The following is a 57,671-nucleotide window of genomic DNA, read 5'->3' on the forward strand; positions in this document are numbered from 1 at the left end:
AATTGGGGTGCAGTTCAAAACTCGCTCTTTTTTTGTTATGTACGATAATTTATTACTATTCTAATTCAATGGAAACATTTTTTTGTGGTACAAATGTAGAAATTGCATGTTTATAAATAAGCTGTTGCTTACCTTCTGTTTCCAGCAGGACTGTAAAATTATCAAATCCTTTAATTAGTCCACGAAGCTGGAAACCATTTAATAAGTACAGCGTAACAAACGTATTTTCTTTACGGAGTTGATTTAAAAACTGATCTTGAATATTGATTGATTGCTTCATGTCGAATCCTCCTCTTTTTCTCTACTTACTATTATTCGACTTTACTTGTAACTTTCCTTCTATGTATCGTAAAATTTCTGACGTTTTTTCACCGTCTGTAACATCAAACCACGTGACATCCATTTTATTACGGAACCACGTTAATTGACGCTTTGCATAACGACGCGAATTCGTCTTTAATTGTGATACCGCATCTTCTAAAGGGGCTCGATTCTCAAAATAATCATAGATTTCTTTATATCCAATCGCTTGAATAGATTGACAATCTCGTATCCCTCTATTATACAGACCTTCTACTTCCTCTAATAGGCCTTGTTCCATCATCAAATCCACTCGTAAGTTAATGCGATCGTATAGCATTTCTCGATCCATTGTCAAGCCAATTAATGAAACATCATAGAGTAACTCTTTTTCTTGTTTCTCAATTTGGTCACTCATTTTTTCACCCGTCGTGTGGAAAATTTCTAACGCCCGAATGACACGTCGTACATTATTTGCATGAATACGCTCCGCACTTTCCGGATCTACTTCTTGCAATTTTTTATGTACATATTCCACACCGCGTTCTAAAGCTAACTTTTCCATTTGCTCTCGGTATATCACATCACCAGCATCATTTGTAAACTGATAATCGAATAAAACAGATTGTATATAAAGACCGGTCCCACCAACTATAATTGGTAATTTACCACGTTCTGTAATTTCTCGAATATGTTTGCGAACACGTTCTTGAAATTCCGCGACAGAAAATGAATCTTCCGGATTTTTTATATCGACCATATAATGTGGAATTCCGTCCATCTCTGCTTGTGTTACCTTTGCAGTTCCAATATCCATCGTTCGATAGATTTGCATGGAATCACCACTAATAATTTCACCGTTCAACGCTTTGGCAAGATCGATACTTAACTTCGTCTTTCCAACAGCTGTTGGTCCAATGATGACAGCAACTTTTTCACGTTGCACTTCTCCCATAGCATTCAACTCTCTTTATGTAATATACTCCATCTATTGATTATACCCAATCTTACCAATTTTAACGGCATGATTGCAAGTTCTTTCATTTCGGTACATGAAATTACATATAAAAAAGAACATAGTTTGTCCAATTCTGCATATACATGATAAAAATAGTTTCGAGAGGATGAGTTAACTATGAAACAATCCACCATCAATTTTTCATCTTTGACAAAAGACCTCATTTTAGCTACTTCTACAAAAGAACAAAATTGTTCACAAGAGGAATTATACTTCGCCCTAAATTGTTTACTACGGGCTTTTCATTCTACTCTCCATGAAACAACATCACATCCAGAAAATAAAAATACAGAATATATACAAACACAATTTTGCAGTGCATATAAAATTATTACAGGTAAAACTATTTATCCCTTTCAATAATCCATAAAAAGCGGCTGCTTACATAATTTCAAGCAACCGCTTTTTATATTAATATCGATAACCTATTGTATAACTTTCACTTTTACAGATTTGCGCCCCCAGCTATTAGCACTACCATCTGAACCGACTAATACATCAATACGATTTCCTTTAATCGCACCACCAGTGTCTCCAGCAATCGCTTCTCCATATCCTTCTACCCATACTTTTGATCCAAGCGGAATTACTTTCGGATCAACAGCAATTACTTTCATATTTGGATTTGCTGTTAAATCATGCCCCATTGCAGTTAATACACGACCACCATACGAACCATTCTCACTCGGATCTGCTGTATATGCCGTCGCTTCTACTGTAATTTCACGACCACCAGTAGGCGCACTTGTTTCAGTAGATTTCGCAACTGGTTTTGCAGCCGGCTTTTCTTTTACCACAGGTTTACTTGATTCTACATTCTTAATAGAATCGTTACTCTTAACATACTCTTTATTCTTAACTGCTGTATTATTTTTAACCGGCGCTTCTTCTTGAACTACAACCTCTTTCTTTTCAATTACAGGTGCCGTTCCTGTTAAAAATGGCACGTGAACATATCCGACTTTTCCATTGTAGTCGAATTGTAACCATTCATTTTGAACTTGATTCGTCGTTTCAATCACATCATTTTTATTAAGTTTACCTAAAATTTCAGAATCAGTATTCGCTCCAGCACGAACATTTAATACGCCCGCCGTTACATAATATGTGCTCTTTGTAAAATCAGCACTTACAAACGCTTCCTTACCGTTTAACTTAATTTTTGTCCATCCATTCTCTGTATTTATAACATCTAGTGTATTCCCACTTAACACTTTACCTACAAGCTTTGACTCTACATTTGGGTTTTCTCTAACATTTAATACGTCTGTTGTTACAATTGTTTCCGCTTTAGCAGAACCCGCAAAAATCCCAAGACCAAAAACTGCTGCTGTTGCTATACTTAATAATTTTTTCATGAATAGCCTCCATTTGCTTTGTTTTCGTATTTTCATTATAGCAACAGATTTTTAGAATTTTTAGAAATCACACAATTACAAAGCATTCGTAATATACAATTAACGAGTTGTAACATAAATTTCCATATTAATAAAATGTATTTCTCATACAATCTCCAGTGGTTTTCATATATTTTTCATATACGAGCACAAGAACTTTTTTCCAGAAAAAATTACAGTGTTACTTTTTTGTTACAAAAAATTCACAATTCGTTACATCTTTTACCAAAAAACATCAATATTCCATTGTTAACTTATTTTTTTGTAATAAAAAGAGAGCAGCTACTAAAAGCTACTCTCTTTTTATTTGTTATTGAACTTTCTTTTTCCAAACACCTAGCATAATAGCCGAGACAATCGTTCCAATTAATATAGAGAAAATATATAGTAACGGTTTATTTACTAACGCTATTACAAATAATCCACCATGCGGTGCCGGTAATGTAATTTGGAATAACATAGATAACGCACCTGCAATACTTGAACCAACAACACAACTTACGATTACTCGAACCGGATCTGCAGCTGCAAACGGAATCGCACCTTCTGTAATGAACGATGCTCCCATAATATAATTTGTTAAACCAGATTTACGTTCCGCTTCTGTAAACTTTGATTTAAAGAATGTAGTTGCGAATGCAATCGCAAGTGGCGGTACCATACCACCAGCCATAACTGCTGAGTGCACTCCAAAATTTTGTGCTTCTATTGCAGCAATACCAAACGTAAATGCCGCTTTATTAATTGGACCACCCATATCAATCGCCATCATACCACCTAAAATAAGACCTAGTAATATAGCATTCGTACCATTTAAACCATTTAACCACCCTGTCAACATTTCATTTAATGCTACTACAGGCGGAATTACTACTTTTTGCATTACAACTCCTGTAATCAATAATCCAAAGACTGGATATAACAATACAGGTTTAATTCCTTCTAATTGTACTGGTAGTCCTGAAAATAATCTTTTCAACCCTAAAACAACATATCCAGCTAAGAAACCAGCAATTAATCCACCTAAAAATCCAGCATTCGCATTCGCCGCTAAAAACCCACCTACAACACCAGGCATAAAACCAGGACGATCAGCAATAGAGCTTGCAATAAATCCAGCTAAAATTGGTACAAGGAATAAAAACGCACCTGTTTTTCCTCCACCAATTGACATGAACAATTCAGCTAAAGGACCTTCCGCCTTTATACCACCAAACGAAAATGCTAGCGCTATTAAAATCCCGCCACCAACAACGAATGGAAGCATATTACTTACACCGCTCATTAAATGCTTATAAATTCCTAATCCTTTTTCTCTCTCAATACTTTCTGATTTCCCGTCCTCTTTTACACCTTTAAAGATTGGTGCATCTTGTTTGACAGCTCGATTTAGCAATTTTTCCGTTTTTCGAATCCCATCAGCAACTGGCACTTGAATGACATGTTTACCAGCAAAACGATTCATTTCTACTTGTTTATCTGCCGCAACAATAATAGCTGTTGCACGTTCAATATCCTCTTTCGTTAAACCGTTTTTAATACCTGTTGATCCGTTTGTTTCAACTTTAATCGCTATCCCTAACTCTGCCGCTTTTGCTTTTAAGCTATCCGCCGCCATATATGTGTGAGCGATTCCAGTTGGGCAAGCTGTAACAGCAAGTACGTACGGTTCATTTCCTTCTGGTTGTGCAACTTCAATCTCTTCTTCTTTTTCATTCTCTTTTTCATCAAATAGTTGAAGAAGCTCACTTTCATCCTTCGCTTCTAATAGTTGCTTGCGAAATCCTTCATCCATTAATAATGTCGATAAACGAGACAACGTTTCTAAATGAGTATTATTCGCTCCTTCACTTGCAGCAATCATAAAGAATAAGTATGCCGGTTGTCCATCAAGCGACTCATAATTGATACCGCTTACACTTCTACCAAAACAAATCGATGGTTGTTTAACAGCCTTTGTCTTCGCATGAGGTATTGCAATACCTTCCCCTATTCCAGTCGTACTTTGGGACTCCCGCTTTAAAATAGCTTCTTTAAATTCCGTTTTACTATTTAAACGATTTGCCCCGTTTAATTTCTCAACTAATTCATCTATGACAGCTTCTTTATTTGAAGCTGTCAAATCCATAATGACTGTATCCCTTTTTAATAGTTCTGTAATTTTCATATGTTGCTTCCCCCTATCGCTTAGCTACAATTACTTGCGACAATAATTCTTCTACTTTTTCCTTCTTACATAAATCAGCTGAAAATGCTGTTGCACTCCCTGTTGCAACGCCGTATTGAAATGCCTTTTCAATAACTTTTGTCTGTTCATATTTGCCTACAAACCCTGCAACAAGAGAATCTCCGGCCCCAACTGAATTAATTACAACACCTTTTGGAACAGTCGCTTCATATATACCTTCTGCCGTAAATAATAAAGCTCCCTCTCCAGCCATTGATACGATAACGTGTTTTACACCTTGTTCAATTAATTTTCTTCCATAAGGTAAAATGTCTTCTACTGTTGAAAGCTCCACTCCAAACAACTCACCAAGTTCATGGTGGTTTGGCTTAATTAAAAATGGCTTATTTTTAATTACATGTTGCAGTGCACTTCCACTTGCATCTACTACTACACGAATACCTTTTTCAGCTCCAAACGCAGCGATTGATTCGTAAAAGGTACTTGGAATAGAGACTGGTACACTCCCAGCGAGTACAACACAATCTCCAGGTTGCATACTCTCAATTTTTTTCATTAACTGTTCGAACTGCTCTTTTGTTACAATAGGACCTTGGCCATTTAATTCTGTTTCTTCTTTCCCTTTTATTTTCACATTAATGCGAGTATCTTCATCTACTTGGACGAAGTTTGTTGTTACACCTTCGTCATGTAATACCTCTTTAATAAATTGACCAGTAAATCCACCAGTAAATCCAAGTGCTATATTTTTAACACCTAAACGCTGAAGAACACGAGAAACATTAATTCCTTTTCCTCCAGGAAACTTCATATCTTTCTCCGCTCGATTTATTGTTCCTAAATCAAAAGAAGGAACTTGCACTACATAATCAATAGATGGGTTTAAAGTAACTGTATAGATCATTGTTTATCAGCCTCAATTACATTGGTTTGTTTTTTATATTTTTCTAAATCAATTTCTAAATGGTTTGTAATAATATTTGCATCTTCAACATTTGCAATTTTCGCAAACGCAACTTCTGAAAACTTACTTTCATCAATTAAGAAATATCCTTCGTTTGCTAATGTTAGTGCCATTTGTTTTAGGAGCGCTTCTTCTGGATCTGGCGTTGTAAAGCCAAGCTGTTCATGTACACCATTTGCACCTAAAAAACATTTATCAAAGCGATACTTCTGCATACTTTCCTGTGCCATAGCACCGATTAAAGCTTTCGTCCTACTCTTCATCATTCCGCCTAGTAAATACGCACGAATATTATTTTCAACTAAAGCTTCAATATGCATAAGTCCATTCGTAACGACAGTAACATCTTTATTGATTAAAAATGGAATCATTTCAAATGTTGTACTCCCTGCATCTAAATAAATACAATCACCTTGTTCAACAACGCTAGCCGCATAATTAGCAATTTGTTGTTTTATTTGAATGTTTTTGGATGATTTTTCAACCATCGTTGGTTCTTGCCCTTTTCCTGTTAAAACAGCGGCACCACCATGAACTCTTTTTAATAACCTTTGCTTTTCCAATTGTGCTAAATCACGGCGAATTGTCGACTCAGAGCTTTCTGTTCTTTCAACTAATTGCTGTAATTTTACAACTTTCTGTTCTTTTACAAGTTGCAATATCATTTGATGACGTTCAGGAGTTAACATTTTATTCACCTCTTCTTTGATTACAGTATAATGAAAACGGTCACAAAAATCAACCATAAACAATCAAAAATAATCACAAACATTCATAAACGTTTATAAAAAGCAAAAAAGAAACCTATTCGATCAAACAATCAAATAGGTTTCTTTTCTAAATTCACTTATAAAGAAGCTTTATATATACTTAGAACATCATCTTTATTTAATTTTTTAAAGTTACCAAATTCACCATACGCCATCGCTTTATTAGCCATTATATCAATTTCATTTTCTCCAATACCGTAATCAGCTAATGTTGCTGGCGCTTCAATTGAAGTCCAAAATTGACGCAGTGCCTCAATTCCTTCTAACGCCACTTCTTTATCTGTTTTTCCATCTGTTTCTATTTCAAATACACGAATAGCGAACTGTTTAAAACGACTTACATTTTCATCTACGACATGCTTCATCCAGTTAGGGAATAGAATTGCTAAGCCGCCTCCATGCGGTATATCATGAACAGCAGAAACTGCATGTTCAATATTATGAGTTGCCCAGTCACCTCTTACTCCCATCGCTAAAATACCATTTAACGCCATCGTTCCGCAATATAAAATTGTTTCCCTATGCTCATAATTTTCTAAATCACTTAAAAGCTTGGGAGCTGTCTCAATTACTGTTTTTAAAACAGATTCACAATAACGATCTTGTAGTTCTGTATTCGTTCCATGATGGAAATATTGTTCTAATACATGTGACATAATATCTACCATACCATAAATCGTTTGATCTCTCGGCACAGATGCAGTATGAACTGGATCTAAAATTGAAAACTGCGGGAATGTAACTGGGCTTCCCCATCCATACTTTTCATTCGTTTCCCAATTTGTAATTACCGAGCCTGCATTCATTTCAGAACCTGTCGCAGCAAGAGTAAGTACAGTACCAAATGGTAATGCCTCACTAGCAAATGCTTTTTTCGTTACAATATCCCATACATCTCCATCATATTTACTACCAGCAGCAATCGCTTTCGTACAGTCGATTACACTTCCTCCACCAACTGCTAAAATAAATTCGACTCCATTATCTTTACAAATTTGAATCCCTTTCTTTACAGTTGATACACGAGGATTCGGTTCAACACCCGTCAATTCAAATACTTCTGCATTAATATCCTTTAAAATAGAAATCACATTATCATAAATACCGTTTCTTTTAATACTGCCTCCTCCATATACGAGAAGAACCTTCTTACCAAACTGTGGAATTTCAGTTTTTAACTGTTCTAATTGATCTTTACCGAAAATAAGTTTCGTTGGATTACGAAATACAAAATTTTGCATATTTCTTTACCATCCCTTCTATTTGAAAAGCAACTATACTTTTGTATACCATATTTTTTTCATTTCACAAAAAGATTTGCTTAACAAAAAAGCCCCAGCCTAAAGGCTGAGACTTTTATTGATAATAAGGTGAGATCATTAAGTACACAATAACACCAGATAAACTTACATATAACCAAATTGGCATTGTCCAACGTACAATTTTACGGTGACGTGTTAATTGATTTGTAAAACCAAATACAAGTGCAAACAATGCAAGTGGTACGATAATTGCTGCTAGGATAATATGTGTAATTAAAATGATGAAATACACATATTTAATGAATCCTTCTCCTCCAAAATGTGTTGCCGGTGCTAAGTAATGATACGATAAATACGACACACAAAATAGTAAAGTTGTCGTAAATGCTGCAAGGATGAAACCACGATGCATTTTCACATTCTTTTTAATAATAGAGAATAACGCTGCTAATAAAAATACGAACGTAAAGCTATTAAAAATCGCGTTTAACATTGGTAAAATCGTTACATCAAAATGTACTTCTCCTTCATAGCCAACAGGTCCAAAGAACAAAAATAAAATAATCGCATTTACAATTACAGAAAGCGTTATCACAATAGGAGCATAGCTTTTCTGATTTGTTGATTGATCCACCAAAATGGTCACTCCCTCTTCCTTCAAGTATGTATACGTAACCTCACTATTTTAACATATTATTCACAGTGTAAATGTGACAATAGTTTGACACAGCAAGACAAAACAAAGAAAAAAATCCTTCTTAATAAAACTTCTTAAGAAGGATTTTATCGCTTTATTATTCAAATAGCAACGCGATTAATTTTTGTTAAAAAATGTATCGCTATATGCTTGAAAAATTTCAGACACTTGATATCCCATTAATGAAATTGCTGTTAATGAAAAGAAACCAATCATAAGAAATCGAAACCACATATAAATCTCCTCCTTGTATTTAGCTTAAAAAACGTTAGCTACCTTACAAGTTGCGTGGCACTCTTCATCATCACTTTCCTTCTTCTTTACAATTGCTGTAATAAATCGAATCATAAAGAAAACTACAAAAGGAAATTGTTCGTAATTCACATTGGCATAGTTTAGCAACGGCTCGCGCTGCACATCGAACGGAGATGAGAAGGAATAGAACATACCTTGCTCTTCCATATATACAATTACAATTTTCATGCAAAATACTATTCCTAGAAACGAAACAATATCTTGCCATTCTGTCGTATATAACAGGTTATACAGCTCTAATACGTACTCTTCCATCATCATCCCCCCTTCCTTTTTTACCATTTTGCTCGCCTTCGTATAAAAAGTCAAGAAAAAAGTTTATATCCACTATGACAATAGTAATTACTTGTTTCTATGATTATATATGATTCTTTTATAGCAATGACTGGGTGTAACTCTCTTCGAAAATAAGAAAATTAGAATCGAACAGATTCCTCATTCTTACTTTTAGGATTCAAAACTGTGCTATTTTTATTTCTATTAAAAATAAAATAAGAAAGTATGATAAGAACTGTAACAAACATTGTTAAAAGTGCTTGTGAACGTAAAGTATCAATTGCGAACATCGCAACTAAAACTGCTATAATAGCAGCAATTGTAACATACGTTACATACGGAAAAAGCCACATTTTCACTTTCAAATTTTTTTGTTCTACTTTCCCCATTTTTTTACGCATCTTTAAATGCGAAACTGCAATAACGAGATAAACTAGTAACGCAATCCCGCCAGATGCATTCACTAAAAACAAAAAGACTTTATCTGGAGAAATGTAACTAAAAACAACTCCAATATAAGCGAAGACCGTTCCAAATAAAACCGCTCGAACAGGAACACCACTACTGTTCAATTTTAAAAATGACTTTGGCGCATCTCCTCTTTCTGCCATTGAAAAAAGCATTCTTGAATTTGTATATAAGCCTGAATTTAAGCAAGAAAGTACAGCTGTTAAAACGATAAAATTCATAATTTGTGCTGCCGCTGGTATTCCTATATGTTCAAGTACAGCTACAAATGGACTTTTTAATATGTTAGCTGAATTCCATGGCAGTAGCGTAACAACTACCGCTATAGACCCAATAAAAAATACAAGAATACGCCAAATCACACTGTTTGTTGCTGTTTTTACTGCTTTTACAGGTTCTGCAGATTCACCAGCCGCTACTGCTACAATCTCTGATCCCATAAATGAAAATATAACAACAGTAATTCCAAGCAAGACCGAACTTATACCGTTTGGCATAAACCCACCTTGTCCAATTAAATTCGAAGTGCCGGGTGCTTCTGTTCCTGGAACAAATCCTAAAATAACAGCAAGACCTAGACAAAGGAACAAAACAATACTTATTACTTTAATAAAAGAAAACCAATATTCAAACTCTCCAAATGATTTCACCGAAAAAACGTTCGTCAGCGTTAATAAAATTGTTAATATTAAACTTAATAACCATAGCGGTATTTGTGGAATCCAATATTGGATAATACCAGCACCTGCTGTGGCTTCTATTGCAATAACAATTACCCAGAAAAACCAGTATAACCAGCCTATTGTATAACCCGCCCATGGACCAATTGCTTCTCTTGCATACGTTGCAAATGAACCACTTGTCGGATTTACAGCTGCCATTTCTCCTAGCATTCTCATGACGAAAATGACTAGAAGTCCTGCTAATGTATATGAAACGATAGAACCAGGTCCTGCCGAATGTACAACGGCACCACTTCCAACAAACAAACCAGCCCCTATTACGCCGCCAATTGAGATCATTGTAATGTGGCGTATTTTGAGATCTTTCTTTAGATTTTTATCCAACTCTTGTACATCCCCTTCCAAACTAAATTTTGAAATTTATGTAAGAGTACTGTGCGAAAGATTTTGTTCTATACGTTAAAATATATCAAAATATTCTGAATTTAACAATTGCAATTCAATCTCCTTTAAAAATTATTTCATTAAGTTTAATACTTTCCCACACACAATTGTTGAGAAAATTATAGTCCTCTTACAAAAGAAAGAATTTTCAGATATTATTAAATAAATAAGATTATACATCTAGACAACTTTTTGTATAGGAGTGTTGATATGTTAAACAAGTTCAAATTTTTTTGTTGTATTTTCGTACTGTTCTTACTACTACCGCTATCCCCTTTCCAAACACAAGCAGCAAACAATTTAGGTTCAAAATTACTCGTTGGATACTGGCATAACTTTGATAACGGTACTGGCATTATTAAATTAAAAGACGTTTCACCAAAATGGGATGTAATCAATGTATCTTTTGGTGAAACTGGTGGTGATCGTTCCACTGTTGAATTTTCTCCTGTGTATGGTACAGATGCAGACTTCAAATCAGATATTTCTTATTTAAAAAGTAAAGGAAAGAAAGTAGTTCTTTCAATAGGAGGACAAAATGGAGTCGTTTTACTTCCTGACAATGCCGCTAAGCAACGTTTTATTAATTCCATACAATCTCTAATCGATAAATACGGTTTTGATGGAATAGATATTGACCTTGAATCAGGTATTTACTTAAACGGAAATGACATTAATTTCAAAAATCCAACTACTCCCCAAATCGTAAATCTTATATCAGCTATTCGAACAATCTCAGATCATTATGGTCCAGATTTTCTATTAAGCATGGCTCCTGAAACAGCTTATGTTCAAGGCGGTTATAGCGCATACGGAAGTATCTGGGGTGCATATTTACCAATTATTTACGGAGTGAAAGATAAACTAACATACATTCACGTTCAACACTACAACGCTGGCAGCGGGGTTGGAATGGACGGTAATAACTACAATCAAGGTACTGCAGACTACGAAGTCGCTATGGCAGATATGCTCTTACATGGTTTTCCTGTAGGTGGTAATCCAAATAACATTTTCCCAGCTCTTCGCTCAGATCAAGTTATGATTGGGCTTCCAGCAGCACCAGCGGCAGCTCCAAGTGGTGGATACATTTCGCCAACTGAAATGAAAAAAGCTTTAAATTATATCATTAAAGGAGTTCCGTTCGGAGGAAAGTATAAACTTTCTAACCAGAGTGGCTATCCTGCATTCCGCGGCCTAATGTCTTGGTCTATTAATTGGGATGCAAAAAACAATTTTGAATTCTCTAATAATTATAGAACATATTTTGATACTCTTCCCTTGCAAAAATAATAAAAAACAACAATAGGTCCTATAACCTATTGTTGTTTTTTATTTATGAAAATTACTTTGTCACATCTAAAGTTTTAAGAAACTGTTTTCCATCGACCTACATCGCACGTTCCTTGGAATCATATTGTTAAATATTCTAGTTACTATTTTGCTTCAACACAAAAACTGAAAGTTCAGGTACACTCCAAAATCTAACAGGCATCCTAGTAGTCCCAATGCCACGATTTACATATAAATATAACAGCTTACTCTTCCCCTCTACTTCATACATACCTTCAACATAATTCTCAGCTAGTTTGGTAGTAATTAATGGACCTACAAAAGGAATTTGGACTTGTCCTCCGTGACTATGTCCTGACAGTTGAAGATCCATTGGGTAACGATTTATTTTGGTTACAACATCCGGCTCATGTACTAATAACATGTTGAAATCATTTTGTTTCAAGTTTTTTAAAGTTGAATCTATTTGTGGCTTCCCTAATAGAAAATCATCTAAACCTGATATTGTAATATATTTGCCGTTTTCCACTTTAATTTTCTGCACTTCATTTACTAATACAGAAAAACCAGCTTCCTCCATATATTTTTTGTAAAATAAACTACCGCCCCCGCCCCTATCATGATTCCCAAACACAGCATATTTCCCTAAGGGCGCGTAAATTTTCTGCAAAATAGCCTTTGCTTCTTCTCTTTCCGCACTATAAGACCCAAATTTATCTATTAAATCTCCAGTAAAAACTACGATATCTGGATGTATTTCATTCATCTTCTCCACCAAATGTTCAAGTTGCTTCAATGTAAACTCTGGCCCTAAATGTACATCTGAAAACTGCAATATTTTTTTATTATTAAACTCTTTAGGAATTGTAGAAGCTTCTATTTCATTCCACGTAACTGTTACTAGTTTTCGTTCTATTTCTGTCGCATAATAATACAAACTTACTGGTATCATTAATATACTTATAAAACTAATAATAAATATCTTTATGATTGATTTTTTTCGTTCTTTTTTTACATGATTCGTATTCATGTTTTCACCTCTACAAACACTTTAAATCCTTATTGTTACATTCATGTGACAACATGAACAATGTTATCAATTTTTAATTCCCTCTCTATTCACTTTGACAATTTTATACAGAAGTCATAACATATTTTTATAATACATAGATTTTTGAAATTTTTTCTATTCATTCCATTATTTTATTACGGAGGGATTATTCATGTCTGTATTTACACCAGAAGAAATTACGGAACTTGCTGCGAATTCAGGAAGGAAAAAAGCTCATTTATCATTGCTCCCTATGCTAATTCTTGGTTTTTTTGGTGGTGCTTTTATCGCATTAGGGTATTTACTCGATATTCATGTTATTGGGACAATGCCAAAATATTGGGGATCATTTTCTAGTTTTCTAGGCGCTGCTGTATTCCCTGTTGGTCTTATTCTCGTTATTCTTGCAGGCGGTGAACTAGTAACTGGTAACATGATGACAGTTTCTATGGCCTGGCTCCAAAAGAAAATTACTTTATTTTATTTCATACGAAATTTAGTTATTGTTACATTTAGCAATTTCATAGGAGCTGTATTCGTAGCCTATTTTTTCGGTCATATCGTCGGCTTAACTGAAGGAGCTTTTTTAGCGAAAACTATTTCTATCGCTCAAGCGAAACTACAAGATACACCATTGCAAGCATTTATTTCTGCAATCGGATGTAATTGGCTCGTTTGTTTAGCTGTTTGGCTCAGTATGGGAAGTAAAGAATTTATCGGAAAGATTATCGGTATTTGGTTCCCAGTTATGACTTTTGTTGCAATTGGATTTCAACACGTTGTAGCCAATATGTTTGTCATCCCAGCTGCAATTTTTGCCGGTCATTTAACTTGGATCGAATATTTTCCAAACTTCATTTTTGTTTTCTTCGGAAATTTAGTAGGAGGTATGTTATTTGTAGCACTACCTTACTTCATATCTTATAATAAGAAACTACCTTCTCATCAAGAGAAGACTGAAATGAAGAACAAATCTCTGTCCGCTTAAATGGAATGTCTATAAAATGTCCTAAAAAATATTACAAATTTCATTTTTTTTGCGAATATATGTACGTACACTTGTTCTCGAATGTTTTATACGTTATAATAACAACTTAAATAGCATTATTTACATATGAGGTGAAAAACATGAACAAAACAGAATTAATTAAAAACGTAGCACAAAATGCTGAGATTTCTCAAAAAGAAGCTACTGTAGTTGTACAAACTGTAGTAGAATCAATCACTAACACTTTAGCTGCTGGTGAAAAAGTACAACTTATCGGATTCGGTACATTCGAAGTTCGTGAAAGAGCTGCTCGTACAGGCCGTAACCCACAAACTGGTGAAGAAATGCAAATCGCAGCTTCTAAAGTACCTGCTTTCAAAGCTGGTAAAGAACTAAAAGAAGCTGTAAAATAATGAAAAATATCCTTCTCATTTATGAGAAGGATATTTTTTTCATAACATAATTAATAAAAATCTGACCATTATGCTGTTTCTTTTGTTCCTTTATGCAAATAAAACCTTTACTTTCAAAGAAAGGTCTTGCTGTAATACTCGCTTCTGTATAGATTTCCCTATGCCCTAGGTTCACTGCTTCTTTTTCTAACTTCTGTAATATGGATGAGGCTATCCTTTTCCCCTGATAATATTTATGTGTAAATAAACGATCTACGTAATGATCCTCATTATAATCTCCAAATCCGACTATCACACCGTTATGATCCGCTACATAACTAATATTCTTTTCTAAAGACTTTAACCAGCTTTCTCTATCTAGTCGATCTGGTGCCCATGCTTGTAGCTGTAACTCATTATAATCTTTTGCATTAACCGTATGAACTGTTTCATAGAACAATTGTAATACTTGATTTAAATCTTCTTTCTGAAATGTTCTAATTATAATATCTTTTAACATATATAAGTCTCCTTACCAAACTACCTCTTAACTTTTCTACTATATACGATTCCATAATTCTTCTTTATTATATCGTTTTAATTTCTATACGAACAAAAAAACAATACTTATTCAAAGTATTGTTTTTTAATTCTATTCAATTACTTAATGTAGCTTTTTAAGATTTTAATTTAACTCTTTGTAATCGTAATGCATTTAATACAACGGATACAGAACTAAATGCCATCGCTGCTCCAGCAACCCAAGGGGCTAAGAAACCTAATGCCGCAATTGGAATTCCTAACGCGTTATAAGCTAATGCCCAGAATAAATTTTGTTTAATATTTCTTATCGTCATTTTACTCATAAAGATCGCATCAGCAATACTATTTAAATCACCGCGGATTAACGTTATATCCGCTGCTTCCATCGCTACATCCGTTCCCGTTCCAATTGCCATACCAATGTTCGCTGTAGCAAGAGCAGGAGCATCATTTATCCCATCTCCAACCATCGCTACTTTCTTACCATTTGCTTGCAGTTTTTTCACTTCTTCTGCTTTTCCTTCTGGCAATACTTCTGCAATTACGTGATCAATACCAACTTGCTTTGCAATCGCCTGAGCAGTTTGTGTATTATCTCCTGTAATCATCACAACGTCTAGACCCATTTTTTTCAGTCTTGCGATAGCTGCTTTTGAAGTATCTTTCACAGTATCTGCAACGGCAACTATACCAGCATATTCTTTATCGATTGCAATAAGCATTGCTGTTTTTCCTTCTCGTTCTAGCTCTTCCATTGATTTTGAAACTTCTTCAATATCAATATTGAATTTCTTCATTAATCGACGTGTGCCAATTAATAATTGTTTTCCTTCTACGACTGATTCGATACCAAATCCAGGAATCGCTTCAAACGTTTCTGAACTTGGAATATCAATTTTCTTTTCTCTAATTCCTTCCACAATCGCTTCTGCAAGTGGGTGTTCAGAATTTTTTTCTGCCGCACCTACTAAACGTAGTATTTCTTCTTCATGGAATCCATCTGCTACAATTATATCTGTTAACACAGGCTTTCCGTTTGTCACAGTACCTGTTTTATCTAGAATAACTGTATCTAATCGGTGCGTTGCTTCTAAATGCTCTCCACCTTTAAATAAAATACCATACTCAGCCGATCTTCCTGATCCTGCCATAATAGATGTAGGCGTTGCAAGACCTAATGCACATGGACAAGCGATAACAAGTACTGCTATCATTTTCTCAAGTGCTCCGCCAAAATCACCAGGTGTAACAAATATCATCCATACTGCAAATGTGATAATCGCAATCACAACTACAACCGGTACAAAAATACCTGAAATTTGATCCGCTACCCTTTGAATAGGAGCTTTTGAACCTTGTGCCTCTTCTACTACTTTAATGATTTGAGCTAATGCAGTATCTCTGCCTACTTTAGTTGCTTTCACTTTTAAAAAACCATTTTTATTTATTGTCGAACCTATTACTACATCCCCAATTGACTTATCAACAGGAATACTTTCACCCGTTAACATCGATTCATCAATCGCTGATTTTCCTTCTACAATCTCACCATCTACTGGTATTTTTTCACCAGGCTTTACATAGACGATATCACCAGCTACTACTTCTTCAATCAAAATTTTTATTTCTGTTCCATCTCGCACAACTGTAGCTGTCTTCGCTTGTAAACCCATCAATTTTTTAATTGCTTCTGATGAGCGCCCTTTTGCTTTCGCTTCAAATAATTTACCTAAAATAATTAATGTAATAAGTACCGCACTCGTTTCAAAATATAAATCTGTCATATGTTTCGAAGAACCAATAGATTGAATACTTAAATATACACTATAGAAATACGCGGCCGACGTTCCAAGCGCCACGAGAACATCCATATTCGCACTTTTATTACGTAACGCTTTATAAGCTCCAACATAAAACTGTCCACCAATGATAAATTGAACAGGGGTTGCAAGTGCTAGTTGCACCCAAGGGTTCATTAACATATCCGGTAAATAAATAAACGACGTAAATGAGAAATGACTAACCATTGCCCACAATAATGGGAAAGATAAAATAAACGAAATAATAAACTTCTTCTTTTGTCTTTCAATTTCTTGTAATCGATGATCAGTTGATGCATCTTGATCATCTGGTTTCACTTCTAATTTATATCCTAGCTTCGTAATCGCACTCTTCATTTCATTTACATTAACTTCATCAGGATTAAAGTCTACTGTAGCTGATTCTAAAGCAAAATTTACTGTCGCTTTGTTCACACCATCTAACTTATTTAAACGCTTTTCAACTCTATTTGCACATGCTGCACATGTCATTCCTGAAACAGTAAATTCAGCTTTATCACTTACAATTCCATATCCTAATGATTCAACTTTTTCTTTAAATTGTTGCGGATTTGTTTTAGTTGGATCGTACATTATTTTTGTTTTTTCAAGCGCAAAATTTACATTTGCCTCATGAACACCTTCTACTTTTTTTAGACCTTTTTCAATTCTATTTGCACATGCCGCACATGTCATTCCTGATATTTGAAGATTGGCCTCTTTTTTTTCATTCATGTCTCTCACCTCTATATACCCTTATGAGGTATAATTATTAGCAAAATAAATCGTACTTCATTTAAAGTACGATTTATTTCCATATCTAAAAATAATTATTGAACATCGTATCCTTGATCTTCGATTACAGCAACGATATCTTTTAATGTTACAGCAGACGAGTCGATAGTAACTTCAACAGTTCCTTCTGCTAATTGAACCTTCACTTGTTCAACACCGTTTAGCTCTTTCACACTGCTTTCGATAGCATTTACACAATGTCCACAAGACATACCTTCAACTTGTAATGTTAACTGTTCCATTTAAAATCCTCCTCTTGTTTATTCATTGTTTGTTAATCACAATTACATCTTACCATACCCCCCTAAGGTAATCAATGGTTTTGTATCATGATTTTTCAATTATTTTCTAAAAGTTTATTTTACACACACTTTTTCACTACAATACACCAAAATCCAATATGAGGGTAAACAAAAAAACAAGCCAGTTAAATACTAGCTTGTTTTTACGCTTTTGAAAAACGTTCAAATACTGTCATTAATTCTTCAATTGCTTCGTCACCATTTCCATTTTTAATAGCTCCTGAAACACAATGACTCGTATGATTTTTGAGAACACCCATTCCTACTTTTTTCATCGCTGCATTAATCGCTGAAATTTGCACTAAAATATCTACGCAATAACGATCATTTTCAATCATGTTTTGAATACCGCGGACCTGTCCTTCAATTCTCTTTAATCTATTTATAATCTGTTCTTTTTCTTTTTCTGATCTATGTGTTACTGCTTCATGCTCTTTATGATCCATATTATCACCTTCTTAAAGTTTCTCTTCATCCAATAAAACAATTGTTTTTTATGAGTATACCAATTATAGCATTAAATATCTACGCATGATACCCCATAAGAGTATATTTACACTTTATGATTATTCTTAACAACTCATTAGCTTCTTAATCTCAATTTTCAGTATACCCTTTCCTTTTTGTCAAAAAATCATTATATCTCTCATCAAAATTCAATAAAGTGAAACAAGAATAAGCGAGGATTACCCGCCCCCGCTTATTCTTCGTCTATAATGTTTTAATTTTAATTTTCAGATATTTAACCCTAGAATTTTTCTTTCCATATATAATTATTGCTGATCACATACTTTTGTATCATTTACTACTGAAGTTCCTTCAACGGTTACCGTATGAAAACAATCATTCACTCGAACTGTCACAACATTATCTTGCCGATCAATGATATGATATTCATTAAAATTTTTATTCAGAGCACTGCGAATTTGTTCTCCTTCATAAATTGGGATGCCATGCGATAAAACCCAAATAAGTCCAGCGATAGCAAGAATTGTTTTCATACGATCTACCTCCTTGGGAATATAGTGAACTTTTCATCCATGCTTTTTCAGCTCTACGAATCCTGATTGTAATAAACCAAGCCTTTTGGAAATAAGTTCATTTCGTCTATTTTATGTTTATGCTAATTGTGACCGAATTGTGACAACTTTTTGTCTCTTTAGACGAAAAGTTGAAACAAAACTTTCAAAAAGGACAATTCTACATATTAAAAAGGTTATGGAATGTTTTATCCATAACCTTTTTTCCTATACGTAACTAATAAACCTCAATCCTTTACTTAAAGACGTCGGCACAACAGATGCATGATTCTCCCCTTCAGCTTCATAAAACTTAAATTTAAGTTTATCGTGGTTTACTTGGAGAAGGCGCTCTGATAATTCATTTGCACCTACAACCATATGCTCTCGTTCAAGTGATCCAACTGTAAGGAACACTCCTGTTTCAAACTTAGCATTGTTTAATTCAATTATAAGGTTCTCTTCTTTTTCAAGAACGGATTTATTATTCCACCATATAGATGGACTACTAATAAAATAATTTTGAAAAGCATTCAAGTTTGTAAATAGTATATGCAAAGCGAATAGGCCACCTAAAGAATGCCCAAATAAAGTTTGCTTACCTTTATCAATCTCAAAATTCTTTTCAATTTGTGGTTTCAGTTCTTCTTCAATAAAAGTAAAGAAATTATGTGCTCCTCCTGTTTTAGGCCACGGTTTACCGTCTGGTTTTAAAGGGGCATCTTTTGAAATTACGCTAGGCGTAAAATCATAGCACCTTTCTTCCCCTGAAAATGCGCCTTCAATTGGATAACCCACTCCTACTATAATAGCTGGTGAAACACCGGTTTTTTCCGCTCTTACTGATTGTATTTTAACTGCTTCATGAAATGTTTGAAAAAAGGCATTGCCATCTAATACGTAAATGACAGGATATCCTGAATCCGGTGCTGGTTGCCTCGGCTTTGAAATATGAATTTGATATTCCTTACCTTCTAATTTTGAATACATTTTCCACTGCTCTGTATTAGATGTTATAATCTGCTGTTTTTCAACTGTAGTATTCACCCTATCCCCCCCTTTTTAACTTGTTACATATATTTCGATTTTTTCTTCTTGAGATACAACGCTATCATAACCGAAACAAACAGGAGCCCCGTTATACGGATCAATCATGACACGTGCATCAATATGAAATACTTCTTTTAACACTTCATTTGTAATGATTTCTTCTGGGCTACCAGTTGTAACAATTTCTCCTTCCTTCATTGCAATAATTTCATCTGAAAACCTTGCTGCATGGTTAATATCATGTAATACCATAACAACCGTACAATTATGTTCTTTATTTAACTTCTCCACAATTTGTAATACATCTAATTGATGAGACATATCAAGGTATGTAGTTGGCTCATCTAATAGCAACACTTCTGTCTCTTGTGCTAATGCCATCGCTAGCCATACCTTCTGTCTTTGGCCACCTGATAAATTTGCAATTTGTCTCGTTCGAAATTCAGAAGTTTTCGTTATATCTAATGCCCAATCAATCATTTCTTTATCTTTTGTCGTTAACTTATTTACGTTATTTCGATGTGGATAGCGTCCATAAGAAATTAATTCTTCCACTTTAAGTTCACCTGGTGCAATTGGAGTTTGCGGGAGTAAAGCTAACTGCTTCGCAATTTCTTTCGTTGGAATTGTATGTAAATCCTGTCCTTGCAAATATACTTTACCGCTTTTTTGTTTTAAAATTCTTCCCATTGTTTTTAACAATGTCGATTTACCGCAACCGTTTGGACCTATAATTGTCGTTACTTTTCCTTCTTGTATTTCCACATTTAAATCGCGAAACACTGTAAGCTTTTCATAACTTGTTTCTAAATTTTTTGCACTTAAAATACTCACTTTTATTCCTCCTCTTACGCTTTCGCCTTATAAAGTAAATATAAGAAATACGGTACACCGACAATAGAAATAACGATTCCAACTGGTAGCTCTACAGGTGTAAAAACTGTTTTCGCAATAAAGTCTGAAGCAATTACAAGAAACATTCCGATTACGCCGCACGTAGGAATTATATACTTATGTTGAATACCGACAAGCCTTTTCGCTATATGCGGTGCCATTAAGCCAATAAAACCGATACTCCCTGAAACAGCAACACATGCGCTCACAAGCCCGATACTACTTAATAGTAAAATCGATTTCTCTCTTTCTACTGAAACACCTAAACTTGTAATACTCGTTTCTTCCAATTGAAATAAATCTAATAAATAAGCTTTCTTTTGTATAAGCGGAATTAAGATAATAAGCCATGGTAACATAGCCACAATATACTTCCAGTTCGCACTATATATGCTTCCAGACACCCACACTGCGGCCATTTCAAAATCAGTTGACTTCATTTTGAGTGATAAGTACATAGAAAAGGCTCCAAATCCTGATCCAATTGCAATCCCTGTTAATAAAAGTCGCTGCGAATCTAATTTACCGTTTTTCCAAGAAAACAGATAAATGATGATAGCTGCACCTAATCCGCCTACTAAACCAAACATTGGCATCATCATAATAGAAACCCAGTCTGTGCTTTTTAATTGCCCTTGAAAGAAAAACATAAAAATGACAATCGCTGTTCCTGCTCCGGCATTTACGCCTAAAATACCTGGGTCCGCCAACCCATTTCTCGTAATCCCTTGAATAACGGCACCCGCAACACCAAGGCCTAATCCTACTAATCCAGCAATTACGATGCGCGGAAGGCGAAACTCAAAAATAACTAAATCATGTTCTGGTACTGGATCAATTCTAAACAGTGTTTTAAATACATCTGTAATCGTAATATCGAACGTACCATTTGTTAAACTAATATAAATAGCACATAGTATTAAAAATATAATAATCCCCATCGTCATTCCGAAACGTTGACTTGAACTTTTAGGCATGTCGCTCTCCTCCTCTAGTACGGATTAAATAAAGGAAGAAAGGAATTCCAATTAAAGAGGTAACGACTCCAATAGGTGTTTCAAATGGATAGTTTACAAATCTACTCAAAACGTCACATAACGCTAAGAAAACGCCACCAATAACACCTGCACATGGCAAAATCCACTTATAATCTACCCCAATTATAAAGCGGGTAATGTGCGGAATAATTAAACCTACAAAACCAACTTTCCCCACTAAAGCAACTGCTGTTCCTGTTAAGAAAATTACCGATAAAATTGCCATCGCTTTAACTAGTTTTGTACGTTGCCCTAAATTAATAGAAACCTCTTCGCCTAATGAAAGAATGGTAATAGATTTTGATATTAACAGTGCTAAAATTATTCCAATTATCCCAAACGGTATCGTGATTTTAATGATATTAGGATCTACTTGATCTAACTTTGCATTAAACCAAAAACTAACATTTTGAGAAATTTGGAAATACGAAGCCATTGCAGCCGATACACTACTTAAAAATGTTCCAATAACTGTTCCTATAATCGCTAACCTAACTGGTGATAAGCCATTTTGAAGGAGCGAACCAAAACCAAACACGATACCGGCTCCTAGTGCAGAACCAATCATTGAACATAAAACCATACCAATTGATGACATTCCCGGAAGAAAAATCATGCTAAGTGTAATAACAAAGGCAGCGCCATCCGTCACACCCATAATAGAAGGGGATGCAAGATAGTTTCTTGTCATCCCCTGCATAAGTGCTCCTGATATGGCTAGAAATGCTCCGACTAAAAGAGCTGCAACTACCCTTGGTAAACGTGAAGTAATAATAATATTATGATTTACATCGCTTGAATCAAAATGAAATAATGCGTTCCACACTGTTTCAGCGTCAATACTTTTTGCCCCATACAAAATCGAAAGTATAACTGTAAATAAGATGAGTATGGGTGCTATACATAATATAGTTACTGGTACTGCATTTGTTTTCTGCATATCATTCAACGCACCTTACTTATTGTATTATTTAGATAAATTTTTCACTGCTTCTTTTAAGAATGCTGTTTTACTCCAAGCTGTACCACCTTGTGCCATTGGGTCTACAACATTTACAAATACTTTCTTTTCTTTCGCAGCGTTCATACTTTGCCAAATTGGATTATTTTCAATATCTTCTAGCACTTTCGGTTTATTATTTTCACTTGCTTCGTATTGCAAGAAGATATAATCAGGATTAACTTCAGCTAATTTTTCTAAAGAAATTTTTTCTTGTGCTTTTACCGTTTTAAGTTGTTCTGGAGCAGTTAGTCCAAGATCTTTATAAATTACAGGGTTAAAGTATACTCCTTCTGGGTATAGGAATAAGTCATTTGCTCTTAGTCTAATGACAAGTACTTTTTTATCTTTTAACTTATCTCCTAGTTTTGCTTTTGCTTTTTCAGCGTCCGAATTGTAGTCTTTAATAATTTTTTCTGCTTTATCTTTTTTACCAGTTAATTCTCCCATTAACTTTAAGTTATCTTCCCAATTTGTTGAAACGTGTGATACCGGGAATGTAGGAGCTACTTTCGTAAACTTTTCAGCTGTTTCTGCTGGGAATTTCGTACTTGATGTAATAACGTCTGGTTTTAATTGAAGTAATGTTTCGAAATTTGGTTCCATTTTCTCACCAACAGATTTCGCACCTTCTAAATCTTTCTCAAGATACTTCGGTAATTTACCACCAACAGTAATGGCACCAACTGGTTTAATTCCAAGTACTGCCGCATCTTCCATTGACTCTAAACTAGCTGTCGCAATTTTATCTACTTTTGCTGGCACTGTATATTCTTTACCTAAATATGTAATTTTTCGTTTTTCATCTTTTTTCGTTTCCGTAGCTTTTGTCTGTTGTTTTTGCTCGCCTGAAGTTTTATCCGCACTATTACATGCCGCTAAACCTACACTTAAAACTGTAACCATCCCTAATGTAAATAACTTTTTATTCATCTTTATATATCTCCTCTCGAATTTTCCAAACTATATTCTCAATAAAATTTAACTATATGAAACTTGTCTTACATATATATTTCATTAGATTAATAATTCTATCCAGAACTCATTCTCGTTCACTTCCCCTAAGCTATAATTCTTTTATACCTCATCCATTGATAATATTTTTCATTGATAATGATTATCGTTACTAAGTATATATTTAATATGCAATTATTTCAAGAAAGATTTGAAAAATTTTAACAAACTGAATTAAAAAAGAAGTATCCGCCTAATGTTAGATGGATACTTCTTTTTTTAGAAATTTATATGTAATTCAACTGGACAATGGTCAGATCCCATTACTTCACTATTAATTTTCGCTTCTGTTATTTGGTCTTTCATTCTTTCCGAAACAACAAAATAATCTAAACGCCATCCGATATTTTTCGCTCTCGCGCCCATACGATACGACCACCACGAGTATGCACCTTCTTGATCAGGATAAAGGTAACGATATGTATCAACAAACCCTTCTTCTAAAATACATGAAAATTTCTCTCGTTCCTCATCAGAGAATCCAGGGTTTTTACGATTACTTTTCGGATTTTTCAAATCGATTTCTTTATGAGCAACATTTAAATCTCCACAAAAAATAACTGGTTTTTTCTCATCTAATCGTTTGATATAGGACTTGAAATCATCTTCCCATTTCATTCTGTAATCTAATCGTTCTAATCCACGTTTTGAATTTGGTGTATATAACGTTATCATGTAAAAATCTTCGAATTCTAAAGTAATAAGTCGTCCTTCTTGATCATGCTCTTCAATGCCTAAACCATATGTAACTGAAAGCGGTTCTTTTTTTGAAAAAATAGCCGTTCCTGAATATCCTTTTTTCACAGCATAATTCCAGTATGTATAATATCCCTCTAGATTTAAATCAATTTGTCCTTCTTGTAATTTAATCTCTTGTAGACAAAATATGTCAGCACTTGATTCCTCAAGATATTCCAAAAATCCACCTTTTGCGATAACAGCTCGCAAACCATTTACATTCCATGAAATTAACTTCATTTATAGTCCTCCTCTTGATGTTTATTTCCAAATTTCATGCTATCACAAAATAGAAAACAATCATATTTTCACCTTTGTAATCTTGCTCTTACATTTATGAATACATACATACGCACTTTATTCAGGTTATACTAATTTCAGAGGTGATGTTCTATGCACAAGGAAGGAGTTACATTAACAAATGAGTATTGGCAAGCAATTATTCATAATGATTCTTCCTATGATAGCAAATTCTTTTATGCTGTGAAATCAACTGGAATCTTTTGCAGACCATCATGCAAATCAAGAATACCGAATAGAAACAATGTACGAATTTTTCATCATGCAGAGCAAGCATTAAGTGAAAACTTTCGCCCGTGCAAACGTTGTAAGCCAAACGGGATCACTTTACCTAATGAAGAGTGGGTAGAACAAATTAAAGACTATATCGAAAAGCATTATGACGAATCCTTAACTCTCGACATGCTTGCGGAAATGTGTCACGGTAGCCCTTTTCATTTACAGCGTACTTTCAAAAGAATAATAGGGCTAACTCCTATAGAATATATACAACAATTCAGGGTTCTTAAAGCAACCGAATACCTTTTACACACAAATCAATCTATTAAAGAAATTAGTACTGCTGTCGGGATAGAAAACCCAGAGTATTTCGCAACTTTATTTAAAAAGAAAACCGGATTTACTCCTACTGAATATCGAAAAAAGAACGAAATGAAAGAGGGATACGATAATGAATTCCTACAAAAATAATTATATATATTGGACGCTACTTACACATAAAAATTGGCGATTTCATATTGCTGCAACTGAAAATGGACTATGTTTCATTGGATCACAAGACGAAAATTTTGAAGAATTAGATATATGGGCTAGAAAAAAACTGCCCCAACATATATTGACCCATAGTCCAGATTACTTGCAAATATATACGCAAGAAGTTATCGAGTATTTAGAAAACAAGCGAGAAACTTTCACATTTCCTATCGATGCTTATGGAACTAATTTTCAATTATCTGTTTGGAATACGGTACGTGAAATTCCTTATGGAAAGACATATTCTTATACAGAAATTGCTGAAAGAATTCAAAAACCTAAAGCTGTGCGCGCCGTTGCTTCTGCTATTGCTGCTAACCCTCTTCTTATTACCATTCCTTGTCACCGCGTTATTGGGAAGAATGGGAAACTAACCGGATTTAGGGGCGGATTAGAAATGAAGAAAAAATTGCTTACATTAGAAAAGTTGCAGGTGGAATTCATATGACAACAGAATATAATAGCGCATTATCTATAGCAGTTCCAAAAGAATTTTGTTTCCAAGAAAATTTACGTTATCTATCACGTTCTAACAATGAATGTATGTTCCATATTGAAGATAACAAAATTTATAAAGTTATCCCTGTTCAAGATGTAAATCCTTTAGTTGAAATTAGTGTGAATACAGATGGAAATATTCAAATACGTTGTTTAGAAGAACCATATACATCTGAAAAATCGATACGTGAAGCTGTAGTTAACTATGTAAAAGAATGGTTTGATTTAACTACTGATATAGCCCCATTTTATACATTAGCTAAACATGATTTACTCCTTCAAGGACCAATTGAACAATATTATGGCCTTCGTACTTTAGGCATTCCAGACTTATTTGAGGCACTTTCCTGGGGAATTATCGGTCAACAAATTAACCTAACATATGCTTATACGCTAAAAAGGAGATTAGTTGAGCAATTTGGAAGTTATGTAGAATGGGACGGTAGAAAACATTGGATATTCCCATCACCTGAAACAATTGCAAATCTACATGTAGAAAATCTTCAACAATTAAAAATGACGACTAGAAAATGTGAATATTTAATCGGTATTGCGAAGCTTATTACAGAGAGAAAATTATCAAAAGAGGATTTACTGCAAACACAAGATGTAAAGGTTGCTGAGAAACAATTAACTGCTATCCATGGTATAGGACCATGGACTGCCAACTATGTTTTAATGCGTTGTTTAAGATTTCCTTCGGCTTTTCCAATTGATGATGTTGGTCTGCATAATGCAATTAAATTTATAACAGGTTCCGAAAATAAACCGACAAAAAATGAAATAAAAGATTTCGCGGCAAACTGGGCTAATTGGGAGTCTTATGCGACTTTTTATTTGTGGCGAGTACTATATTAAAAGAACCAAGTAGCACATTCGTACTACTTGGTTCTTTTTTCAGCTTGCTCCTCAAAACGTCTTGCAATTTCCACAATAACTTGAACGGCTTTTTCCATAGTATCTACCGAAACATACTCAAATTTACCGTGATAGTTTTCACCACCAGTGAAAATATTCGGCGTCGGTAATCCCATATATGATAATTGTGATCCATCTGTGCCTCCGCGAATCGGATGAATATTTGGTTCAATGTCTAAACTTTTCATTGCTTCATATGCAATATCAACAATTTCTCTTACCGGTTCAATTTTTTCAAGCATGTTATAGTATTGATCATTCATTTCTAAAACGACTGCATCTTCGCCATATTTTTCTTGCATAGTCTTCACAATATTTTTAACGTTATTTTTACGTGCCTCAAAATTTTCACGATCAAAGTCTCGAATAATATAATACGCTTTACTTTGCTCAACATCACCATTTAAAGAAAGTAAATGATAGAATCCTTCATAGCCTTCTGTATATTCTGGCGCCTCTTCTACTGGTAAATACCCATTAAACTCCATAGCAAGTTTAGTAGCATTGCGCATTTTATTTTTCGCTGTTCCAGGATGTGTATTCGTTCCGTTAAACGTTAACTTAGCACCTGCAGCATTAAAACTTTCATACTCTAAACCACCTAATGGACCTCCATCCATCGTATAAGCGAATGATGCACCAAACGCTTCTACATCAAAATGCGCTGGCCCACGACCAATTTCTTCATCCGGTGTAAATGCTACTCTTATTTTCCCGTGCTTAATTTGCGGATTATGTATTAAATGGTTCATTGCAACCATAATTTCTGTAAGACCAGCTTTATCATCTGCTCCTAGAAGTGTTGTACCATCAGTTGTAATAATGGTATGTCCTTTATATGATGGTAATTCCGGGAACTGCTCTGGTGTTAACACAACATTTAGCTCTTCATTTAACGTAATTGCATTACCATCAAAATTTTCATGAATTTGTGGTTTGACGTTTTTCCCTGTAAAGTCTGTTGCCGTATCTAAATGGGCTAAAAATCCGATTACAGGAACATCCTTGTCCGTATTAGCTGGAAGTGTTGCCATTACATAGCCATTATCATCCATCGTTACTTCTGTTAACCCAATCTCTTTTAGCTCTTCCACTAATAACTTACCAAACTCAATTTGTCCTGGTGTTGTTGGTACTGTATGACTTTCTTCATTTGATTGCGTATCAATTTTTACATATCTCGTAAATCTTTCAATAAGTTCTTGTTTCAAGTTCATTCACTCCCTTTTATGTTTCTCCCTCCATTATAATCCTTAAAACGAAATATTTTAACTTTTTTGACTGTGAAGATGTATATTTCATTTACATTGTTAACACTTTTAAACGAATGATAAAAAGACATAATATTTGTACATTAAAACTGTAACAGGTAACATACATAATTATAAAATATGGGAGGTTGTAAAGATGAGGCTAACTCTCTTTCGCTATTTTCTTTTTTTCTTAGGATTAATTTTCTTTGGCCTTGGAAACGCTCTTGCAGTCAAAGTTAAATTTCTCGGCTTGCACCCTTGGGAAGTTTTAAATATGGCTCTCTACCAAAAGTTTGGATGGACCATCGGTACGTGGAGTGTCATATGTGGGTTATGTCTCGTTCTAATATCTTTACTAGTAGATCGAAAATATATAAATGTGGGGACATTTTTGAATGCACTACTTATCGGTCCCATTATGGACTTTTTCTTACAATCAAACATGCTTCCAGACGCTAGTAATTATTTATGGATAAACTTACTCATTTTATTTTCTGGTATTGCCATTACAGGTATCGGGGGAGGTATGTACGTTGCGGCTGGGATTGGCGCTGGACCCCGTGATGGATTCATGCTTACTATTTCAGACAAAACAGGACTTTCTATTAGCCGTGCTAGAATCATAGTAGAATGTATTGTACTAGTTATTGGATTTATGCTAGGAGGTCCTGTTTTCATCGTAACTTTTCTGTACACCTTTATTCAAAGTCCAATCTTTCAGCAATCATTTAAGATGTTTCAAACACTTTTACATACTTTACATGGCAAAAAGAAAATTAGCGAACATATTTAAAGTACAGCTTAATACAAATAAATCCACCCTATTTACGACTCTCATCGCAAATAGGGTGTTTCTGTTTTTATCTCGCAATTTAAGAATATATACTACTCATTTACAATAAAAGTATATACATCATCATAAATACAGCCATTTACTTTAATCACATACTTCCCAGGTTTATTAAAACTAATTGTGTATTTATTTAACTGAATTGCTTCTTTATCTCCAGAAAGAATATCAATGCTTCTGCCACTTAATACATACAATTCATTTAGATTCATCGTTACATCAATTGTATTGAAATTTTCTACTTTCACTTGCTGTGCTTCCGCAACGCTTACACTTGGTTCTAAAAACAGTAGTCCACTTAATCCAATCGTCCCCGCTAAAGCAACTCCCGCAAACTTTTTAATCTGTTTCATTACAATGACCTCCTTATAGATTTTGCGTAAAGGTAATGTCCTCCCTTACACCACAAAGCCTATATGTAATGAAATGAAAAGTAAACGGGGACTGTAAGACAAAATTCTACATCTTTTTCTCCTATTGAATATAAATCCAACGTTTGGAGTTTTGACACATTTAAAATTGTTTCCCTAAACCAATTTCCCAATAATTCATTCAAATACTGAATAATTACTTATTGATTTAACATTCTAAAAATAGTTGATAAAGATGCTTTCTATTCAAAAAAAGACTTTGCTATAAAAGTAACTTTTACAACAAAATCCATGCAACTAATTTTATTCCGCTTTCCATAATCTCTTTACATTCATTAATTGTTCTTCTTTAAACTCCATCTTATATATATCCGGTTTTGACGTATTCATTAAAAATTCAAAACCATATTGTTTATCAAAATAGTTCATCATTAATGTCATGACAAGCCCATGTGTACCAATTACAATTTTGCATCCTCGAAAATCCATTAAGATTTCTTTTAATACTTTCACTACTCTTCTCTGGCAATCTGCATATGACTCTCCTTCCGTTCGTGCAAAGTCCGGATTAGAGAACATCTTCTGTACAAGTGGATACACCTCCTTGTCTGATATAACCTGATCCTCACTTGAAAACATACACTCTTTAAGATTTTCATATACTACTATTTCTTTTTCATGGAAATTAGCTGACTCCTCTATCGTTAGCATAGCCCGATTATAAGGACTGGAAATAAAAGTATCAATCCTCTCCGCTTTTAATATGTCAGTTACTCCACGGGCATCCATATGTCCCCTCTCAGTTAATCCACGCATTCTTTCATTTCCTTCTAGTTTTGGTGATTCACCATGTCTAACCATATAAATATATGTGCTCATAATTTCTCCTTAAAATTTTTTATAAAGTGAAACTTTAATCAGCCCTCACTAATCGGGCTGCCCGGCAAATAGCGAGATAAGTTAATAAATCACGTTCATTTATCCCATTTCAACACTTAGGGGTAATACTAAAATACTTTATAAACTGTGCTGATTTGTTCGTCTAATCCATTCTCCTACTAAACTCTCAAATAATTCAGGCTGCTCAATTTGTAAATTATGCCCTGCCATATCTAACACTGCTAATGTTGCCCTTGGATATTCTTCAATAATTTCTATAATATTTTGATAACCTACTGATATATCTTGTCTTCCAGTCAGTAAAAGAACGGGATTTTCATATTTTTCATGCTGAAAATCCATAGTAAGAGAGTAATTCTTTTGCAACCTTTCAATAAATTCATAATTAGCAACATCTAACCCAGACTTAATTTCTTCTTTAAATCGCTTATATGTATATTCATTTGCTATTACAGCTAACTCACAAAACTCCTCTCTTTCTGCGGAAGTGAGCGTATTTAAAAATTCCTGATCTTGTACAATTACCTGTTTATCTGGAAGAATCCTTTTTTCTGGCTCCGCTACAACAACAGGACATACTAATAATAATCCGCTAACTCTCTCAAACATCTTTGTAAGTATACCTTTGGCTAAATAGCCTCCATATGATTCTCCTACCAATAAAAATTTTTCAGTAGAAATGATTTCCTCAATAAATGTGATAAGCACATCTACTATACGATTTGAACTATTTATCCAATTTGGAGCATTCGATTTTCCCATTCCAGGTAAATCAATATATATTCGCTTATAACCTTCATATTTCTGAAATACTGATTCCATACATTTCATCATTAACCTATGGTCAGGAGCGCAGCCATGTATGATAATGACCGGTTTACCCTCCCCCACAATTTCATAGTATATTTCTGCATCTTTAATTCGATATATCATAAAAAAACCTCCCTATTTAGTGGCAATACTATTCCACTCTGTAAGAATACACGTTCTTATTTTATATCTTTTCCTAACATTTCTACAAATATTAATTTTCAGACTAAAAATAAAAAGCCCCATCATTTTATATGCAATTTTGCATCTCCACTTACAAATCACTAAAAAAACTTTACAATTCAAAGGATGACTAAATATACAATTTCTATTTAAAGTCTTGATACAGTCTATACTATCAACCGCAATATTTTTTCAACTTTAAGAATACTTATACTCTTTAACACTTTCCTTATAAACATGATTTTTATAAGGAAATCTGATACAATTCTTAAATAATATTATTATGTATAGATATAACGAACATAGTGCATAATTAAAGAAGGTGATTTCATTGAAATTAAATAAAAATTTACAATTATGTATATTAATCGGAACATTAATATGCTATTCAATCTATTTTATGTTTTTCTATCTGTTCCCTACTCATTTTTCAAATTCAGATGTACGCTTCGCTTCACTTATCGTCGAAGCCATTACATTTGTATCACTGATTTACTCTATATATTCTAAAAAAGTCAGTTCAAATCCATTTTGGATATGTATTACAATAGCAATTGGTAGTTTTTTATTAGGGAAAATAGTATATACATATCAAGATAGCTTCTTCGAAATTCCAATAGATCGTTTTACTATTTCTGATGTATTTTACATGTTTTTTCTATTTTTCTGTCTTATCGCTTTCTGCTATAAAATTTTAAAGGAATGCAATAAATGGGAAAAAGCGTTCTTTATTTGTGATATATGCATAGTGCTTACTTCCATATTTACATTAGAATGGTATTTATTTAATCAGCCAAATTTAAATATATTCGCTCTTTCACTAGGGGATGTTTTCCTTTCATTTTTATACCCAATTGCAGATTTATTATTTCTACTGCTAGGTGTTAGTCTCTTTTTCCGTCCAACAATTTTTAATTCCAAACGGAAAATTTATATCTTTATTTTTGTATTAATAAGTTCTGCAACTTTTAACTATATTTATTTTTACTTAAATAACCATTTATCAACTGAAACGATAACATTATTACGTCTTTTATATAGAATACCTATATTACTTATTGCAATAGCTGGCTCTATTTCAGAAGATCATAATAGCCATAAAAATTATTTCATTGTAAACCCTATAATAGGAAAAAAAGCTTTAGTTGTATTTCCCTATCTTGCTGTTGCAATACTAATCGGGTTTACATTAAAAGAACAAACATCATCTTCAACTCTCATTACAGGGAATTGTATTACTTTTATTTTCGTACTCATTCGTCATTCTATCGTACGTATGCAAAACAATTCCTTAACAAAACGTTTACAGGCATTTAATGCCCAACTAGAAGAAAAAGTTACTGTACGGACGTCTGATTTAGTTCATAAATCAGAGGCTCTTTCTCAAAAACAACAAAAGTTTAAATCATTATATGAATATCATCCTGACCCTATTTTCACCATTGATTTAAATGGAACATTCTTAAATGTAAATAAGGCTGGGAGTGTACTACTTGGGGCACCAACGGATGAGTTACTAGGCGAAACTTGTTTTTCGATCATTTTAGATGAAGATAAGCATAAGCTAGCATTGGCATTAGAAAAAGTGAAACAACAAGAATCGGCATTCTTACAACTTAGTTCTCAATATAAAGATGGCTTTACTTATTTTTTATACGTTACAATCATTCCTATTATAATAGACGGACAAATTTCAGGAAGCTATATTATGGTGAAAGATATTACTGCACTAAAAAAACAGCAAGAAGAAATAAAATATTTAGCATTCCATGACACTGTAACGAAAATTGGGAACCGTGCCTTTTTCCATAAGAAATTAAAGAGAGTTATAAAAAATGCTAAAATAACAGAAAGCGAGTTTGCATTATTATATTTAGATTTAGATCGCTTTAAAGCAATTAACGATACACTTGGACATTCGTCAGGAGATTACATATTAGAAGAAGTAGCAAAGCGATTCCAATCATGTCTTCCATCACATACTCATCTTTCAAGAATCGGTGGCGATGAATTTACAATCATAATTGAAAACTATACTGACGAAGATTACTTATTCCAATTATGTAACCAATTATTTGAATGCATGAAAAAATCATTTATCATACATGAGCATAAATTAACTTTATCACTGAGTATCGGTATCGCTATTTATCCACATTCCGGAATCGATACCGCTACACTTCTGAAAAACGCTAATGTTGCAATGTATGATGCAAAAGCAAAAGAGCTTAATTCTGTCTCTATTTATGACGATGTAATCGCTAAAAAAATTGAAAGACGATTACGATTAGAAAAAGATTTACCAAACGCACTACAAAATGAAGAATTGTTCCTTTTGTATCAACCTCAAGTTGATAGTGAATCTAATAAAATTATCGGTGCAGAAGCTTTAATTAGGTGGAATCATCCTGAATTAGGTATTATTTCTCCATACGAGTTTATTCCGATTGCAGAAGAAACACTACAAATTATTTCAATAGGAAAATGGACATTAGAGCAGGCTTGTAAGCAAATGAAACGTTGGCACGCACTCGGATATTCACATTTAAAAATAGGTGTAAATTTATCTGCTAAAGAATTTGAACAAGAGGATTTTGTAAAATCTATTTCTTCTACTTTAACAAATACAGGTTTACCAGCAAGCTCTCTTGATCTTGAATTAACAGAGCGAATTGCAATGATGGATGAGCGAGAAACATTGATAAAACTGCGTACACTAAAAAGTTTAGGGATTCACATCTCAATCGACGACTTTGGTACAGGTTATTCTTCGCTAGCCTACTTACCTTTATATCCAATTGATACGTTAAAAATCCCGAGAGAATTTATTACAATGTCTGAAACATGTGATGATGGAATGGAAATTATTAAAACGATCATCACATTAGCAAATACATTAGGAATGTCTGTCATTGCTGAAGGTGTAGAAACAAAAGAGCACGTAAATTTCCTTCAAAAAAATAAATGTCAGTTTATTCAAGGTTATTATTACAGTAAACCTATTCATATTCATGCATTTACTGAGCTATTAGAAAACGGCATTCACCGATAGTACATAACTAATTAGAATAAATAATAATGAATTTGAACAAATATAGTAAAAAGGAATGAAGATACCTTCTTTCCTTTTGTTTTTCTATTTACATTTCTATTACTTCACCACTTCATTTATTATATCTATTATTTGATGAATTCCCTCATCATTTGTTTTCTTATATCCATTCATGTTTTGAATATATTTCTCCTTATTTGTATACAACTTATTTACTGCATGTATAAATGTATTCGTACTTACTCTGTCTTGGAGTATAACTTCAGCATATCCTTGCCGTGAAAAATATTCAGCATTTAAAACTTGATCTCCCCTACTGGAACTGTTAGTTAACGGGATAAGCAACATCGGTTTCTTCAAAAATAACAATTCAGAAATAGCAGTAGAACCCGCTCTGGAAACTACAACACTTGCCATATTTAGTATATGTGGCAACTCGTCGCCTATATATTCAAATTGCATATACCCCTCCATGCCAATAGATGGGTCTACCTTTCCTTTACCACATATATGAATAATATTAAAGTTTAATAGTATTGTATCTAAACATTCCCTTACCATATCATTTATCCACTTAGCACCTTGACTCCCACCCATAATTAATAATACTGGTTTATCTTGCTGAAATTCACAATATCTTCTTCCTCGTAATACGTTACCCTTCTCAATTTCTTCCCTTACAATTGGTCCTACATAAACCTTCTTCTCATTACTTACATTTTCTCCTGTCTGAGGAAATGTTGTGCATAGCTTTGTAGCAAAAGGTAATGCTATTTTATTGGCAAGTCCTAATGTGCTATCTGGTTCACGTATAATTATAGGCACACGATTTAACCATGCTCCTATAGCTACAGGAACTGAAACAAATCCTCCTGCTGAAAAGATAACGTCAGGCTTTGTTTTCTTAATTAATTTATAACTTTGTAAACAACCTCGTATAATTTTAAAAGGATCTTTAAAATTTTCCCAATCCCAATATCTCCTAAGCTTGCCCGTTGAAACACTATTGTATTTAACATTTTGCACTAATGATTTTTCAATTCCATTTTTTGATCCAATATACTCGACTCTCCAGCCTTTCTCTATAAATTTAGGAATTAATACAATATTAATCATAACGTGTCCGGCTGTACCGCCCCCAGTAAAAAGAATCGTTTTGCTCATAACTTATACCCACCTTTATTATTAAAAATCTAGCTTTCTCTTTACCTTTTAAATGTAAATAAACTTATTATTTTTTATATAAATCTTTAACTCCACCTCTATATCTTGTAAAAGATCGTTAATGAGTTCATAAAAATCATTTCCATACTCACTACACTCGTATTGAGCAAAGATTTGAATCACATATCTAGTTTCCGTCTCTAATGCTGACTTTATTTGATTAACCCTTTTTTCTTCTACATACGCTTGATATTTATGTATTGCCTCATAAAGATGCAATACATGCGCTTCTTCATCTCTCCAATCCAACGTATCAACAATTGAAAGAAATAGCGTATTTTGATTATCTATTATTTCATAATCATTCATATATTTCTTACACCCTTTTTTGTTTTTCATTGCATGCAGATGTCACTACACTTCGCATACTCAAGTACATCTTTTAATGATTGATGAAATTCAATTTCTGGGATCCAACCTAACCTTTTTATTTCCTCTATTGCTAAACTCTCATTTGAGTCGCTCCCATTTTTCTCTGTTTCCTCTATAAAAAAATTTAGCTGTGTTAATTCTTTATATTGTTCTAGTACATTTAATAAAGATCGTTTTACTCCTGATCCGATATTATATTGTTTTCCATTTATTCCATCTCGTAATAACACATGATACGCTTTAATCGCATCACGTACATCTAGAAAATCTCTACTATCTTTCAAACTGTTTACTTCAATAATGGATTTACTTCTACCTGATTCTATATCTAACATTTTCTTTGCGAGAATCGAACAAATGCCATTCGATTTCCCTGGACCAATTAAGTTTGAGGGCTTTGCAATGATAATATTTGAATCCATTAATCCTCCCCAAGCCTCTGCAATAATGACTTGCATCGTTTTACTTAAACTATATGGATTTGAAATTTTTATTTCGTTCATACTATCTGCTTGCAAAGCAGATCCTATAACTAATGTTCTACAATGCGAGGCTTCTTGCTTAATTGCTTCTAATAAATATAACGTTCCTATTACATTAATCTCTATATACTCAAGAGCAGCTGTCCAAGATTCTATGACCGAATTCCTTCCTGCTAAATGCAATACGTAGTCTGGCTTTATTTGTTTCATTACCTTCATTACTTCGCTCTTATTAGTTAAATTACAAGTAATACCATTTCTATTTTTTTCTCTATGTGCACGATTTTGAAACATAGGAATTACATGAAAGCCCTGCTCTAAAAAATAGTGGCAAGCATGGCGTCCTGTGAAACCATTTGCACCAGTTATTAAAAGGCTCGCATTTTTTTTCATCGCAAAAACCCTCCTTTTAATAGCATTTGTTTCACCTCATGTTTTGCAAGTAAATCTTGTTGAGAACTAAAACTCTTCACATCCACTAAAGGATAGCTAGAATAATATTCTTGAAGTCCTTCTATAGGAATAGTCGGTAGTACCACAAAATAATTTTGATCAAAACTTATACTTGTTTTACTCTCTACCTCAGATAGAAGCATTTCACTTAATTTTTCACCCGGTCTTATCCCTACCTCTTTTACCTTAACATTTTCTTTTCCTGAATATTCAATTAACACTTCTGCTAAATCTGTTATTTTACATGCCGGCATTTTCATAACAAAGATTTCCCCGCCTCTACCTTGAGATACGGCTTTAAATAACAACCCAACAGCATCTTCAACTGTTAAGAAAAATCTAGTCATATTCGCATCGGTAATCCCTACTTCTGAAGATTTTTTAATTTGTTGTTTAAAAAGTGGTACTACACTTCCACTCGTTCCTAAAACATTTCCACCACGAACACAAATGAATTTTGTTTTCTTCGTTTGTATATTCGCATGAACCATTAATTTTTCACCAATTGCTTTTGTCATCCCATACGTATTTGATGGATCAGCTGCTTTATCCGTTGAAACATATATAACTTTTTCAACTTGCATCTGTATAGAGGCTTCAATTACATTTTGCGTACCATGTATATTGGTTTTTATAGCTTCATAAGGATAATACTCACATACTGGAACATGTTTTAAAGCTGCAAGATGGAACACATAATGTACACCTTGGCAAGCATAGACTAGTTGATCTTTATCACGAATATCTCCAATAATAAATTTTAACCTATCATCATTTATAAACTGTTGCTGCATTTCAAACTGGACCGTTTCATTTCTTGAAAAAACTCTAATTTCTTTCGGTGATTTTTCTAATAGTTGTTTTATAAGTTCATGCCCCCACGAACCTGTACCACCAGTAATTAAAATTATTTTATTTAACATTCCTTTTCCTCCTACGAAACATCTCAATTTAAATAATATTTATTGAATTATTTTCAATTGATTCAAATCATAATCGTCGTTTGTTACATTTAATTGACAAAATAAAAAAACAGAAACTATTAAACTTAGTTTCTGTTTTTCATTTCACCTCACAACAGTAAGATTTTTTATACTGTTTGCATGATAAATAAATTCCTTGTAAAAAAACACCGCTCATTTATTTCTTATACTCGTAATAAAATAAATAGAATGATTCATAGCCAATAATCATGTTTAAATTTATGAAAAAGGGAGGTAACGGAATGGACCGAAACAATTCATATCATACATATAACGGACCTTCCAAAGCACTGCCTCTCTCCCTATTCGATGTAAAAAATGAATTGAAACAAAAAAGCAAACTTATTCCTTCTGATACCATGTATAAATTAACGAAAGAAGAGCAACTCCTCATCAACAAAATAAAAATACAAACAGAACAGCTAAATAAAAATAATGTTACAAGAACACGCGCATACTACCAATTTTACATTCAATATCCAGAAATACATTGGGCACTGCTTGGGCATATGGTATCACGTAACGGCGGTTGGAATATGACTGATTTAAAGGGCGATTTATATACGAGAATTTTATCAGAGAAAGATCAATTCATATTTTTTTCTTTTTTAGAAAGAGGGAATTGGCTTATTTTCCAAGATGTATACCCTCAATTTTTACTTTACGAACAAAGTGTAAAGAGATCACAAAAGTTATTTCACCTTCTCCCTCACCTAAATGTTTCTACATTTATGGAAACGATGTGGAACGATTTTTGGAAAACAGGCAACAAAAAAACATTAGCGATTGCAACTATTGTTAATGAACAAAACTACTTAGAAAAAAGAGTGATTCAAAATGTACAATTTAAAAAGACTGTACTAAATAGTATTGGATTTAAACTCTTTGATTTCTTTCAGTTTAATCATATCCTTTTCCCATTCTACGAAAATGATAAAAAACAAAAAGTATTACTATTTGGTGATACAATGAAACATTTCACTTCCTTACATGAACGAATATTAATTGGAAAAAGATTGTATTCATTATTATTTCGAGATACACATGTTTTATCTCAAATAATAAGCTGGGCCCAACATCATCCGCATACAGGATCAAGGAAAGATTACTGGCCCCATTTATTTTCAAGTGTAAATGAATCTTTTTCCCGTGAGTTTTATAAGCGCCGAATAAAGAAATGCCAGTTGCGAAGTGGCGCTTATCGTATATACAGTCCTTCACTCATCTATGCATGGCGAGATATGAAGCATGAAGAAGTTGACAGTGAAGATTGGTTTACCGATTGGCAAGTTGTAAATTACTTAGTTGATAAGGAGGAAAATATAAATGGACAAATTACAGAAGACTACTGCAAAACACTCGAAAAAATTGAACTCGCAATTCTCGCAAAGAAAAATGTCCTCCTCCGAGAAGAAGAATGAGTTTCTAGCATTAGTAGTTACAATCTTTCTCTCTTCTATTATTGGAACTTGTTTAGATGCTTTTTTTGTTCATAAACAAATATATTCCTTTCCAGCTAGACCCTTCTCATCCACATTTTCAGTTAATATAGCTTTTACATCGTTCGTACTGCCGATTTTAACAGTTATCTTTATACACATTTCAAAAAAATTATCTAAAGTTTCTAGAATTCTATTTATTATTTCGATCGGTATTTGCGCTAGCCTTTTTGAACAGATTGCTGAAAGTTTAGGTTTATTTGTACATAGTGCGAATTGGAACCATACATATTCTTTATTTGGTTATATGATTTATTATTCTTTTATTTGGAACGTATATAATTGGATAAAAAAATAAAGAGACCATTATAGGTCCCTTCTTAAGCATACTCTTCCATTATTGCTAATGGTGCCAGTGTTTGAAGGCTTTTAGAGCGTAAACGATAGGCAACGACTTTCTTCTTATATTGCTTAATGACATCAACATGTTCCTCATAGCTATATAGAGAAAACCTAATCTCTTTATTCCCTTTCTTCGTATCAATGACTATTGGTGTCCCTTCTCCGTGCGGCGGGAAATAATGTTTATCTAAAAACAAAGCCTCATTAAATTCATGAATAACTTGTAGTTTCATTTCTCCCTCTATATTTTTTCCATCTATCGATATAGAAGTATTTTCCGCCTCAAGCTTTTGATGCAATTCAAATTTACTAATAATTGATTCTACAACAGAAGTGGGCATGCTAGAAACTAATACTTTAATAGCTCCAAAAACAAATAATGTAACTATAAACCATGTTGTCATTGTTATCATCTCCATTACATTTAAAAAATAAATTTCGTTCCATACGGTATTAGTATACTAATGAGTATTCCAGTTACAATCATCGTTACCGAACCGATAGTCGCTTCTTTCTCGCCTTCCTTCACTAAACGGCTCACACCGATAATATGTGATGCACAGCCCATTCCAACTCCTTTTCCAATCGTACTTGTTATACTGAAAAGCTTAAGTACTGTTGGTCCGATAATAGCACCTGTTATTCCTGCAACAACTACAAAACTAGAAGTCATAGATGGAATACCACCAATTTGATCCGCTAATGATAGGGCAATAGGCATCGTTGCTAACTGTGGTAAAGTAGTTAATATAAGTTCCTTATCTATATTTAAAATTCCGCCAATCACTACATTCATACTCGTTACAGCCACTATACCTATCACTACTCCAATAAGTATCGATAAAAAATTTTTCATAAGTATCTTTCGCTCTTTAAATAGAGGTATGGCTAATGCTACAATTGCAGGGCTCAATAAGCTTGAAAGAATGTCTCCTCCATTTTCCCTATACTCATGATGAGAAATACCAAAAATGAAAAATAAACAAATCATAATTGCCGTAACTGTTAACACCGGTAACGTAAATGCAAACGTAAATTTTTTATATAGCTTTGTCGCCAAGAAATAAATTGCTACAGTAATAATAATTAAGACCATTTGAATCGTGCACCTTGTCGATTTTATTTTTTTGTTGTTATTAATAATTGACTTATATACCCTGAAACAATCAAAGTTACTACAGTACTTGCAACTACTAAAAGGAATATAATACTCCCCTTACTTAAAAGAAAAGACCCGTATTCCATCAGCCCTGTTGTCGAAGGGATTAAAAATAACGGTAAAAATACGATTAACTTTTCCGCACCTAACTCAAACCATTTTAACGGTAAAATGCGAGTGGAAAGGAGCAGGAACAGCATTAACATCCCTATTAAACTTCCCGGTATTGATAGATGGAATATTTCCTGAATCCACGTACCAACTAAGCTAAATATATATAGCACGCCTACTTGAAGTAAAAGCATCACGTACTTCATTTCTTTCCCTCATTTCACTATCACACATCCATATTATGAAATTTCATTTAGCGTGTCGGCAAACCGTTTAATTCCAAGTTGAATTTGTTCTATATTCGCTCTACCAAACGTAAATCGTATATATTCATTTTTCGAACCTAAAACACTGCCCGGAACAAATGCGACACCATTCCGTATAGATTCACCTAATAAGTGATATTCATCAAACTTTCCTTTCACTTTACACCATACATGTATTCCACCCTCTGGCACGAAACATTCAACTCGGTCTCCCAATGTTCCTTCAAGCTCTGCAATTAATTCATCTCTTCTTTGCTTCAATTGTCCACGAAGTATCGTAATATGTGTATGAAAATCCTTTGATTCTAAAAATTGATTTGCTACCCACTGCGTAAATACACTATGGCCAAAATCAACTTGTTGCTTTGCATCTGCTAAACGCTCAATTACGCGTGTAGGACCAATTATCCATCCAATACGTAATCCTGATGCAACAATTTTTGATAATGAACTTATATAAAGAACATTTCCATTTTGGTCCATTGATTTTAATGTCGGGTTCACTTCTCCATTAAAAGAAATTAAACTATACGGATCATCTTCTACAATTGGTATACCGAACTCAGAAGACAGTTCTAAAATCTTTTTACGTCTCGCTAATGAAAGCACAGTACCTGTTGGATTTTGATAATCTGGATTCAAAAAGACCATACGAATACGATGCTTTTTGTGCAAATCGATTAAGTCATCTGGATTCATTCCATGCTCATCAACAGGTAAATGAAATATGTTTAAACCGGCCGATTTAAACATTGGAAGTGAAAAACAATATGAAGGATCTTCAATCGCAATCGCATCGCCAGGTTTTAATAAACATTGAACGATAAGATTAAGCGCCTGTTGTGCTCCAGACGTAATAAGAATAGAGCTTGAATCTGCTTCAATTTGTTTATATTGCTGAACATGTGCTGCAATTGTTTTTCTCAACATCTCATTTCCAAGTGGATGGTCATAGCCGAGATTTTCCATAAATGTTTTCTCCGCCAAAATTGTTCGAAATCTATCACTCGGAATTAATTCTGGTGACAGTTCACCACTCGCTAAATTAATTAAATCATCTTTTTGTGTTTCCGTTCGAATTTGTTGAACGAGTGGTACGTTAGGTAAGAACGATCCATCCTCCACGTACCTACCCCAGTTCGGTATTCGTTTATGTGAGACACCCCATATGTCTGTATTAACCCGTGTTCCGCTTCCCTTTTGCCGTTCTACTACTCCAAGTGATTTTAATTCTTCATACGCAGCTACTATTGTACTCCGGTTCACCTGTAATTCCTTTGCCAATATACGCTCAGAAGGTAACTTACTATCAGAAGGAAATTCACCTGAAGAAATGCCTCTTTCAATATAATCAGCAATTTGTTTATATACAGGTGTCTTATCTGCACGATTTGGTTTCCATTCCATCTAGTTTCCTCCTTTCAAAACGAACTATCCTCATTTTTTACTAACAGTATTCACCGTAAAAATAGTATTAATTAGTCACATTTTCTTATCCGTAAATGGATATATCCAAAATGGTTCTCTTTCTGATTACTCAATAGCTTCTGAAATTTCAACTTCATACTCTCATTTCACTTCTTTTACAAACTATTAAATCATTACCGCATACCATGTTACCCCGGCCAGTAGAACAAAAAGAAGAAGAATATAGATTGCAGATAAGTTTTTCACATTTCTTTTTGTAGACTTACCGTAATTCTCCTCCACGTTTCTTGCAACTAGTACAGTCCCAAATAGCGATACAATTACAATAATAACGACTAGTGAAATTGCAAAACTCATTGTCTTTTCACCTCTCTAAGACCCATCTATTTTAATTAAAGAACTTACATAAAAACCTTCCTCTTTAAAACGTTGATAACATACTACCTTTCTTCTCTTATCATAATAGATGTTTGCAAAAAGCGGACCAACCACTTTCGTGTTTTTTTGCTCATCCACTTAAAAAATAAAAAGCAACTGATCACTTAGGACCAGTTGCTTTTTTCACACGATAATTTTTCATTTAAAATTAATTCGATTTAAAAGTTTCGCCTTTTCATAATGAAGCATCGACTGAGATAACTCAAAAATTGTTCCATTTACAAGATACACTGTATTTTCAATAAGAAGCGCCGGATCACCTTCATTTAATTCTAAAAGCTGTGTATTTTCTTTATTTACTTTTTCACAACTAATAACTTTATCAGCAAAACCAATATTTAATCGTAAATCTTCAATGAAATAACTGTATACAGAGCTTAATGCTATTTCTTCGTTCAAATATGGAATAATATCCTTTTTGAAATAACTTACTTCAATAGAGAATGGTTTAGCATCTACAATTCTTAAGCGCTTCAAAAAATACAACCTAGTTCCAGCTTCGCATTGCATCCGCTTTGCTATCTCTTCGTCCGCATCTATTACTTCAAGCTCTAACACTTTCGTTTCAATATTTTGTGAAACAAGATTTTTCGTTAATCCACGTAAACTTCCTAAATTAATGTAATCTGTTACAGAAGTTTCGCGTAAAAACATGCCACTACCTTGCACTTGAAAAATATAACCTCTATTCACAAGCTGACTAATTACTTTACGTATCGTATTACGGCTTACTTCAAATCGATTCATCAACGCTTCTTCTGTAGGTAGTTTTTTCGTTTCATTAAAAAGCCCATCTCGAATGTTTTGCTCTAACACATCTGCAATTTGTTTATACTTTGCACTCATACACTTTCTCCTAAAATACTCTTTTATCTGTTATAACTCTTCCCCTCTCGTTTCGATCACACGTTTATACCAATGAAACGAAAGTTTCTTCTTACGTTTTAAGTTATCATTATGATCGACAAAAATAAAGCCATATTGCTTTTTATATCCATTTAACCAACTTAAAAGATCAATCACTGACCATGCATAATAACCTTTTAAGTTAATTCCCTCTTCAATTGCACGCTTCATTACTTTTAAATGCGCTTCAATAAATTTAATTCTCGGAACATCTACAATTTCTCCGTCAATGATTGGATCTTCATCACCAAGTCCATTTTCCGTTACATACATCTTTATGTCACCGTAACGCGCTTTCAACATATGCAATCCCTCTAAGAAACCTTCGGGAGATATTTCCCATCCCCATTTTGTATATGTTTTATCATCCATTTTAACTGTTCGATAAAAACCATCAAAAGAAGGGTTACCTGGAGCAAGCGTTGAGTTTTCTCGAGAATGTTCCTCACTCTTTATATCCATATCGTATCTTTCTACTCGTATTGGTTGATAATAATTCAAGCCAATAAAATCATTTTCTTCTGCATTTTGTTTAATGATTTCTAATTCTTCAACCGTCCAATTAGGAGTCCATCCTTTTTCCTTTAATTGTTGTACAACATAAGACGGATACTCGCCTTTTAAAATTGGATCATAATACCAATACGTTTCATATTCATTCGCATGATTTGCTGCTCGTATATTTTCTTTTTGATTATCCACACTATAAGCGGGTAAGAAAACATGTGTAATCCCAATCTCACCATATTGTTTCAGCTGCTTGTACACCGCAACTGTTTTCGCATGTGCATAAAATACATAATGAGTCACTTGAAAATACTTTGGAACATCATTTTGGATTCCTGGTGGATGTGCACCTTTTAAATAACCTAATCCACAAAACATTACTGTCTCATTAAAAGTAATCCAATGCTTAACTCTGTCACCAAATGCCTTAAAACAAGTTTCTGCATATTTTACGAAAGCCTCTGCTGTTCTTTTATTCGTCCATCCACCATCTTTTTCTAACGGTAATGGTAAATCCCAATGATATAAAGTGACAAACGGCACAATCCCGTATTTTAAACATTCATCAATTAAGTTGTTATAAAATTCAATCCCTTTTTCATTTACCTTTCCATCTCCAGTCGGCAATATTCTCGCCCAAGAAATAGAAAAACGATACGATTCTAATCCCATCTCAGCCATTAAGCGAACATCTTCCTTATATCGATGATAATGATCAACAGCTACATCACCATTTGTTCCATTGTATGTTTTGCCAGGAATTTTTGAAAACTCGTCCCAATTCGTAACACCTTTTCCATCTTCATTCCATGCACCTTCTACTTGATAAGAAGCTGAAGCAGCTCCGAATAAAAAATCATGTGGAAACTTCATAGTATATACCTCCATTTCATTACAACAAATCAAATTCATTCACATATATAAAATTTATAGGTACAAATTTTATATTTATGATTATATCTTATGTTTTTATTTTTTTCTATTATAAAAGTACAATTTCTATTGTTGGTTATTGGAAAAGAAAAAGAAGCGATATATTTTATCGCTTCTTACTCTCATCATCTTTATTCTTTTATTAATGACTTATTCGCTCTTATAACTTCTTGATACAATAATGGTGACCACTTTTCATTTATGTAGTCTTGAATTACCCAGCCTACTCTTGTAGGATTCTTTTGTTTTATATCGTTTGCAATTTCAGGATTTATATAAGAAGCGTAGTAATATGGACTATTCCATGCTGTACCACCAGAAGACAAGCTTGTAAAATTAATATATAGATGATGTAAATCCTCGCTATTGTTCATCGTTTCATCCATCGTATCTTTAATAGATTTTACTTTCTCATCATAATTCACTTTATATTTATCTTGTACTGTTACATTTACATTTTGGTTTACAGTTGTGGTAAACGTCTCATTATCTGGCCAATAAAAATTATTATATCCTCCAGATTCATTACTACCACTATATCTTTTTAGTAGTACAATTTTCCCACGAGCATCTCCAAGTTTTATATTTCCTTCTGTTTTTAAAAAGATAGGATCAACAAAATAATTTTTTTCAAACGTACTACTAAATGAACCTTCTGCCCCTTTCATATCCTCATACTCTTTTTTTAAAGACATAATAATTGTTTCACTCGGGTTATCTTTTAAAAATTGTTTCGCTTCATTTATGAATTCATGCAATGTTACGTAAAGATATAATGGCCCATGATGAAGAACTATCGTATTATCATCTGTTAAACGTCCTCTTATATCAAAAATGCGAGCTCCATGGTCCATTTGATAGCGAAAATCATATTCTTGCGTCATTCCCCACACTTGCTTAATCGGATTTTGCAACTTGAACGTCCCACTATCGTGTGTTCCTGGAATTGAAATTCGTGCTAACGGGATATTATCAGGTATAGGTTGCATCCATTTTGACCAATTTTCAAGCTCATTAACAGAGCTAGCTGCAACTACTCTCTTATCATGTAAAGCAAATACAAATGTGATAAATATTGTACTACATATGAATAATTTCAAAATTAACTTCTTATTGCTCATTATTATCCCTCACTTTTTCTGTTTTTACATCAAACTTATTGAATATAATATAAGCTAGTTCATAAAAAATAAATAACATTTCATCAATATGAAATATTGCATAGAAGTAAAGTTAAAAAATCATTCACATATACTAAATTAGAAAAATTTAAAGGAACTTCATCTGAAGTTCCTTTTGCTTATTTTATGTTCAATACATATAAACCATCTTTATTCTCATATTTATAGACGTATAAATAATATTTCCCTGGCTTTGCATTATAAGTTCCTTTAACTACATTTCCTTCATTTTCACCATATGCTACATAGTTATTTAAATCTGATTCATGATGAAGTACCCATGTCATTCCGATATTTTGTTCATTTAGTAGAGAAATATTAATATTTTCCGGTGAGTCAATTTGGAAAGTAAATACATCTACTCTATCACTATTATGTAGCGTTCCTTTCACCGGTGTATGAAAGTTAACTTTATTTGCCTGTCTAGGCTCATTGTTTGGTTCATTTTCTGTTACTTGTAACTCATTCCCACCGTTTGGTTTTCTTTGTTCATAACCTAAGTTTACTAGTATAGACTTCAAATCTGGTAAAACACCAATTTTATCTGCATATGGATCTTTAGATTTTGTTCCTGTGCTCTGGTTGCTTAATATTGCTCTTAGTTCACTTGGTCTATATGGTTGTCCTAAATTTTCTTTAGCAATGCTTTGTACTAAAGTCACTGCCCCAGCAATAATTGGCGAAGCACTAGATGTTCCGCTAAAGCTTGAAGTATAAAGATTTACAGCACTTCTACTTTGCTCGGCTGTAGTTGTATCTACATTTTCTCCCCATCCGTACACATCAATACGGCTTCCATAATTCGAAAACCACATACGTTCATGAGGGAAAGATGAAGAGCCAGCTCCTACCATAATTGCACCCGAATCTTTAAAATCTTTACTATTACGATTTAAGACTTGCTTACCCTTTCTATCTTTGAACTGATCTAAATCATTCCACCCATTTGCTCCAGCCTCTATAATTACAATTCCCTTATCTGTACCAGCACGAATTGCATCAAAAATATCTGGTTGTACTTCAACAGGTAAATATTTATCACCATATCCATCAAAGGATGCTTGCGCCTCTAATAATAAAACATCCCCAGCTTCTAACTGATTTACAGCGCTTAATATTGCATCAGCCGTATTATACTGTCCATTATCTCTTATTTGAGAGATAACCTTTGCTTTCGCTTTTGGCGCAATCCCAATATTCCCGACTTCATTGTCCTCAGAAGATACAATTCCTAGTACAGACGTCCCATGACCGACATGCTGATTTATATTTCTTCCAGACATTAATTCAATATTTTGATGTAATAAATCCTCATGATTTAATAGCCATCCGTATTCCATATCAACAAAAGTAATACCATTTCCATTACCGCCTTGAATTCCCCAGGCGAAAGGCGCATTAATACCGTATGGGGCTGCTTCAAGATAACCTTGTTTTTTAAATCTAGGATTGTTATTAGGATTAAGAGCTACACTTGATGATTGCACTTCAGGTGGCATTATTTTCTCTTGTTTCTTCATATACGCATCTTCTATTAAAGAAGATGCCTTTAACTTATCTACTATTTCTTCTTCATACCCACTATTTTGATTTTGAAGAATATAGTAGTTTAATAGACTTGTAGATACATGATTAGGTGCTTTCACTTCAAGGTTTTGTATTTGTTCCGGGCTTACAGATGTGAATAAACGAGTAAATGTTACATCTGGATATTCTGTCAAAAGATCTTTTATTACTTTATCATTCGTTTGAGATTGTATTTGTTTTTCAATACCATCTTCATATGGCAAATCCAAATCCGCTTTAAATTTTACAATGATTTGCTTATCTGTTTCTTGTTCTATCCCTAATTTACTCTGCTGTTCTATAGAATCAGCATATACACTATTGATAGTGCCTCCTGTTCCTAAAAGTGTTGTAATGATTACAGTTGACGCACACATTTTTTGAAATATTTTCATTACATCAATCCTCCTATTAATAATTATTAATCATTATATTAATCTATAATGATTAATTCTATAACGTATTCCCTTTCTACTAAATAGATTATAGTAATCAGAAATATGAACTTCAATGTATTTTCATATGCAATATTTCATATTCTGACTCTACACTAAACGAATATGAAACTTATAGTGATTATTTATTTTATATGTGCTAATATACTTACATTAATATATTACGCATATACACATTTTAAACTACATTACTTAATCGTTTCACCTTAATTTTTTCTTAGGAGGATTTACAATGAAATTACTAAAAATAAAACATATAATTCCTTTATCTGCGGCCGCAATTACATTCGTATGTAGTCAAAGTACAGCTGAAGCTTCTACCATTCATACAGTAAAAAAGAACGATACACTTTGGGGCATTAGTAAACAATACGGAGTTTCAATACAATCCATTAAACAGGCTAATAATAAAGGAAACGATAAAACCTTTATTGGCGAACAGTTACATATTCCGGGGTCCGTGAAATCAAATGAAATCACTGTTCCTCAAAACGCCAAGCCTGCGAACATTTCTGAACAAATTATTTATCAAGTACAACCGGGAGATTCATTAGAAACGATAGCAAAGCGTTACAATGTCACTGTCCAATCTATAAAACAAATTAACAATACAGTCGGAAACAAGCTTTATACAGGACAACATTTAAAAATCAACTCAAGTATTTCACAAAAAGAAAAAGACTTAATGGCACGCTTAGTTACCGCTGAAGCAGGTGGCGAATCCTATAAAGGAAAAGTAGCAGTAGCCAAAGTTATACTAAATCGTGTAAATGCAAAAGGTTTTCCAAATACAATAACAGGCGTTATTTATGAACCTATTAAATACGGATATGCATTTACTCCTGTTACAGATGGAAGAATTAATCAACCTGCAAGTGCAGAAGCAAAAATGGCTGTAGAAGAGGCTATCTCCACAAATGGAGTAGATTCAGACTGGATTTATTTCTACAATCCAAAAACATCAACGGACAGGTGGATTACGACACGTCAAACAGTAGCAGTAATTGGTAATCATGTGTTTGCTAAATAAGATTTAAAATCATTAACAGACCTCTTCACTTAAAAGGTCTGTTTTTTTCTATGTAAGATGTTATTAATCATATGACATAGTTATTTTTTTAACTGTTTCTTCTTTCAAATAAAAATTTTTGTATTTACTCCACCACTCGTAGAAATTAATAAAGCATCAAGTTCAAAAACTCCCACTTTATTAATAAAAGCTATTTCTTAACTTCATAAAATTGTTATACACTAGAAAAATAAAAAACAAACTATTCGTTAGCAGGTGGAAGAATATGTATGATATTACGATTATCGGCGCTGGAGTAAGTAGCATTTTTATGGCTTATTCACTAGCTAAAAGTAACAAAAAAGTTTTAATTCTTGATAAAGGTAAAGCGCTAGAAGATCGCCATTGTCCTTTAGACGAAGGAAAAGTGTGTAATTGTACTACATGTGATAAATATTTCGGGTTTGGTGGTTTAGGCAAATCTGAAGGGAAATTTAATTATACAAACGGATTTGGCGGAGAACTTGAGAAAAAAGTCGGTAAAGAGGGTTTTATACAACTCATGGCTGAAGTAGATGAAATTCTATGTCAGTTTGGTGGAAGTTCGGTTTCAAAATATTCTACTGAAAATTCAAGTCTCACTAAGAGAGCTGAAGCGTGTGGTTTACAAATGCTAACAACAGAAGTAAGACATCTTGGTACTACACTTTCCAGTAACATTTTTCAGCAGCTCTATGAATTTTTACTGACGAAAATAAAGATCCAATTTCATATAGATGTACAACATATTCTGAAACAGGAAGATCATTTTACAATAGATACAAATCAAGGAACAGTTCAAACTAAGCAACTAGTATTTGCAACTGGGCGCTCTGGGGCCGATTGGTTAAAAGAAATGTGCAGTTCCCTAAATATTTCTCAGGAGCAAACACGTGTAGATTTAGGAATTAGAGTAGAAATGAAAGAACATCAATTACGTTCTATATTAAAAGATACTTTTGAAACAAAACTTTCTTATCAAGGTGAGCATTTCACAGCAACTACTTACTGTATGAATCCAAAAGGACGCATCATTCGAAAGTACGAAGAAGGTTTAGTTATGCCTGACGGTCAAAATTTTCGAGAGCAAGGAACTGGCACTTCTAATTTAAATTTCACTTTATTTATTCCTCGCTATTTTCCAACTCTCAAAGAAGCAAATGTATACGCAAGTTCAATTATTAAAGGCATTAACCAAGGACGAGATCGGGTTGTTATACAGCGCTTAGAGGACTTACTAAAGAAACAACCTACAGCGGAAAACAGCATGGAACATAGCCGTATACAGCCTACACTACAGGGGGATTATGGAGATTTGAATCAAGAAATTCCTCAATTATATATTGAAGGGCTCAAAGAATTTTTATTACGTTTAGAACAATTTATACAAGAACCTATTGATCAACATACTTTACTATATGGAATTGATGGAAAGTTCTATGCTCCTACGATAAAAATTAATAATCATTTTGAAACTAGTATACATGGGCTATTTTTAATTGGAGATTGTTCAGGCGTTACGCACTCATTATCTCAAGCAGCTGCAAGTGGTCTGTATGTTGGAAAGTACTTATCTGACATTTAATTTCTATCATTAAGATTCTAGTCAAATATTCCTAATTTCAAAACACTTTACTTATATAGTAAAAATATATTAATAAGCCCTCCTATCCTTCCCGGCTAATGATTAACCGACAAAAAATCGGAATTTTACAAGATACATATGTAATATAACTACATATTTAAAACTGTTGGTATTCAATTCTAATAAATTGAATGTCAACAGTTTTAAAAGTCTCTATCCATTTTCACTTTCATTTGTTCGATATTTTGTAACATCATCATAGTGTTTAATATGGTAGGATGTCTATAAGTCAATTTCACTACAACTATGACTTGTTCTGTCCGTTTCTCAAAAAGAGTTATATTTATGCTACTACGCTTTAAAAATCCCCATTGTATGTATATGAATACTTCAAATTATTCCCTTTAGAAAACAGAGTCTAAATGGTTCATTACACTCTAATAGTTATAAAAACATAATATGTAACTTCAGTTAAATAAATTGTATAAAGAAGGTGTAAAAATGAAGAATAAAATAAATTTACAAATGCAAAATATAAGCTTTGTTATAATAATGGCTTTAGCAGTATGGTTAAAAACATATCTTATTACGCGATTCAGTTTTGATTTAAAAATCGAGTCTTCAACGCAAGAGCTTATTTTGTTTATTAGTCCTCTAGCCGCATCATTAGCATTTGTTGGATTAGCATTATTTTCAACTGGTGAAAAGCGAAATTATATAGCGCTATGTATTAATTTCTTATTAACAATCGTACTCGTTGGAAATGTAATGTTCTATGATTTTTATAGTGATTTCGTTACATTACCAGTACTTGGACAAACCTCAAACTTTGGACAATTAGGCGGCAGTATTATAGAAATATTAAACTACAAAATTATACTCGCATTCGTAGACATTGTTTTCTTCTTTATTTTATTAAAAAAGAAATCATTGGTCTTTAAAACCGAACGTGTAACTCATTCTACACGCTTGTTATACTTTCTTTTAACAATTGGTGTATTCTTTGCGAATCTACATCTTGCAGAAAAAGAGCGCCCTGAATTATTAACGAGATCATTCGACCGAGTAATGCTTGTCAAAAATTTAGGCCTATATACTCACCAAGTATATGACTTAACACTGCAAGTAAAAGCCGGTTCACAAAAAGCGCTTGCTGATAGTAGTAAATTACAAGAAACTGAAAACTACGTAAAAGCAAACCAAAGCGAGCCAAACCCTAATATGTTTGGTGCAGCGAAAGGAAAAAATGTAATTGTCGTCACTCTTGAATCCTTGCAAACCTTCTTAATAGGCGCATCAGTCAATGGGCAAGAAGTTACACCATTCCTAAATGAATTCATAAATGAAAGTTATTACTTTGATAACTTTTTCCATCAAACTGGTCAAGGGAAAACATCCGATTCTGAATTTCTAATCGATACGTCGTTGTATCCATTAAATCGAGGGGCTGTATTCTTCACACACGGTAACAATGATTATACTGCAACTCCAGAAATTTTACGTCAGCAAGGTTATTTCACTTCTGTATTCCATGCGAATAACGCAACATTTTGGAATCGTAATATTATGTACTCTGCTCTTGGTTATGATCGTTACTATAATGAGCTTGATTACAAAATTACACCAGAAACAAATTTAAATTGGGGATTAAAAGATATCGAATACTTTGATCAATCAGTAGATATATTAAAAACTGTTAATCAACCATTCTATGCTCGTTTCCTTACTTTAACAAACCATTATCCATTTACGTATGATGAAGATACAAAATTCATTGAACCATACAACTCTGGTAATGGCGTATTTGATCGTTACATCGTAACAGCACGTTACTTAGACGAATCAATTAAAAAATTTATTGAACGTCTAAAGGCCGAGGGGCTTTACGATGATTCTATTATTGTGTTATACGGTGATCATTATGGTATTTCCGAAAAACATAATCGTGCAATGGCACAGTTTTTAGAAAAAGATCAAATAACAGAATTTGATACTTTAAATTTACAACGTACACCTTTATATATTCATATTCCTGGACAAACAGAAGGTCAAACTATTTCAAAGCCTACTGGACAAATCGATATGAAACCTACTATTCTAAATTTATTAGGTGTTGATTCTACGAATGATATTCGTTTTGGCCATGATATGTTTTCAGATGAATATACTGGCTTTGTTGTTTTACGTGATGGTAGCTTCATTACAGATAAGTATGCATACAAAAACAACACTTTCTACGACCGTATAACAGGTGAAATTGTAGATTTACCAAAAAAAGAAGCTCAAGCCCTCATTAAACGTGCCCAAAATGAATTACGAATGTCTGACAAAATTATTGAAGGCGATTTATTACGCTTCTCAGAAAGCAATAAAATTAAAACTGGCGAAGTACAAACTAAAATTAAAGAAACAGAAAAATAATCTATATATGAAAAAGGGAGCAACTTATTACAGTTGCTCCCTTTTACTTTTATTCTACGCTTGTTTCTAAAGCTACATCCGTATAGGTATTATCATTACCTATATTTAAAATTACTTCACATTGACGCAATCTCAATTCAAAGAGCATGATAGAATCATGATAGATTTCAGGATTTGATTTCATCTTATGTAATATCTCTTGTTTTTCTTGTATTTCTAAATGCGTGTTTTCTACAGCTTGCTTTAAGGAGTTAAATGGATTCCTAAAGAATATATTAATATCTCGCTCTTGTGTGTTTTCAAACAGCTCAAATTGCAAGAAAAATTTCTTCATAATAGAAGCCGTTACCTCAGTATAATCTTCATTTTCTACATACTGTTTGTATTTGTTATATAGCATAGATTTATTTTTAGGAAGAACTCCAAATAATTTACCGGCACTTTTCAGTAAAAATTGTGCTGGCGTAAATCGACGTAAAATATTTACTTCATCCATTTGTATTCTAGTCGTCATCCTGTCAGTATCTCTGCGCCAGTCATCAAGCACTTTAAAGTCACATTCTAACTGTATTCTATTTTCTCCAAATAGTGAATTAAGCCCTTCACTAAGTTCTTCTAAATACGTTTGGCTTTGAAGAAGCTCATTATTAGAAGTTGCAATCCAATTTTGCATAGAAAGAGCAAGATTAGGTAGTACAGTTTGTTCTAAATATTTATGCACTCTTTCATTCATTGCTTTATTTAGTTCCGTATCCATGTGCCCGAAATCACTTTCTTCACTAATTATATTAGAACAACTCTTTAATATCTTCGGGATATTTTCAGTAAGATCATTCGTAATTTCAGTCTTCATTGAACGATATGATTGTGTAATGAAATGAATTTTTTCCCTCTCAAATGCAGTAAGGTTATTAATGCTACCGTTTAGTTTCACTAGCATATCTTCATTCCAATTAATAGCATCCACTAGATTGTTTTCTTTCTCAACACGTTTATCCAAAAGATATGTAATTGTTTTTCGAATGAAATATAATAACTTTTCAGTACGTTCTGCATCGATATGTTTATGATTAAAGTTAAAATGAATAAACTCAGTTAAATCATTTAATTGTTGACTACTTGTATATAACGAAGAATAAGGGAAAATTCTCGCATGTGGGAAATATGTGTTTATTCTCGCTGCCGTATCATGTAATACCCTTTTTACTTCTGCTTCACTGTAAATGTTATCGATTTTATTTAATAAGAAATGAATTTGTAAATTTGGCGTATGTTCTTGAATACTTAATAGAATGTCACGTTCTTTATCAGTAAAAGGTGAATCCGCATTCAATACGAATAGTAATTCGTCTACAGAATTTAAATATTCGAATATCTCATCTCTAGTGTCGTTATTCCTATTAAAGCCAGGTGTCACTACAAATGTAAGTTTATTTTCATTTAAAAATCTGCATGGTAATTTAAATTCAACACACGCTCTATCTCTATATGTTTGATGGTGCTGAGACATCATATTATGGTAATCAGAGACATCTTCCGTTGTTGTAATTGCTGAGTCTGTTATGGCGTTTATTTCTATATGAGCATCATTTTTTAAAACTACTACATTTGAAATTGATTTTTCTAATATATTTTCTCCTAATATAGAGTTAATAAATGTAGTTTTTCCGTTTCCTGAAGTTCCCGTTACTAAAATACGATTTGTTCTTAAATCTGCGAGCTCGTCAACTAGCCATTTAAATCGGTGACCTATTTCTATATTGTGCTTTTGTGCCCATTGTGTAATAGATTCAAAAAGATGTAAGCTGTACTCTAAGCCATTTACATGATTAATAGAATGTGACAGTAAATTTTCCGCATGTTCTATATTTGCTGAATCTATTTTGGAAGGGAAAATCTCATCCCATGCCAATACAGCTGCAGATGGAAATACAGCATAAGATGGATTGACTACCTTTAACCAATTTGCTAACAGATTTGGTATGATATCGTTTAATTGTCTAAGCGTATATTGACCTTGAATTAATGCAAAGTACGTTTCTTCGTAAAGAGCAGAAACTTTGTTCCATATATCGGACGAATGTATTTCAATATGTAAGAAAAATTCATTTATTGTATTAAGCCATAATAAATAATTTTGTTCATCTTTATAACTGTTCCAAAGTGATGAAACCATTTGTGTAAATTGTACTTGATCTACATTATTTAATGTAGCTAATGCATCATAAAAATAGTCTGGTGAAATATGTTTAGTAAACCCTTTATCGATATATCCTTTTAACACCTCAAACCACGGATACGATTCTATTCGAATTAACTCATTCACAGCAAGCTCTACTGCACTATCAAAATCTTGCTGTTCCTCATAAAAGGAACGGGCAATTTTTGTGACATTCGGATAATCAGGATTTAAAGAAACTGCTTCTTTAATAACACCGAAAGCTGAGTCAAAATTATTTTGCTCAATGTAAAGAGAAAGTAATTGTAATCTAATTTCGGTCATCAATATTTTATTATCAGTAGTAACGGAAGTATAAATATTTTCAGCAAATGATAATTGATTAAGTTCGAAATAAGCATCCGCAATATTTTTTTGTGCCCATGGTGCTAATTCATTACTAACCTTCTCCCATTTAAAAATAGCTGCTTCAAAATCTTGATGACGATAATAAAATTCACCTTGTGCAAAACGAATATAAGACCCATCAGAAATCTGATTTTTTTCTTCGTTTACATAAGCTTGTCCAAGTACGTCAAGAGTTGGTTTTGTTTCATTTTCCATTAGGAATGTTTCATAATACACCTTTTTTATTAATTGTTTTTCTAATCTCATCTTTTCCCCCACTATATCTTGAAAATACATTTTTAAGATATGTCAATACTTTTTGTATGTATGCTTTTTATCTTAACAAAGAATATCTTTTGGAAAATTTCATTTTCCTTTCATTTTTCAAGTTAGATTGAATTTTTATGAGAAAAGTTTCAGTTTTTTTTCAATTTCCTTTCAGTTATGAAACAGCATTAAATGTTCCTAATAACCTAATAACACTATAATATCCCACATTATATTATCAGGAAAACCCCATATAAACCATATTATAAAAACAATCTATATTGAATTTATATGCATAATTCACTGTGCTGTCAAACAAAAAAACAACAATAGGAGCTAACAGCTATCCTTACCATTTCTTCTCAAATTGTTTTCCTTTAAAATGTTTCAGTGGTTATGTAATTAAATTCCATTAACCTATATAAATAACTAGTCCAAAAAAAATCTATATGCATATCATGTTATAGTAAAGAATTTAGGAGATCCTAAAAGGAGGCATTTTCATGTTTGAAGATAAATCTAAAATAAATTACCCATATGAATTTACTGAAACTACAACAGTTCCTCTAAAGAACCCCATTGATAAAAAATTCAAGAACGGGACAGGTACACATAACTTTCCAATTAAGAAGCACTATAAAGAGCAAGTTCTATACACTGAAAAAATCAATAATAATAAAAATAAATAATTGTATAGATCCTTATAACAATTAGCCAAATAAGAAGCAACATTTGGCCATGCATAGTTATTTGGTTAGTAATGTAGAAACCTTTATTATACAATTCATGCACCTTTTAAAAAGTGCTGTATACAGCGCTTTTTTATACATAGATAAATTTAAGCTAACGCAACCAAGAAATAAACTGCAAAAT

55 protein-coding genes are annotated in these 57,671 nt (G+C 33.3%); 15 read left to right on the forward strand and 40 right to left on the reverse strand.

What is annotated here, in order from left to right:
* Positions 1 to 55: 55 nt before the first annotated feature.
* Together hfq and miaA are read right to left on the reverse strand one after the other, a co-directional pair.
* The gene (gene hfq, locus DN400_RS06935) at positions 56 to 280 is read right to left on the reverse strand and encodes an RNA chaperone Hfq (RefSeq protein WP_000813896.1); all 225 of its coding nucleotides are present in this window, start codon (positions 278 to 280) and stop codon (positions 56 to 58) included.
* A gap of 21 nt (positions 281 to 301) precedes the next feature.
* Complete coding sequence (gene miaA / locus DN400_RS06940) at positions 302 to 1,255, reverse strand: tRNA (adenosine(37)-N6)-dimethylallyltransferase MiaA (RefSeq protein WP_065229219.1); 954 nt, start codon at positions 1,253 to 1,255, stop codon at positions 302 to 304.
* 180 nt (positions 1,256 to 1,435) lie between these two features.
* Between miaA and DN400_RS06945 the strand changes: the two genes are divergently transcribed.
* A complete protein-coding gene (locus DN400_RS06945) occupies positions 1,436 to 1,681 on the forward strand; it encodes a hypothetical protein (protein WP_000814431.1) in 246 nt (81 codons plus the stop codon).
* A 62-nt stretch (positions 1,682 to 1,743) separates the two neighbouring features.
* Here DN400_RS06945 and entD read toward each other — a convergent pair whose 3' ends face one another.
* From entD to gabP, 8 genes are all read right to left on the reverse strand, one after another.
* A complete protein-coding gene (gene entD, locus DN400_RS06950; RefSeq protein WP_016512433.1) occupies positions 1,744 to 2,676 on the reverse strand; it encodes a cell wall-binding protein EntD in 933 nt (310 codons plus the stop codon).
* A 349-nt stretch (positions 2,677 to 3,025) separates the two neighbouring features.
* Entirely contained in the window at positions 3,026 to 4,882 is a 1,857-nt protein-coding gene (locus tag DN400_RS06955; protein WP_016512432.1) for a PTS fructose transporter subunit IIABC, read from the reverse strand.
* A 13-nt stretch (positions 4,883 to 4,895) separates the two neighbouring features.
* Positions 4,896 to 5,807: a 1-phosphofructokinase gene (pfkB, locus tag DN400_RS06960; RefSeq protein WP_147801592.1), complete on the reverse strand. Its 912-nt coding sequence runs from the start codon at positions 5,805 to 5,807 to the stop codon at positions 4,896 to 4,898.
* Positions 5,804 to 6,556, reverse strand: coding sequence for a DeoR/GlpR family DNA-binding transcription regulator (locus DN400_RS06965; protein WP_000957288.1), 753 nt, complete (start codon positions 6,554 to 6,556; stop codon positions 5,804 to 5,806). The genes pfkB and DN400_RS06965 overlap by 4 nt, the downstream gene beginning before the upstream one ends.
* Positions 6,557 to 6,714: 158 nt before the next feature.
* On the reverse strand, positions 6,715 to 7,878 hold the full coding sequence (locus DN400_RS06970) for an iron-containing alcohol dehydrogenase (protein ID WP_001179068.1): 1,164 nt from the start codon (positions 7,876 to 7,878) through the stop codon (positions 6,715 to 6,717).
* Positions 7,879 to 7,993: 115 nt separating this feature from the next.
* Positions 7,994 to 8,536 carry a DUF420 domain-containing protein gene (locus DN400_RS06975; protein ID WP_000228315.1) on the reverse strand — a complete coding sequence of 181 codons (543 nt, stop codon included), beginning with the start codon at positions 8,534 to 8,536 and terminating at the stop codon, positions 7,994 to 7,996.
* 318 nt (positions 8,537 to 8,854) lie between these two features.
* Positions 8,855 to 9,193 (reverse strand): hypothetical protein, encoded by a 339-nt coding sequence (locus DN400_RS06980; RefSeq protein WP_003271231.1) that lies wholly within the window; start codon positions 9,191 to 9,193, stop codon positions 8,855 to 8,857.
* A 134-nt stretch (positions 9,194 to 9,327) separates the two neighbouring features.
* Entirely contained in the window at positions 9,328 to 10,722 is a 1,395-nt protein-coding gene (gabP, locus tag DN400_RS06985; RefSeq protein WP_065229220.1) for a GABA permease, read from the reverse strand.
* A gap of 270 nt (positions 10,723 to 10,992) precedes the next feature.
* Here gabP and DN400_RS06995 point away from each other — a divergent pair, with 270 nt between their 5' ends.
* Positions 10,993 to 12,075 carry a chitinase gene (locus DN400_RS06995; protein WP_002094116.1) on the forward strand — a complete coding sequence of 361 codons (1,083 nt, stop codon included), beginning with the start codon at positions 10,993 to 10,995 and terminating at the stop codon, positions 12,073 to 12,075.
* 136 nt (positions 12,076 to 12,211) lie between these two features.
* Here DN400_RS06995 and DN400_RS07000 read toward each other — a convergent pair whose 3' ends face one another.
* Positions 12,212 to 13,105, reverse strand: coding sequence for a metallophosphoesterase (locus tag DN400_RS07000; protein WP_001095330.1), 894 nt, complete (start codon positions 13,103 to 13,105; stop codon positions 12,212 to 12,214).
* Between the two features lie 193 nt (positions 13,106 to 13,298).
* On the opposite strand from DN400_RS07000, the gene DN400_RS07005 reads away from it, so the two are divergent.
* Positions 13,299 to 14,114: a formate/nitrite transporter family protein gene (locus tag DN400_RS07005; protein ID WP_000110543.1), complete on the forward strand. Its 816-nt coding sequence runs from the start codon at positions 13,299 to 13,301 to the stop codon at positions 14,112 to 14,114.
* Between the two features lie 140 nt (positions 14,115 to 14,254).
* Positions 14,255 to 14,527, forward strand: coding sequence for an HU family DNA-binding protein (locus DN400_RS07010; RefSeq protein ID WP_001043904.1), 273 nt, complete (start codon positions 14,255 to 14,257; stop codon positions 14,525 to 14,527).
* Between the two features lie 19 nt (positions 14,528 to 14,546).
* Here DN400_RS07010 and DN400_RS07015 read toward each other — a convergent pair whose 3' ends face one another.
* The 11 genes from DN400_RS07015 to DN400_RS07065 form a co-directional block, all read right to left on the reverse strand.
* Positions 14,547 to 15,026: a GNAT family N-acetyltransferase gene (locus DN400_RS07015; protein WP_065229221.1), complete on the reverse strand. Its 480-nt coding sequence runs from the start codon at positions 15,024 to 15,026 to the stop codon at positions 14,547 to 14,549.
* 157 nt (positions 15,027 to 15,183) lie between these two features.
* A complete protein-coding gene (locus DN400_RS07020) occupies positions 15,184 to 17,604 on the reverse strand; it encodes a heavy metal translocating P-type ATPase (RefSeq protein WP_065229222.1) in 2,421 nt (806 codons plus the stop codon).
* A 95-nt stretch (positions 17,605 to 17,699) separates the two neighbouring features.
* A complete protein-coding gene (gene copZ, locus DN400_RS07025; RefSeq protein WP_000436973.1) occupies positions 17,700 to 17,906 on the reverse strand; it encodes a copper chaperone CopZ in 207 nt (68 codons plus the stop codon).
* 203 nt (positions 17,907 to 18,109) lie between these two features.
* The gene (locus DN400_RS07030) at positions 18,110 to 18,412 is read right to left on the reverse strand and encodes a metal-sensing transcriptional repressor (RefSeq protein ID WP_000349637.1); all 303 of its coding nucleotides are present in this window, start codon (positions 18,410 to 18,412) and stop codon (positions 18,110 to 18,112) included.
* Between the two features lie 327 nt (positions 18,413 to 18,739).
* The gene (locus tag DN400_RS07035; RefSeq protein WP_000849103.1) at positions 18,740 to 18,967 is read right to left on the reverse strand and encodes a hypothetical protein; all 228 of its coding nucleotides are present in this window, start codon (positions 18,965 to 18,967) and stop codon (positions 18,740 to 18,742) included.
* 246 nt (positions 18,968 to 19,213) lie between these two features.
* Positions 19,214 to 20,032, reverse strand: coding sequence for an alpha/beta hydrolase (locus DN400_RS07040; protein WP_001098701.1), 819 nt, complete (start codon positions 20,030 to 20,032; stop codon positions 19,214 to 19,216).
* 15 nt (positions 20,033 to 20,047) lie between these two features.
* Positions 20,048 to 20,869 carry an ABC transporter ATP-binding protein gene (locus tag DN400_RS07045; protein WP_000025764.1) on the reverse strand — a complete coding sequence of 274 codons (822 nt, stop codon included), beginning with the start codon at positions 20,867 to 20,869 and terminating at the stop codon, positions 20,048 to 20,050.
* A 14-nt stretch (positions 20,870 to 20,883) separates the two neighbouring features.
* On the reverse strand, positions 20,884 to 21,906 hold the full coding sequence (locus DN400_RS07050; RefSeq protein WP_023522806.1) for a FecCD family ABC transporter permease: 1,023 nt from the start codon (positions 21,904 to 21,906) through the stop codon (positions 20,884 to 20,886).
* Complete coding sequence (locus DN400_RS07055) at positions 21,899 to 22,906, reverse strand: FecCD family ABC transporter permease (protein WP_001173064.1); 1,008 nt, start codon at positions 22,904 to 22,906, stop codon at positions 21,899 to 21,901. Before DN400_RS07055 ends, DN400_RS07050 begins: the two co-directional genes overlap by 8 nt.
* Positions 22,907 to 22,933: 27 nt before the next feature.
* Complete coding sequence (locus DN400_RS07060) at positions 22,934 to 23,899, reverse strand: iron-hydroxamate ABC transporter substrate-binding protein (protein WP_001035498.1); 966 nt, start codon at positions 23,897 to 23,899, stop codon at positions 22,934 to 22,936.
* Between the two features lie 300 nt (positions 23,900 to 24,199).
* Positions 24,200 to 24,958 carry an exodeoxyribonuclease III gene (locus tag DN400_RS07065; protein ID WP_065229223.1) on the reverse strand — a complete coding sequence of 253 codons (759 nt, stop codon included), beginning with the start codon at positions 24,956 to 24,958 and terminating at the stop codon, positions 24,200 to 24,202.
* Positions 24,959 to 25,111: 153 nt separating this feature from the next.
* Here DN400_RS07065 and DN400_RS07070 point away from each other — a divergent pair, with 153 nt between their 5' ends.
* Genes DN400_RS07070 through DN400_RS07080 form a run of 3 tightly spaced genes read left to right on the forward strand, consistent with a single transcriptional unit; the run spans position 25,112 to position 27,127 of the window.
* Entirely contained in the window at positions 25,112 to 25,708 is a 597-nt protein-coding gene (locus DN400_RS07070) for a bifunctional transcriptional activator/DNA repair enzyme AdaA (RefSeq protein WP_065222997.1), read from the forward strand.
* Positions 25,689 to 26,219, forward strand: coding sequence for a methylated-DNA--[protein]-cysteine S-methyltransferase (locus tag DN400_RS07075; protein WP_065229224.1), 531 nt, complete (start codon positions 25,689 to 25,691; stop codon positions 26,217 to 26,219). Before DN400_RS07070 ends, DN400_RS07075 begins: the two co-directional genes overlap by 20 nt.
* Positions 26,216 to 27,127 carry a DNA-3-methyladenine glycosylase 2 gene (locus tag DN400_RS07080; RefSeq protein ID WP_147801593.1) on the forward strand — a complete coding sequence of 304 codons (912 nt, stop codon included), beginning with the start codon at positions 26,216 to 26,218 and terminating at the stop codon, positions 27,125 to 27,127. The genes DN400_RS07075 and DN400_RS07080 overlap by 4 nt, the downstream gene beginning before the upstream one ends.
* A gap of 23 nt (positions 27,128 to 27,150) precedes the next feature.
* Here the strand turns inward: DN400_RS07080 and pepT are convergent, their stop codons facing one another.
* Positions 27,151 to 28,398: a peptidase T gene (gene pepT, locus DN400_RS07085; protein ID WP_147801594.1), complete on the reverse strand. Its 1,248-nt coding sequence runs from the start codon at positions 28,396 to 28,398 to the stop codon at positions 27,151 to 27,153.
* Between the two features lie 196 nt (positions 28,399 to 28,594).
* On the opposite strand from pepT, the gene DN400_RS07090 reads away from it, so the two are divergent.
* Complete coding sequence (locus tag DN400_RS07090) at positions 28,595 to 29,233, forward strand: YczE/YyaS/YitT family protein (RefSeq protein ID WP_001241256.1); 639 nt, start codon at positions 28,595 to 28,597, stop codon at positions 29,231 to 29,233.
* A gap of 92 nt (positions 29,234 to 29,325) precedes the next feature.
* Here the strand turns inward: DN400_RS07090 and DN400_RS07095 are convergent, their stop codons facing one another.
* The 3 genes from DN400_RS07095 to DN400_RS07105 all read right to left on the reverse strand — a co-directional run bounded on the left by DN400_RS07095 (position 29,326) and on the right by DN400_RS07105 (position 31,494).
* Complete coding sequence (locus DN400_RS07095) at positions 29,326 to 29,643, reverse strand: hypothetical protein (RefSeq protein ID WP_000809495.1); 318 nt, start codon at positions 29,641 to 29,643, stop codon at positions 29,326 to 29,328.
* A 321-nt stretch (positions 29,644 to 29,964) separates the two neighbouring features.
* Positions 29,965 to 30,540, reverse strand: coding sequence for a histidine phosphatase family protein (locus tag DN400_RS07100; protein WP_053563780.1), 576 nt, complete (start codon positions 30,538 to 30,540; stop codon positions 29,965 to 29,967).
* Between the two features lie 138 nt (positions 30,541 to 30,678).
* A complete protein-coding gene (locus tag DN400_RS07105; protein WP_065229226.1) occupies positions 30,679 to 31,494 on the reverse strand; it encodes an alpha/beta fold hydrolase in 816 nt (271 codons plus the stop codon).
* A 391-nt stretch (positions 31,495 to 31,885) separates the two neighbouring features.
* Here DN400_RS07105 and DN400_RS07110 point away from each other — a divergent pair, with 391 nt between their 5' ends.
* Entirely contained in the window at positions 31,886 to 34,606 is a 2,721-nt protein-coding gene (locus DN400_RS07110) for a sensor domain-containing protein (RefSeq protein ID WP_065229227.1), read from the forward strand.
* 99 nt (positions 34,607 to 34,705) lie between these two features.
* Here the strand turns inward: DN400_RS07110 and DN400_RS07115 are convergent, their stop codons facing one another.
* From DN400_RS07115 to DN400_RS07130, 4 genes are read right to left on the reverse strand one after another with little or no spacing between them, the layout of a single operon-like run.
* On the reverse strand, positions 34,706 to 35,770 hold the full coding sequence (locus DN400_RS07115; protein ID WP_053563777.1) for an undecaprenyldiphospho-muramoylpentapeptide beta-N-acetylglucosaminyltransferase: 1,065 nt from the start codon (positions 35,768 to 35,770) through the stop codon (positions 34,706 to 34,708).
* A 48-nt stretch (positions 35,771 to 35,818) separates the two neighbouring features.
* Positions 35,819 to 36,169: a DUF6572 domain-containing protein gene (locus tag DN400_RS07120; RefSeq protein ID WP_071713492.1), complete on the reverse strand. Its 351-nt coding sequence runs from the start codon at positions 36,167 to 36,169 to the stop codon at positions 35,819 to 35,821.
* Positions 36,166 to 37,077, reverse strand: coding sequence for an SDR family oxidoreductase (locus DN400_RS07125; protein WP_065229229.1), 912 nt, complete (start codon positions 37,075 to 37,077; stop codon positions 36,166 to 36,168). The genes DN400_RS07120 and DN400_RS07125 overlap by 4 nt, the downstream gene beginning before the upstream one ends.
* Positions 37,074 to 38,060 (reverse strand): UDP-N-acetylglucosamine 4,6-dehydratase family protein, encoded by a 987-nt coding sequence (locus DN400_RS07130; protein ID WP_065229230.1) that lies wholly within the window; start codon positions 38,058 to 38,060, stop codon positions 37,074 to 37,076. Before DN400_RS07130 ends, DN400_RS07125 begins: the two co-directional genes overlap by 4 nt.
* Before the next feature lie 302 nt (positions 38,061 to 38,362).
* On the opposite strand from DN400_RS07130, the gene DN400_RS07135 reads away from it, so the two are divergent.
* Positions 38,363 to 39,541, forward strand: a complete 1,179-nt coding sequence (locus DN400_RS07135; RefSeq protein ID WP_065229231.1) for a DUF2515 domain-containing protein — start codon at positions 38,363 to 38,365, stop codon at positions 39,539 to 39,541.
* Entirely contained in the window at positions 39,516 to 39,917 is a 402-nt protein-coding gene (locus DN400_RS07140) for a CBO0543 family protein (protein WP_071713493.1), read from the forward strand. The genes DN400_RS07135 and DN400_RS07140 overlap by 26 nt, the downstream gene beginning before the upstream one ends.
* Positions 39,918 to 39,939: 22 nt before the next feature.
* On the opposite strand, the gene DN400_RS07145 is transcribed toward DN400_RS07140, so the two are convergent.
* The 9 genes from DN400_RS07145 to DN400_RS07185 all read right to left on the reverse strand — a co-directional run bounded on the left by DN400_RS07145 (position 39,940) and on the right by DN400_RS07185 (position 48,851).
* Positions 39,940 to 40,365 (reverse strand): YfmQ family protein, encoded by a 426-nt coding sequence (locus DN400_RS07145; RefSeq protein ID WP_000214633.1) that lies wholly within the window; start codon positions 40,363 to 40,365, stop codon positions 39,940 to 39,942.
* Between the two features lie 20 nt (positions 40,366 to 40,385).
* Positions 40,386 to 41,057: an LrgB family protein gene (locus DN400_RS07150; RefSeq protein WP_065229232.1), complete on the reverse strand. Its 672-nt coding sequence runs from the start codon at positions 41,055 to 41,057 to the stop codon at positions 40,386 to 40,388.
* 23 nt (positions 41,058 to 41,080) lie between these two features.
* A complete protein-coding gene (locus tag DN400_RS07155) occupies positions 41,081 to 41,437 on the reverse strand; it encodes a CidA/LrgA family holin-like protein (protein ID WP_000878380.1) in 357 nt (118 codons plus the stop codon).
* Between the two features lie 33 nt (positions 41,438 to 41,470).
* Positions 41,471 to 42,904, reverse strand: a complete 1,434-nt coding sequence (gene pdxR / locus DN400_RS07160) for a MocR-like pyridoxine biosynthesis transcription factor PdxR (RefSeq protein ID WP_000454956.1) — start codon at positions 42,902 to 42,904, stop codon at positions 41,471 to 41,473.
* A gap of 186 nt (positions 42,905 to 43,090) precedes the next feature.
* Positions 43,091 to 43,282: a hypothetical protein gene (locus tag DN400_RS07165; RefSeq protein WP_000006458.1), complete on the reverse strand. Its 192-nt coding sequence runs from the start codon at positions 43,280 to 43,282 to the stop codon at positions 43,091 to 43,093.
* A gap of 219 nt (positions 43,283 to 43,501) precedes the next feature.
* On the reverse strand, positions 43,502 to 44,209 hold the full coding sequence (locus DN400_RS07170) for a GntR family transcriptional regulator (protein ID WP_065229234.1): 708 nt from the start codon (positions 44,207 to 44,209) through the stop codon (positions 43,502 to 43,504).
* A gap of 30 nt (positions 44,210 to 44,239) precedes the next feature.
* Positions 44,240 to 45,649, reverse strand: a complete 1,410-nt coding sequence (locus DN400_RS07175; RefSeq protein ID WP_000671632.1) for a glycoside hydrolase family 1 protein — start codon at positions 45,647 to 45,649, stop codon at positions 44,240 to 44,242.
* Between the two features lie 191 nt (positions 45,650 to 45,840).
* Positions 45,841 to 46,830 carry a phosphatidylinositol diacylglycerol-lyase gene (gene plcA, locus DN400_RS07180; RefSeq protein WP_065229236.1) on the reverse strand — a complete coding sequence of 330 codons (990 nt, stop codon included), beginning with the start codon at positions 46,828 to 46,830 and terminating at the stop codon, positions 45,841 to 45,843.
* A gap of 179 nt (positions 46,831 to 47,009) precedes the next feature.
* Positions 47,010 to 48,851, reverse strand: coding sequence for a S8 family peptidase (locus DN400_RS07185; protein ID WP_061659877.1), 1,842 nt, complete (start codon positions 48,849 to 48,851; stop codon positions 47,010 to 47,012).
* 292 nt (positions 48,852 to 49,143) lie between these two features.
* Here DN400_RS07185 and DN400_RS07190 point away from each other — a divergent pair, with 292 nt between their 5' ends.
* From DN400_RS07190 to DN400_RS07205, 3 genes are all read left to right on the forward strand, one after another.
* The gene (locus tag DN400_RS07190) at positions 49,144 to 49,941 is read left to right on the forward strand and encodes a cell wall hydrolase (protein WP_000771004.1); all 798 of its coding nucleotides are present in this window, start codon (positions 49,144 to 49,146) and stop codon (positions 49,939 to 49,941) included.
* Between the two features lie 265 nt (positions 49,942 to 50,206).
* The gene (locus tag DN400_RS07195) at positions 50,207 to 51,544 is read left to right on the forward strand and encodes an NAD(P)/FAD-dependent oxidoreductase (protein ID WP_000272120.1); all 1,338 of its coding nucleotides are present in this window, start codon (positions 50,207 to 50,209) and stop codon (positions 51,542 to 51,544) included.
* A 501-nt stretch (positions 51,545 to 52,045) separates the two neighbouring features.
* Complete coding sequence (locus DN400_RS07205; protein WP_000791039.1) at positions 52,046 to 53,965, forward strand: LTA synthase family protein; 1,920 nt, start codon at positions 52,046 to 52,048, stop codon at positions 53,963 to 53,965.
* A 49-nt stretch (positions 53,966 to 54,014) separates the two neighbouring features.
* On the opposite strand, the gene DN400_RS07210 is transcribed toward DN400_RS07205, so the two are convergent.
* Complete coding sequence (locus DN400_RS07210) at positions 54,015 to 56,798, reverse strand: dynamin family protein (protein ID WP_016512419.1); 2,784 nt, start codon at positions 56,796 to 56,798, stop codon at positions 54,015 to 54,017.
* A 503-nt stretch (positions 56,799 to 57,301) separates the two neighbouring features.
* Between DN400_RS07210 and DN400_RS07215 the strand changes: the two genes are divergently transcribed.
* The gene (locus DN400_RS07215) at positions 57,302 to 57,487 is read left to right on the forward strand and encodes a hypothetical protein (RefSeq protein WP_000461138.1); all 186 of its coding nucleotides are present in this window, start codon (positions 57,302 to 57,304) and stop codon (positions 57,485 to 57,487) included.
* The last annotated feature ends 184 nt before the right edge of the window (positions 57,488 to 57,671 follow it).

Origin of the sequence: Bacillus sp. AR8-1 (assembly GCF_008042345.1) — a bacterium.
Taxonomy (GTDB): Bacteria; Bacillota; Bacilli; order Bacillales; family Bacillaceae_G; genus Bacillus_A; species Bacillus_A cereus.

Bases quoted from the DNA above. Each gene is read 5' to 3' on its own strand.
- hfq (WP_000813896.1), bottom strand. From the start codon at position 280: ATGAAGCAATCAATCAATATTCAAGATCAGTTTTTAAATCAACTCCGT.
- miaA (WP_065229219.1), bottom strand. From the start codon at position 1,255: ATGGGAGAAGTGCAACGTGAAAAAGTTGCTGTCATCATTGGACCAACA.
- DN400_RS06945 (WP_000814431.1), top strand. From the start codon at position 1,436: ATGAAACAATCCACCATCAATTTTTCATCTTTGACAAAAGACCTCATT.
- entD (WP_016512433.1), bottom strand. From the start codon at position 2,676: ATGAAAAAATTATTAAGTATAGCAACAGCAGCAGTTTTTGGTCTTGGG.
- DN400_RS06955 (WP_016512432.1), bottom strand. From the start codon at position 4,882: ATGAAAATTACAGAACTATTAAAAAGGGATACAGTCATTATGGATTTG.
- pfkB (WP_147801592.1), bottom strand. From the start codon at position 5,807: ATGATCTATACAGTTACTTTAAACCCATCTATTGATTATGTAGTGCAA.
- DN400_RS06965 (WP_000957288.1), bottom strand. From the start codon at position 6,556: ATGTTAACTCCTGAACGTCATCAAATGATATTGCAACTTGTAAAAGAA.
- DN400_RS06970 (WP_001179068.1), bottom strand. From the start codon at position 7,878: ATGCAAAATTTTGTATTTCGTAATCCAACGAAACTTATTTTCGGTAAA.
- DN400_RS06980 (WP_003271231.1), bottom strand. From the start codon at position 9,193: ATGGTAAAAAAGGAAGGGGGGATGATGATGGAAGAGTACGTATTAGAG.
- DN400_RS06995 (WP_002094116.1), top strand. From the start codon at position 10,993: ATGTTAAACAAGTTCAAATTTTTTTGTTGTATTTTCGTACTGTTCTTA.
- DN400_RS07000 (WP_001095330.1), bottom strand. From the start codon at position 13,105: ATGAATACGAATCATGTAAAAAAAGAACGAAAAAAATCAATCATAAAG.
- DN400_RS07005 (WP_000110543.1), top strand. From the start codon at position 13,299: ATGTCTGTATTTACACCAGAAGAAATTACGGAACTTGCTGCGAATTCA.
- DN400_RS07010 (WP_001043904.1), top strand. From the start codon at position 14,255: ATGAACAAAACAGAATTAATTAAAAACGTAGCACAAAATGCTGAGATT.
- DN400_RS07015 (WP_065229221.1), bottom strand. From the start codon at position 15,026: ATGTTAAAAGATATTATAATTAGAACATTTCAGAAAGAAGATTTAAAT.
- DN400_RS07020 (WP_065229222.1), bottom strand. From the start codon at position 17,604: ATGAATGAAAAAAAAGAGGCCAATCTTCAAATATCAGGAATGACATGT.
- copZ (WP_000436973.1), bottom strand. From the start codon at position 17,906: ATGGAACAGTTAACATTACAAGTTGAAGGTATGTCTTGTGGACATTGT.
- DN400_RS07030 (WP_000349637.1), bottom strand. From the start codon at position 18,412: ATGGATCATAAAGAGCATGAAGCAGTAACACATAGATCAGAAAAAGAA.
- DN400_RS07035 (WP_000849103.1), bottom strand. From the start codon at position 18,967: ATGAAAACAATTCTTGCTATCGCTGGACTTATTTGGGTTTTATCGCAT.
- DN400_RS07050 (WP_023522806.1), bottom strand. From the start codon at position 21,906: ATGCCTAAAAGTTCAAGTCAACGTTTCGGAATGACGATGGGGATTATT.
- DN400_RS07055 (WP_001173064.1), bottom strand. From the start codon at position 22,906: ATGCAGAAAACAAATGCAGTACCAGTAACTATATTATGTATAGCACCC.
- DN400_RS07060 (WP_001035498.1), bottom strand. From the start codon at position 23,899: ATGAATAAAAAGTTATTTACATTAGGGATGGTTACAGTTTTAAGTGTA.
- DN400_RS07065 (WP_065229223.1), bottom strand. From the start codon at position 24,958: ATGAAGTTAATTTCATGGAATGTAAATGGTTTGCGAGCTGTTATCGCA.
- DN400_RS07070 (WP_065222997.1), top strand. From the start codon at position 25,112: ATGCACAAGGAAGGAGTTACATTAACAAATGAGTATTGGCAAGCAATT.
- DN400_RS07075 (WP_065229224.1), top strand. From the start codon at position 25,689: ATGAATTCCTACAAAAATAATTATATATATTGGACGCTACTTACACAT.
- DN400_RS07080 (WP_147801593.1), top strand. From the start codon at position 26,216: ATGACAACAGAATATAATAGCGCATTATCTATAGCAGTTCCAAAAGAA.
- DN400_RS07090 (WP_001241256.1), top strand. From the start codon at position 28,595: ATGAGGCTAACTCTCTTTCGCTATTTTCTTTTTTTCTTAGGATTAATT.
- DN400_RS07095 (WP_000809495.1), bottom strand. From the start codon at position 29,643: ATGAAACAGATTAAAAAGTTTGCGGGAGTTGCTTTAGCGGGGACGATT.
- DN400_RS07100 (WP_053563780.1), bottom strand. From the start codon at position 30,540: ATGAGCACATATATTTATATGGTTAGACATGGTGAATCACCAAAACTA.
- DN400_RS07105 (WP_065229226.1), bottom strand. From the start codon at position 31,494: ATGATATATCGAATTAAAGATGCAGAAATATACTATGAAATTGTGGGG.
- DN400_RS07115 (WP_053563777.1), bottom strand. From the start codon at position 35,770: ATGAGCAAAACGATTCTTTTTACTGGGGGCGGTACAGCCGGACACGTT.
- DN400_RS07120 (WP_071713492.1), bottom strand. From the start codon at position 36,169: ATGAAAAACAAAAAAGGGTGTAAGAAATATATGAATGATTATGAAATA.
- DN400_RS07125 (WP_065229229.1), bottom strand. From the start codon at position 37,077: ATGAAAAAAAATGCGAGCCTTTTAATAACTGGTGCAAATGGTTTCACA.
- DN400_RS07130 (WP_065229230.1), bottom strand. From the start codon at position 38,060: ATGTTAAATAAAATAATTTTAATTACTGGTGGTACAGGTTCGTGGGGG.
- DN400_RS07135 (WP_065229231.1), top strand. From the start codon at position 38,363: ATGGACCGAAACAATTCATATCATACATATAACGGACCTTCCAAAGCA.
- DN400_RS07140 (WP_071713493.1), top strand. From the start codon at position 39,516: ATGTCCTCCTCCGAGAAGAAGAATGAGTTTCTAGCATTAGTAGTTACA.
- DN400_RS07145 (WP_000214633.1), bottom strand. From the start codon at position 40,365: ATGACAACATGGTTTATAGTTACATTATTTGTTTTTGGAGCTATTAAA.
- DN400_RS07150 (WP_065229232.1), bottom strand. From the start codon at position 41,057: ATGGTCTTAATTATTATTACTGTAGCAATTTATTTCTTGGCGACAAAG.
- DN400_RS07155 (WP_000878380.1), bottom strand. From the start codon at position 41,437: ATGAAGTACGTGATGCTTTTACTTCAAGTAGGCGTGCTATATATATTT.
- pdxR (WP_000454956.1), bottom strand. From the start codon at position 42,904: ATGGAATGGAAACCAAATCGTGCAGATAAGACACCTGTATATAAACAA.
- DN400_RS07165 (WP_000006458.1), bottom strand. From the start codon at position 43,282: ATGAGTTTTGCAATTTCACTAGTCGTTATTATTGTAATTGTATCGCTA.
- DN400_RS07170 (WP_065229234.1), bottom strand. From the start codon at position 44,209: ATGAGTGCAAAGTATAAACAAATTGCAGATGTGTTAGAGCAAAACATT.
- DN400_RS07175 (WP_000671632.1), bottom strand. From the start codon at position 45,649: ATGAAGTTTCCACATGATTTTTTATTCGGAGCTGCTTCAGCTTCTTAT.
- plcA (WP_065229236.1), bottom strand. From the start codon at position 46,830: ATGAGCAATAAGAAGTTAATTTTGAAATTATTCATATGTAGTACAATA.
- DN400_RS07185 (WP_061659877.1), bottom strand. From the start codon at position 48,851: ATGAAAATATTTCAAAAAATGTGTGCGTCAACTGTAATCATTACAACA.
- DN400_RS07190 (WP_000771004.1), top strand. From the start codon at position 49,144: ATGAAATTACTAAAAATAAAACATATAATTCCTTTATCTGCGGCCGCA.
- DN400_RS07195 (WP_000272120.1), top strand. From the start codon at position 50,207: ATGTATGATATTACGATTATCGGCGCTGGAGTAAGTAGCATTTTTATG.
- DN400_RS07205 (WP_000791039.1), top strand. From the start codon at position 52,046: ATGAAGAATAAAATAAATTTACAAATGCAAAATATAAGCTTTGTTATA.
- DN400_RS07210 (WP_016512419.1), bottom strand. From the start codon at position 56,798: ATGAGATTAGAAAAACAATTAATAAAAAAGGTGTATTATGAAACATTC.
- DN400_RS07215 (WP_000461138.1), top strand. From the start codon at position 57,302: ATGTTTGAAGATAAATCTAAAATAAATTACCCATATGAATTTACTGAA.